Genomic DNA, 55,750 nt, shown 5'->3' on the forward strand with positions numbered 1-55,750 from the left:
GCTATCTTTAAGCGAAAATAAAACGACGCACGTTAGAAAGTTTAAGTTTTCACAACAGTGCGTCGTTGTGTGGAGCGTATTATAGTGATCTGAAAATCCTTTGCAAGTGTTTTTTGCAAAAATTTTGCGAATTCTCTCTGACTGCTTAGTTTTTCAACTGTTTAATTAATTGGGGCAAATCTGCGACACTATCAATCACATAATCCGCCAAGGTTTCCCCCTCCGTAATCGCTTTCCCCGTTCTCACTAACACGTTATACGCCACATTCGCCCCTAAACCGGCTTGCAAATCTTCGATTTTATCGCCCACCATAAAAGATCGGCGAGGATCAATCTTTAATTCCTTAATTGCTTGTTGCAACATTCCCGATTTCGGTTTACGACAATCGCAATCTTGGCGAAACTCCCCATTCCCCTCAGGGTGATGTGGGCAATAATAAATGCCGTCCAAATCCACGCCCCGATCAGCGAGCGACCAATCCATCCATTCGGTTAATTGCAAAAACTGATCTTCGCTAAAATAACCACGCGCAATGCCCGATTGATTCGTGACTACAACCAACAAATAGCCCATCGCTTTCAACGCTTGTAACGCCTCAATACTGCCCTCAATAAATTGAAAATCATCAATTTGATGAACATAGCCATGATCGATATTTAACGTACCGTCCCGATCCAAAAAAATTGCTTTATTCATTTTCTTTTCCTTTTATATATCTGTCCGATTTATCCGCTTATTATCACACAAATATTATAATTGATAACGATATATTCTAAAAAGCCCACGAATAATGATTGACATAGCCATATAGACATCTAAAATAACCGGACGACATTTTTAATCATTTATCAAAGGGCTTATATGATTAAGCTAGAAAATATCACCAAAATTTTTGATAGTGCAGGAAAAAAACTCAAGGCACTAGACAATGTGTCATTACATGTCCCTGCGGGCAGTATTTGTGGTGTGATTGGTGCCTCTGGTGCAGGCAAAAGCACGCTTATTCGTTGCGTTAATTTATTAGAACGCCCAACATCAGGCGCTGTTATTGTTGACGGCAAAGATCTTATGGCGCTAGATGACGCACAACTCATCGCAGAACGCCGTAATATCGGCATGATTTTCCAACATTTCAACCTCTTGAGTTCACGTACGGTCTTTGGCAACATCGCCCTCCCGTTAGAACTTGAAAAAGCGACCCCACAAAAAATTCAACAAAAAGTCACCGCACTTTTAGAATTAGTTGGCTTAACCGATAAAAAAGATGTTTATCCGGCAAATTTATCTGGCGGGCAAAAACAAAGGGTCGCTATTGCACGTGCCTTGGCAAGTGATCCCCATGTATTACTTTGCGATGAAGCCACCAGTGCATTAGATCCGGCCACCACGCAATCGATCTTAAAATTATTAAAAGATATTAACCGCACTTTAGGTATCACTATCTTATTGATTACCCACGAAATGGACGTAGTCAAACGCATTTGCGACCAAGTGGCTGTTATCGACCGTGGTAGTTTAATTGAACAAGGCACGGTGAGCGAAATTTTCTCCAATCCGAAAACCGAGTTGGCACAAGACTTTATTCAAGCTACATTCCAAAACTATTTACCCGAAGAATATTTGGCCTTGCTATCTGACACACCGAAATCTGCGCATTCTTCGCCAATTATTCGCTTTGAATTTACTGGTCGCTCTGTGGACGCACCGTTAATCTCCCAAACTTCACGACGTTTTAATGTGTCCTTTAATATCTTAATGTCACAAATTGATTATGCAGGCGGCACCAAATTCGGTTTTACCATCGCTGAAGTCGAGGGCGATGAAGACGCTATAACCCAAGCAAAAATTTATTTAATGGAAAGCAATGTACGAGTGGAGGTGCTTGGTTATGTGGGATAATTTTATCAACGGCTTTAACAACATCAGCCCCCAAGTATGGCAACTTATTGGCTTAAGCACCTACGAAACCATTTATATGAGTTTCGCCGCTACCCTATTTGCCATTGTATTTGGCTTACCTTTGGGCGTGTGGACATTTTTAACCCAACCACAACAAGCCTTGGCGAATGCTAAAGTCAATCGTGTGTTGGAGGCCGTGATTAATATCGGGCGTTCAATTCCCTTTATCATTTTGTTATTCGACTTAATGCCAGTTACCCGTTTCTTAGTCGGCACGACGCTTGGCACCACAGCATCCATCATTCCCTTAGGTGTATCGGCTATGCCATTTTTTGCACGTTTAACGGCTAACGCTTTAGGCGATATTCCAAGCGGATTAACCGAAACGGCCAAAGCCATGGGAACCAGTGTATGGCAATTAGTCACCAAGTTTTATCTGCCTGAGGCCTTGCCAATGCTGATAAAAGCCACCACGCTCACTCTCGTCACCCTAATCGGCTACTCTGCCATGGCAGGTGCCGTGGGCGGTGGCGGTTTAGGTAATACCGCCATTTCTTACGGTTTACACCGCAATATGCCTTATGTGCTTTGGATCGCCACCATTATCATCGTATTAATCGTGATGATCTGCGAAAGATACGGCAACAAACTCGCTGATCGTTTCGATCATCGTTAATTTAACTTTACTTAATAAGGAACATTCTATGAATTTTAAAAAACTCCTCACCATCACCGCACTTAGCTCTGTTTTTGCGTTAACGGCGTGTAAAGATGACAAAAAACCAGAGGCCGCTGCCGCAGCACAACCTGCGCCACAAACCATCACCGTCGGTGTGATGTCAGGCCCTGAGCATCAAGTCGCCGAAATTGCAGCGAAAATTGCGAAAGAAAAATACAACCTAGATGTGAAATTCGTTGAATTTAACGACTATGCGTTACCAAATCCAGCGGTCAGTAAAGGCGACTTAGACATCAACGCAATGCAACACAAACCTTATTTAGACACAGACACCAAAGCCAACAACATCACTAATCTTGTGATCGTCGGCAACACCTTTGTTTACCCATTAGCGGGTTATTCAAAAACCATTAAAAACGTGTCTGAGTTAAAAGACGGTGCCAAAGTCGCCATTCCAAACGATCCAACCAATGGTGGCCGTGCCTTAATCTTATTAGAAAAACAAGGCTTATTAAAATTAAAAGACAACACTAACTTGGCCTCAACCGTGTTAGACATTGTAGAAAATCCAAAAAATCTACAAGTTGTGCCTGTTGACACAGCCGTCGCTGCTCGTGCTTTAGATGATGTAGATTTAGCCGTGGTCAATAACACTTATGCGAGCCAAGTTGGGTTAACTACCACTGACAACGGCGTTTTCGTGGAAGATAAAGACAGCCCATACGTGAATATCATCGTTGCACGTACCGATAACAAAGACAGCGCAGCGGTACAAAACTTCGTAAAATCTTACCAAACCGAAGAAGTTTACCAAGAAGCGGTAAAACACTTTAAAGATGGTGTGGTGAAAGGTTGGTAAATTAAGAAATATCCTGTTTATGCTAAAGTGCGGTGAAAATTCACCGCATTTTTTGTTAGTAAGATTTTACTTAGTAATAGGCTGTTTTGAGCACCATCAAACCTATTTTTGTGATCTTCATTCCAAAATTGATCATCATTTCTTGTTATTTTCCGCATATTCAACCTACACTGGATACCTGATTAACAAAACAAGGTATCCACATGCAACAACATCCACGCTATATCGATCTCACCACCGACTATGGGTTTAAACGCATTTTTGGTCGAGAAACTAACAAAGATTTATTAATGTCATTCCTCAATGAGCTATTTCAAGGTCGCAAAGTGATCAAAGATTTGGTCTACAATAAAAATGAACACCCAGGCGACATCCCCGAACAAGGCGCCGTTATTTTTGATCTGACTTGCACCGCCGATGATGACAGTCAATTTATTATCGAAGTGCAACGCCGCCATCAAGAACTGTTTAAACAACGTACTATTTATTACGGCGCCAAACTTATCAGTGATCAAGCGCCAAAAGGTCATCGCAGTGACTGGGGCTATGATATTACCGAAGTCTACGTTATCGCCATAATGGACGGTTTCCACTTTTCCAATAAACCCGATTATCTGCACGATATTTGCCTATGCCATCGAAAGACAGGCGAAATTTTTTATGATAAACTGGGCTTTATTTATCTAGAATTGCTAAATTTCAACAAACCTGAAGAGCAGTTAACCACTGACTTAGAACGTTGGTTATTTGTATTAAAAAATATGGCAAAATTAGACAAACTCTCGCCCTATTTACGCAAACCAATCTTCGAAAAGTTATTTAGCATTGCTGAATATACCAGACTCAATAAAGAGGAAAAAGATATGTACGATGTGAGTTTAAAACGCAAATGGGATGAATATGCTATACTTACAACTGCCAAAAAAGAGGGGATAGCACAAGGATTACAGCAAGGGCGTTTGAATACACTTAAAGAAAACGCTAGAAATATGCTTAATCGTGGGTTTGATGTTCAATTAATTTCGGAAGTTTTGGGCTTGCCTGTTGACGAAGTTAAAAAGTTGATGAATTGATATTTCCCGCTACACTCTCTAGCCACAGCATGGCATGGCCATACTTAACCCCATACGCCAGTGTGGGAGCATTACCCTCACAGATAGTGACATAAATAGTGCGGTGAAAAATCTTTTATTTTTTCACCGCACTTTTTGTTTAGGCTCGTTTCATATTCACAAAAAAGCCCCGCAATGCGGGGCTGAAAATGAAACAAACATTAGCTGTTTTGGGTGATTAGAATAATACTCTCACACCAGTTAAGACTTTGTGGTTTTTAAGAAGTTCTTTGCCACCTTGTTTAACTTTACCAGAACCGCCTTCAACATATACTGCAACGAATTTATTGAATTTATGATCTGCACCAATCATCCAACCATTCATTTTCACATTGGCAGCTGCTGAATCAGCTTTTTTCGCTGTACCGAAATAATATTGACCATAGACAGCGTTTTGTGCTGTTACATCATATTTTAAGCCGACTAAGAAACGGTTATTTTTGTGGAATGGACCACCAGCGTTAGCAATAGATTGGAAACCGATGTGAGCTGATTCTCTACCTTTAGTTGCTTTACCGTAAGCCCAGTCAAAACCTAAATGAACAGCTTTGTAGGTTACATCAAAACCAACACCCGCACGTTGTAATTTATATTCATCAACTTTAAGGCCTGTATTAGATTGAGTTACTTCAGTGAAACCAGAACCGAAACGAATAGCTACATCATCACCAAATTTTCCATCATAGAATAAACCTAAGCCATAACCTTGACCTTCATTCCAAGCTGTACCCACAGCGTTTCCATTTGCATCTTTTACGCTTCCTTTACCGCTAGATGTACCATCCTTTTTATTTGAATTACCAAAATAATAGTCAGCAGCTACACGCACACCGCCAAATGGCACAGACATAAATGTAGCGGCTTTTTTGTGCCCATCAAAGAACACGTTACCACCCCATTCATAGGTGTAGTTGGCTTTAGGAATATGGTCACCTAAATGTAATTGACTACCAAAGGTTAATGTACCAATTTTTTTATGAATAAAACCACCATATAAACGATGAGTACGGAAGTTGGCACCGATAGCATCCGCATTACCATTGTTGTTAGAGAAACGTAACTCTACACCACCGTAAGCAGAAATGTCATCCGCTAATTCTTGATAAGCACGTACACGCAAACGAGAACCCACATCGCGCAAGTCAGTACGTTGATCTTTTAAATTTTGTAACTCAAAATGCGCACGTCCATCAATATCAATTTTTGTGCCATCTTTTTGATAAACCACAGTTGCATTTGCAGCGCTAGAAACTAAGGCTGCGACGGCTAGAGCGATAAGTGTTTTTTTCATAATAATGTTTCCTTATTTTGGTTAAGTAACAAATCGATCATTTTCGACTAGAGTTTAGCAAATTGCTTTGCTTTTGAAGTTTTACTTCTTGATGTGAAATTTAAATGAATTATTTTTTTATGTCAATAATAGGGAATTTCACCAGAAAATACAAATTACATATAAATCAATAGGTTATAAAATTCTTCACCATGTTAAAAATGAGATCCAGATCACATTTTTGAAAGAAATTTTATTTTTATGGGAATGCCCCATTTTTATAACAATATGATTTTAAAGGTTATTTATAATATCAAAGACATTCATGGAGAAAATATTCAAAAATAATTTAATATAAAGAAACTTTATTTCAAAATTGTGATCTGGATCACATTTTTTGTGGGAACTTTTTGGGATTTTATAAGAAGTGAGGCGGGAAATAGACTTAAAAATCCCCCATACTGGCGGCGTATGGGGTTAAGCATCGTCACGCCACGCCGTGGCTAGAGAGTACGGCGAGAAACATCAATTTATCAGCTTTTTAATTTCATCCACAGGCAAGCCCAAAATTTCCGAAATTAATTGAACATCAAACCCACGATTAAGCATATTTCTAGCGTTTTCTTTAAGTGTATTCAAACGCCCTTGCTGTAATCCTTGTGCTATCCCCTCTTTTTTGGCAGTTGTAAGTATGGCATATTCATCCCATTTTCGTTTTAAACTCACATCGTACATTTCTTTTCCTCCTTTAACAAAGTGGCCTGTCAATACAGGCCACTTCGAAACAAAATTAATGCTGTAATTTTCGAACATCTTCTATAGGTAAGTTCAGATACTGAGAAATGGTCGCCACATCAACCCCAAGGTTGAGCATATTTTGGGCGTTTTCCTTAAGCGTATCCAAACGCCCTTGCTGTAATCCTTGTTCTAATCCTTGCCGTATTCCTCTTGTTTCAGCAGAGGTAAGCAAGGAATATTCATCCCATTTGCGTTTTAAACTGACGTCATACATTTATCTTCCTCCTTTAACATAGTGGTCTGTCAATACAGGCCACTTTGAAACAAAATTAATGCTGTAACTTTCGAACATCTTCTATGGGTAAGTTCAAATACTGAGAAATGGTCGCCACATCAACCCCAAGGTTAAGCATATTTCTGGCGCTTTCCTTAAGCGTATCCAAACGCCCTTGCTGTAATCCTTGTTCTAATCCTCGTTGTAATCCTTGCCGTATTCCTCTTGTTTCTGCAGAGGTAAGCAAGGAATATTCATCCCATTTGCGTTTTAAACTCACATCGTACATGTTTTTTTCCTCTTTATTGAGTCTGGTATATTCAGCAAAATAGATTGGTTTGCGTAAATAAGGCTAAAAACACAGTATTTTTAGCCCTATTTGAAACCACATCAATTCATCAAACTCTTAATTTCATCTACAGATAAACCCAAAACTTCCGAAATTAATTGAACATTAAACCCACGATTAAGCATATTTCTAGCGTTTTCTTTAAGTGTATTCAAACGCCCTTGCTCTATTCCTTGTTGTATTCCTTGTTGTATTCCCTGTTCTAATCCCTGTTCTAATCCCTGTTGTAATCCTTGCCGTATCCCCCTCGTTTCTGCAGAGGTAAGCAAGGAATATTCATCCCATTTGCGTTTTAAACTCACATCGTACATATCTTTTTCCTCTTTATTGAGTCTGGTATATTCAGCAATGCTAAATAACTTTTCGAAGATTGGTTTACGTAAATAAGGCGAGAGTTTGTCTAATTTTGCCATATTTTTTAGTACAAATAACCAACGTTCTAAGTCCGTGGTTAATTCTTCTTCAGGTTTGTTGAAATTTAGCAATTCTAGATAAATAAAACCCAGTTTATCATAAAAAATTTCGCCTGTCTTTCGGTGGCATAGGCAAATATCATGCAGATAATCGGGTTTATTGGAAAAGTGGAAACCGTCCATTATGGCGATAACGTAGACTTCGGTAATATCATAGCCCCAGTCACTGCGATGACCTTTTGGGGCTTGGTCGCTGATAAGTTTGGCGCCATAATAAATAGTACGTTGTTTAAACAGTTCTTGATGGCGTCGTTGTACTTCGATAATAAATTGGCTATCGTCATCGGCGGTACAAGTCAGGTCAAAAATAACGGCACCTTGTTCGGGGATGTCGCCTGAGTGTTCATTTTTGTTATACACCAAATCCTTGATCACTTTGCGGCCTTGAAATAGCTCATTGAGAAATGACATTAATAAATCTTTGTTAGTTTCTCGACCAAAAATACGTTTAAAGCCGTAGTCAGTGGTGAGATCGATATAGCGTGAATGTTGTTGCATGTGGATACCTTATTTTGTTAATCAGGTATCCAGTGTAGGTTGAATATGCGGAAAATAACAAGAAATGATGATCAGTTTTGGAATGAAGATCACAAAAATAGGCTTAATAATGCTCAAAACTGACTATTTTGCTCTATTGAATATCTTTATCAAGAAGTACGCTTTACAAAGTAAAAGCAGTTGATTTTATGTATTGAAAACATTACAATATACTATAATAAAGGAGTATAAATGAATGTAATAAAACAAACCGATGATTTTAAGAAATGGTTTAAATCCATGAAAGATCCCATTGCAAAAATTTTAGTCACCAAACGGATTGAAAGAGCAATATCTGGGAACTTTGGCGATCATAAATCGATTAATGATGGTGTGTATGAAATGCGTATTGATACAGGGAAAGGCTATCGAATTTACTATGCCAAAGCTGGAAATATTGTTTACATATTGCTTAATGGTGGGGATAAATCAACACAGCAATCGGATATTGAAAAAGCAAAAACAATCTGGACAGAAATTAAAACCGGTAAATTAATAATATAGAGGATAACTTAAATGACAGTTGAACATATTGATATTTCTCCCGAAATGATTGAAAAATACGGTATTACTGATTTTGATGCGGCAGAATACTTAGATAGCGATGAACTCATTGCCTTATATCTTTCTGAAACCTTAAAAACAGGCAATGATGAAGAATTTATACAAGCACTAAATACGATCGCAAGAGCAAAGGGAATGAATGAATTAGCCAAAAAAGCGGGGATTGGCAGAGAGAGTTTATATCAAACCTTATCTTCTAGCAAACCTCGCTTTGAAACGGTGAGAAAAATTCTTGCCGCTTTAAATATTGAACTGGTCCCAACCGTAAAAGCAGCGTAATACCACATCAAGACATTGCTTGATATAACATATCTAACCCCATACGCCAGTATGGGGAAATGTTACTTCCCAATACAAAACGAACTAAAAATATTCCCCAATAAATCATCTGAAGTAAATTGGCCCGTGATTTCGCTTAAATGGGTTTGCACAAGGCGGAGTTCTTCGGCCAGTAATTCACCGGCGTAGAATTGTGTCAGTTGAGTATGACCTTGTTGTAAATGTTCGGCGGCTTTTTCTAAGGCCTCTAAATGACGGCGACGGGCTAAGAATCCGCCCTCGGTACTGGTTTGATAACCCATGGCTTGTTTTAAATGTTCACGCAGTAAATCAATGCCTTGTTGATTGCGGGCAGAAAGGCGAATAACCGTATAGCCGTTTTCTTCGCTTAAACCAGTGATTTCACCGCTTAAATCGGTTTTATTGCGAATTAAGGTCACGGGAATATTGGACGGCAATTTCTGCAAAAATGCCGACCGCACTTTGTCGAGATCTGTCTGTTCGGTGCTATCTAACATCAAAAGAATACGGTCAGCCTGTTCCATTTCGGTCCAAGCTCGGTGAATCCCGATACGTTCCACTTCATCCGTGGCGTCACGTAACCCTGCGGTATCAATAATATGTAATGGCATGCCGTCAATATGAATATGCTCTCGTAACACATCTCTTGTGGTGCCTGCAATATCAGTCACAATCGCAGCCTCACGGCCTGCTAAGGCATTGAGCAAACTGGATTTACCCGCATTAGGACGCCCTGCGATCACCACTTTCATGCCCTCACGTAAAATCGATCCTTGCTTGGCCTCTGCTCGCACGTCGGCGAGTTGTGCAATGATTGCATTGAGTTTGTTCTCAATTTTTCCATCGGCCAGAAAATCAATTTCTTCATCAGGAAAATCAATGGCGGCCTCTACGTAAGTGCGTAAATAAATCACGTCATCCACTAATTGATTCACCTTGTTGGAGAATTCCCCTTGCAGGGATTTTAAAGCGGAACGTGCAGCTTGTTCCGAGGTGGCATCAATGAGATCCGCAATGGCCTCGGCTTGGGCGAGATCGAGTTTATCGTTTAAAAAGGCTTGTTCAGAAAATTCCCCAGGGCGAGCTAAACGTACACCAGACACTTGTAAAATCCGTTTCAGCAAGAGATCCAACACGACTTGCCCACCATGGCCTTGCAATTCCAAGACATCTTCACCAGTAAAGGAATTCGGGGATTGGAAAAATAAGGCAATGCCCTGATCTAATACCGTGCCGTCCTCGTCTTTAAAAGGCAGATAATTGGCGTAGCGAGCTTTGAGCGTTTTGCCCAACACGGCTTGCGCCACATTCATGGCCAAGGGACCGGATATACGCAAAATCCCTACGCCACCACGCCCAATAGGGGTAGCCTGAGCGACAATGGTGTCTTTAAGTGCGGTGTTTTTTAGATTATTTTCAGTGGTCATGCTCTTTTCCCTAAAATAAAAGGTATCTCTCGATACCTTTTATCGTCATTTCAATACGGATTACTTACGAGAATGTAACCCTTTTTTCTCTAATCCACGATAAATCAACTGTTGTTGCGCAATAGTGATCAAGTTTGATACTAACCAATATAACACCAAGCCTGATGGGAACCAGAGGAAGAATACGGTGAAAATCACTGGCATAAAGGTCATCACTTTTTGCTGCATTGGATCGGCCACTGGGGTTGGCGACATTTTTTGTAATAGGAACATAGAAGCACCCATTAACAATGGCAAAATGTAATACGGATCTTGTGCCGATAAGTCTTGAATCCAACCGAAGAATGGTGCATGGCGGAGTTCTACCGCCTCCATAAAGGTCCAGTATAAGGCAATGAAAATTGGCATTTGTACAAGAATCGGTAAGCAACCGCCCATTGGGTTGACTTTTTCTTCTTTATACAATTTCATCATTTCTTGGCTCATACGTTGACGATCGTCGCCAAAACGCTCACGCATTTCTTGCATTTTCGGTTGCAACATACGCATTTTTGCCATGGAGGTGTATTGTGCTTTGGTAAGCGGATATAACAAGCCTTTTACAATAAGGGTTACGCACATAATGGCCACGCCCCAGTTCACCACAATACTTTGAATAAAGGTGAGTAATTTAAACAATGGTTTGGCAATAAACCATGCCCAACCGTAGTCTACGGTTAAGTCAAGGTGGTTTGCTACGTCGCCCATTTTATTTTGTAATTTTGGACCGGTCCAAAGTTTGCTCGTAATGGTATTGCTTGCGCCCGCAGGGATGGTGACTACTGGACCACGATAACCGATAAAGCCCATGCCATTATTGGTGCTGGTGTAAAGTTGATTATCCGCATCTTGATTTGGGACCCAAGCGGAGACGAAGTAATGTTGTAACACAGCAACCCAACCCGCTTTGGTGTTAATCGCAAGGTTGTTTTTACCCATTTCTTCAAAACTGTATTTTTTATAGTTGGTTTCAGAAGAAGAATAAGCGCCGCCAGTATAGGTTGGCATGGCCATATTGCCTGAATTTTCCACTAAAGTGTGTTTTAACTGGCCGTAAGGTTGTACTTCAATCGCACTGTCGCTGTTATTTTGAATGTCATAATTCACTTCCACATCATATTCGCCACGTTTTAATACGAATACTTTACGATAAATCACGCCATTTTGCTCAAAGGTTAATGGTACACGCAATTCATTTTGCCCGTCAGCCAAGGCGAAGTTATCACCCTCCACTTGGTAAGCTGCACGGCCCGCTGCACTGTCAATACCATTTTTACCCACTAAGCCACTTTGTGCAACATAGGTTTTATTGGCATTATTTTCTAACAATACTAAACGATCTTGGCTATTTAATTCAGCAGCATAATCCAATAGGCTACTGGCCACCACATCACCGCCCAGCGTATCCACTTTTAAGCTGAATACGTCATTGGTTAAGGTGATCACACGACCTTGAGCGGCGACATCCACTGTAGAAGATGAGGCAGTGGCACTGCTAGGCGTATCATGCGATACGGTAGAAACGGTGGTTTGTTGGGCCACGGGTTTAGGTGCTTTGTCGATTTCCCATTGTTGATAAACAAGGAACGAAATAAACAATAGAGCAAGGGCTAATAAGCTACGACTAGAATTCATCAGTTGTTCTCTTTATGGTTATTGTTATCATTTTTTGGTGGAACAGGATCGAATCCACCAGCATGTAAAGGATGACATTTTAATATACGTTTGAGCGTAAGCCAACCCCCTTTTGCAGCGCCGTGCGTTTTTATTGCCTCAATGCCATAGCAAGAACAAGTTGGCACAAAACGACAACGTGGCCCCAACAGCGGACTGATCACGATTTGATAAACACGAATCAGTTTGATGAGAATTTTTTCGCCAAACGAATGTGACGCTGCCATAATTTATCCAAAGTGTGGGTTAAGGTTGGGTTATCCAATTTGCCAATGCCTGCTTTGGCCACAATCACAAAATCATAATCTGGTAAGCTATGTTGCAACAAACGAAAACTTTCACGGCTTAAACGTTTAATCCGATTACGATCATGGGCACGTTTCAAATGTTTTTTTGGCACAGCCAGACCTAAACGGGGATGTTGTAAGCTATTTTTGCGAGCAAGAATGGTGATTTCAGGTGCAGAGGCACGTAGCGGCTCTTGAAAGACGTATTTGAAATGTTCGGGAGTTAACAAACGTAACTCCCTAGAAAAGTTTAGCTTAATCACGCAATAGCGTCAGAATTAAGCTGATAAACTTTTACGACCTTTAGCACGACGACGGGCTAAAACTTGACGGCCGTTTTTCGTTGCCATACGTGAACGGAAACCGTGCGTACGACTACGTTTTAATACAGAAGGTTGAAATGTACGTTTCATATTAAAATTTACCTAAATCAAAAATGGTTATTGATCGCTTTATTCACAAATGCGTAGCAAAAGCGAACAAAACACAAATTACTTGAAAACAAGGTTGTTCAAAGTTATCTAAAATAAGGAACGAGATTTTACTCATAAAATCAGCGTTCGTCAAATGGAAATCAAGTCACGCTTGGTTAAAGTTGCATCCATTATCTGCTTTATTTCTGCAACTACTTGATTTCTCGCTATAAAAAGCCCCTAAAAAAGAGTAGGCAAATTATACGGATTTTCATAAAAATCTCAAGCAATTTTTTTGATCCTTTTATGAAGATCTTTGTGCGTTTTTATTGTAGAATTAAGCTAATTTGAACCGCACTTTTCCGCTAGCATCTTAGCATTAGAATATAATTAACTGATATTAAAACAAAAATGAAAACCGACTTATCCACTTTATGGCCACAATGCCTTTTGCAATTACAGGATCAAATTTCCTCCAATGACTTTAATATGTGGTTGCGTCCGTTGCAAGCGGATGTCAATCAGGATAATTCCATCACTTTATACGCCTCCAATGTGTTTATTAAAAATTGGGTGGAAAGCCATTATATGGAAAAAATTATCCCGCTTATGCAACAATTAAGCCAGAATCCGCAGTTAGTGGTGAAATTACAAGAGGGTTCACGCCCGACACCTAAATCGCAGACGGCGAATGCCCATGGTTCTGCACAAAGTGCGGTGGAAAATGCCGGTGTTTCTGAACAAGGCGGTTTTCGTTCTAATTTAAATCCGCATTATGTATTTGAAAATTTTGTTGGCGGTAAATCCAATCAATTAGCCCGTTCAGCGGGTTTAAAAGTGTCCAAACAGCCGGGGGATTCCTTAACCAATCCGTTATTTTTATACGGCAGTACAGGCTTGGGAAAAACCCACTTATTGCACGCTATCGGCAATGCTATTTTGGCAGATAACCCTAATACTCGCATTGTGTATATCCATTCCGAACGCTATGTGCAAGAAATGGTAAAAGCCTTAAAAACCGAACGTTTAGAACAATTTAAGAAATTTTACCGCTCCCTTGATGTGTTGCTGATTGATGATATTCAATTTTTCGCAGGCAAAAGCGGCACGCAAGAAGAATTTTTCCACACCTTTAACTCTTTATTTGAGGGCGGTCGACAAATTATTTTAACCTCTGATCGTTTACCGAAAGGCATTGAGAACTTTACCGAACGCTTAACCTCTCGCTTTGGTGTTGGGCTGACTTTACAAATTCAACCGCCTGAATTGGAAACCCGTATTGCGATTTTGCTGAAAAAAGCCGAGGAAAAAAAACTTAATTTACCGGAAGAAGTGGCGTTTTTTATTGCGGAAAGATTACGCACCAATGTGCGTGATTTAGAGGGCGCCTTAAACCGAGTGCAAGCCTATGCCGAATTTACTGGCAAACCGATTACACGTGATTTTGCTGAAGAAACCTTGAAAGATATTTTGGCGTTACAAGAAAAATTGGTCACCATTGAAAATATTCAAAAAGTGGTGGCGGAATATTACCGCATTAAAGTGTCGGATTTAAAATCCAAGAATCGTGCACGTTCCGTCGCTCGACCACGCCAATTAGCCATGGCGTTAGCCAAAGAATTAACCAACCGAAGTTTGCCAGAAATCGGCAAAGCCTTTGGTGATCGGGATCACACAACTGTATTACATGCCTGTCGTAAAACCGTTGAATTACGGGAAACCGACAGCAATATTGAAGAAGATTGGGTCAATTTAAACCGCACGTTATCGGCCTAAAAAAGGGAGAATCACTATGCAACTGATTATTTCACGAGAAGAGTTATTAAAACCATTGCAACAAGTTTGTGGTGTGTTAAGCAATCGCCCGAATATTCCAGTGTTAAACAATGTGTTACTGCAAATTAACGGCAACCGCCTCACCATTACGGGGACAGATCTCGAAGTGGAACTGTCCACGCAAGCGGTTCTACAACATCAGGCGGAGGGCGATTTCACCATTCCCGCCCGAAAATTCTTGGACATTTGTCGCAGTTTGCCAGAGGGCGCAACCATTACCGTGGATTTTGAAGAAGATCGTGCGTTAGTCCGTTCTGGTCGCAGTAAATTTAATTTAACCACCTTCCCCGCAGAGGAATACCCGAATTTAACCAACTGGCAATCGGAAGTGGAATTTACCGTGACCCAAAGCATTGTGCGTCGTTTAATTGATGCCACCCAATTTTCCATGGCGAACAATGACGCCCGTTATGCCTTAAACGGCATGAAATTGGAAACCGAGGGCAATTTGTTGCGCACTGTGTCTACTGACGGCCATCGTTTAGCGGTTTGCACCATTCCATTGGAGCAAGAACTGCAAAATCATGCCGTGATTGTGCCACGCAAAGGCGTGCAAGAACTGGCCAAATTACTTGAACCAAATAGCGAAGAACCTGCGCATTTGCAAATTGGCACCAATAATTTACGGGTACAATTAGGCAACGTGATCTTCACCACCAAATTAATTGATGGCCGTTTCCCTGATTACCGCCGTGTGTTGCCACGCAATGCGGATCGCATTTTAGAGGGCGATTGGGAAACCTTAAAACAGTCTTTTGTGCGTGCCGCCATTTTGTCGACAGAACGGGTTCGCACTGTGCGCTTACAACTAAGCGAAAATCAATTACGCATTTTGGCCTCCAATCCAGAACACGAAGAAGTGGAAGAAATCTTAGACGTGTCCTATCAAAGCGAGGAGATGGAAGTGGGATTCAATGCGAGCTATATTTTAGACGTATTGAATGCGTTGAAATGTAAACGGGTGCGCATGCGGTTAATTGATGCCTCATCAAGCTGTTTAATCGAAGATTGCGAAAACAGCCAAGCCGAATACGTGATAATGCCAATGCGGCTGTAAAAATGCCAGAAAAATAGACCGCACTTTATGGCTATCTCTCGTCTGATTATTGAAAACTTTCGTAATTTTAGCGCCGTGGATCTGGAATTTGACCACGGCTTTAACTTTCTGATCGGCAATAATGGCAGCGGTAAAACCAACTTATTAGAAAGCCTGTTTTATTTAGGGCATGGTCGTTCGTTCAAAAGCAATGTCACCACACGCATTATTCGCTATGATCAACCGCATTTCACCTTACACGGGCGCATTCAAGAACAGCAACATCAATGGTCGGTAGGGTTACAAAAACAGCGCAAAGAGGGCAATACCATTGTCAAAATTAACGGTGAAGATGGCAATAAAATTGCCGATCTGGCCCATTTATTGCCCATGCAAATTATCACGCCCGAGGGATTAACCCTGTTAAATGGTGGGCCAAGCTATCGCCGAGCGTTTTTAGATTGGGGCTTGTTCCACCACCAAGCAAGTTTCCATGCGGCTTGGTCGGCCTTAAATCGGTTACTCAAACAACGCAATGCGGCGTTGCAACAAACCTACAATTATCAAGCCTTAAAGATTTGGGACATTGAACTATCAAAACTTGCCCATCAAGTGACCCAATGGCGAGCCGAATACGCCCAAGCCTTAACCCCCGCCATTGCGCAAACTTGCCAATTATTTCTGCCAGAATTGGACATTCAACTGAGTTTTCATCAAGGTTGGGAAAAAGACAAGGATTATGCTGAGACATTAAGCGAGAATTTTACCCGAGATAAGCAAATCGGTTACACGGTTTCTGGCCCGCAAAAAGCGGATTTTCGTTTCAAAGCGAACGGTTTACCGGTGGAAGATGTGCTTTCTCGTGGCCAACTAAAATTATTGATGTGTGCCTTGCGATTGGCACAAGGCGAGCATTTAATGCAACAGAAAAACCGCCATTGTATTTTCCTGATTGATGATTTTGCCTCGGAGTTGGATGAAATTAAGCGATCATTATTAGCCCAACGCCTACAACAAAGCCAATCACAAGTGTTTATCACTGCCATCACCACCGATCAACTGGCTCAAATGCAAGTAGAAAAATACCGCAGTTTTGGGGTGAGTGCGGGAAATATCAGCCTGTTAAACGCCTAAACTGCGGTGATTTTTTTCCTCTTTTTTCGCTATTCTTCCCGTTGCAAAATCTGCTGAATTTCCACCATGGTTTCTTGATCGTGCTCCAAGGTAATTTTGACCATTTCTTTATTTTGGAATTTATGTTTAAAGCTCGGATCATAAACTTCAGCCATTAAGCGAGTACGGTGGCGATCACGGTGGTAATAGCAATCGCTGATTTCTCGGGCTTTTTCTTCCTCCACACCCAATTCTTCTAGCGCATAACGGCCGATACGCACGGCGGAATCAAAGACTTCACGGATTTGGCGATCAGCGCCTTGTTGATAGAGTTCGTACACATGGAACAGGTCATTCGCTCGAGCCAAAATGCGAATCGTCGGGTTCATTTTGCGTGCCAGTTCCACCACATGTGAGGCTTTTTCTCGATTGCCCGAGGTTACAATCAACATTTCCGCATTCTCAATGCCAGCATGGTGCAAAATCTCGGGGCGTTCGGCATTGCCATAATAGGCTTTAATGCCCAATTTTCGCATGCCAGAAATAATTTCTTCATCACGATCAATCACAGTGACCGCATAGCCTGACATGGTTAACATGCTGTTGACCACTTGTCCTACTCGACCGAATCCGACCAAAATAATCGGGTGTTTTTCATCAATCTGATCATGCTCCCGTTCTTCTTGCGAACCGATAAAACGAGGTTCGATATATTTCTTATGCAACAAAATCAATAGCGGACTTAACACCATAGACAACACTACAATGGCCACGCCATTGGCCTGTTGCTCTGGGGTGATAACATGTTGGTTGGCCGCTGCAGCAAATACCACAAAAGCAAATTCACCGCCTAAAGCCATAATAAAAGCACGTTCCAACGCCACCGCATTGCTACTTCGGGTGAAACGTGCAGCGAGATAAATACCGATACCGTTCACCGACATCAAGGCAAGCACACTCAATAAAATAAAGCCAAAATTATGCAACACCAAGTCTAAATCTAACGACATGCCGACGCCCAAGAAGAACAGCCCTAATAATAGGCCACGAAAGGGTTCAATATCGGCTTCAAGTTGATGGCGAAAACTGGAGTTAGATAATAACACGCCCGCAATAAAAGCCCCCATGGCGGCAGACAGTCCACTGGCCTCCATTAATAGGGCAGCGCCTAATACCACAAGCAAGGCAGCAGCTGTCATCATTTCACGTAATTTGGTGCGAGCGAGAATGCGGAATAAGGGGTTCAACAGCCACACGCCAGCGACCACTAACATGGTAAGAGAACCCGTGCCAATCGCCAGATTTTCCCACAGTGGCTTGCTGACGTGTTTATCAATAGGGGATAAAAATGCCACAATCGCCAAGATTGGCACAATTAAGAGATCTTCAAACAACAAAATGGAAATCATTTTCTGGCCACTTTGGCTGCTCATTTGACCACGCTCGGCGAGGACCTGCATAATGATTGCGGTGGAATTTAGCACAAACCCTGCGCCAATCACAAAGGCCGTTTGCCAAGCGAAATCTAATAAGTAAATTCCCACCAACATCAGCAACGCCCCACACAGGCTGACTTGTAACGTCCCTAAGCAAAAGATTTGGCGGCGCAAGCCCCAGAGATGGGAGGGTTTCATTTCTAAGCCGATAATAAACAGGAACATCACCACGCCCAGTTCTGCTACGTGGATAATTGAATTAGGATCGCTAAATAACTGTAAACCAAAGGGGCCTATCGCCAGCCCTGCGGCCAAATAACCGAGTACAGAGCCTAATCCTAGCCGTTTAAATAAAGGTACCGCCAACACAGCAGCGCTCAATAACACCACGACCTGAACTAATTGATTGGCACTTTCTGCTGCCGCCATCATTTCCCCCATCATCAATCATATAAAAAAGCCGAGCATAATAGCGCTCGCTTAACATCACTACGGACTATCATACAAAAAAGTGCGGTGAAATTCACCGCACTTTTCGATCTTTTTGGCGTTTTTGCCGAAAATCGGTTTATTTTTGGCTACATACCGCAATAAAATTCAATTTCTTTTCTGGATCGTTAAACACTTTGAACATTTTCTTAAAGGTTTCCCGATTTTCTGATTTCATGGCATTCGACACAATGCGTAATGCCCCCAATAAGCCCTCATCATGAATCATGCCTTTCGGGGATAACAAACTCATGTCACCATGGAAACTGTCTACATTACGAAAACCGCTGTCTTTAAATAATTGCGTCCAATCCTCACGGGTCAGCGGTGTGACAGTAATATTAATCGCCTCTCGCAACTGCTTAATAACAGGTTCGGCCTCGGTAGTCGTCAGCATGACATCATGGGTTAATAAAAATCCATTTGGCTTAAGCACACGAAAATATTCTTCTACCGCTTTCATTTTCGCTTGCACTGGCAACATGGTGAGCATGGCCTCATTAATCACGATATCAAAGGTATTATCTTCAAAAGGTAACTTCATGGCATTGGCACGTTGCACGTGGATTTTATCCTGTAAGCCATTGGCCTCAATATTCTTTTGAGCTTTTTCCAAAGCCACTTCGTCCAAATCCACGCCCTCAATCTGACAACCAAATTGTTTAGCCAATCCAATAGCGGTGGTCCCCATATTACAAGCCACTTCAAGCACTTTTTTATTCGCATCAAAATCGCCATTGGCAATCAACCAATCGGTGGCTTTTTTGCCGCCGGGGCGCAGGCGGGTTTTACCTAAACGGGCTAAGAAATTATGTCCAACTTCGTCTTTTTTCATGTGAAGATCCTCAATTAAAATACTTGACTTAATATATCAGATTTTAGCCGATTATCCATAAAAAAATGCGGTGAAAAACACCGCACTTCTAAGCTATCTTAAATCACTGTATGTGTTCACCATACACCACAATGGTTTTACCATGTGCAGTAATCAAATGTTCATCTTCTAACATTTTCAAAATACGGCCCACCGTTTCTCGGGAACAACCCACCATTTGTCCGATTTCTTGGCGGGTAATTTTAATCTGCATGCCCTCCGGATGGGTCATGGCCTCGGGCATTTTGGCGAGATTTAACAGGGTTTGTGCAATGCGGCCGGTCACATCTAAAAACGCTAAATTTTTCACCTGTTGTGAAGTGGTTCTCAAACGTTTGGCCAATTGTCCGGCTAAAATCATCAAGACTTCCGGATTCACTTGCACTAACTGGCGGAATTTTTTATAGGAAATTTCTGCCACTTCACAAGTGGTTTTAGCGCGAATCCAAGCAGAACGGACTTCATCTTCTTTAAATAATCCTGCCTCACCAAAAAAATCGCCTGAACTTAAATAGGTCAATAACATTTCTTTGCCGTCTTCGTCTTTGGTCGATACTGAGGCGGATCCCCGAATCAAATAATATAAGGTTTCGGCTTTTTCTCCCGCATAAATCATGGTGGTTTTCATCGAATATTTATGAATATGACAATGAGAAACGAACCACTCTACCGTGGGATCGAGTCGATGTGTAATTTTCTTTTCTTGTTGGGGTTCAACTTGCTGTACTACTTGTTCTGACATAAATAACCTCTTTGTCCTAATCGCTGCTAGGCTTTGCTATCTCCCCTGCCGTGCCTTGAGATAAACAAACCTAACGCAGAAAATCCTTTTTATTTTTAATATCAATGGTTTCATGTAACTCTGACCAAACAATAACCACTTTTTCTTGTCGAATTTGATCGAGTAAATTTTCTGTTTTTTGTGCGAGCGATAATTCTTCAATCCCGTAATCAGTGCCTTCTCGCAAAATAAAACTTTCGACGAGATTAATCAGCGTGTCTTCTTCAATCTCTTGCCAAGGAATAATCATGCCAATATCCTAAGCGAATAATGGCTCGATTAATTGCCATTGCTGTTCAAAACTTTGATTGACGCTACGGCGAAAATTGGTCCGTACATAACGCATAAATTGCCCCTCGCAAAAGGTCACTAAATAGCTTGCGATAGTACGTTCATCTACCGCAAAAACACGCCCCTCACGCAATTTCCGCATTTGTAAAATATTCACAAATTGCAATTCAAGACGGTCAAAAAATTGAGCAACACGCGCCTGTAATTGGGCATCTTCAAACATCAGTGCATGACCAGTTAACACGCGTGTCATGCCAGGATTTTTACGCGCAAAATCTAAGATCATCTGTAAAATATCACGCACACGATTCAGCGTGTTCGTTTCCAATTTAGTGGATTGCGAAATACGGATAAATAAGTTCTGTTCAATGTTCTCAATTAATGCCTCGAACATTTTCGTTTTGCTCGGGAAATAACGATATAATGCAGCCTCCGACACCCCCACCGCCTCTGCAAGTCGTGCTGTGGTCATGCGTTCCATGCCTCGTTCAGAATGCAACATGCTGGCCAACACCGCTAATACTTGTTGGCGCCGCTCTTTAACGCTGCGTTTTTCAATTTTGGGTGCCGATTGCTCCACCACAACAGGTTCAAGATCGGCAATTTCCAACTGTTCTACCATTATTGCTTACCTGAATGTCCAAAACCACCTTGGCCTCGGTCAGTTTGAATGAAGTCTTCTACAAGATTAAATTCCGCTTGCACCACTGGTACAAACACGAGTTGCGCAATGCGATCACCCACTTCAATTTTAAACGGTTGATCACCACGATTCCACATAGAAACCATTAACGGTCCTTGATAATCGCTGTCGATCAAGCCGACTAAATTACCCAAGACAATCCCATGTTTATGGCCTAAGCCAGAACGTGGCAAAATCACCGCTGCTAAATTTGGATCGGCAATATAAATGGACAAACCTGTTGGAATCAGTTTGGTTTCACCCGGTTGAATTTCGATGCTTTGTTCTAACAACGCCCGTAAATCTAAACCCGCAGATCCCGAAGTGGCATAGCTGGGTAATGGAAAATCTTGGCCAATTCGGCTGTCTAAAATTTTTACATCAATTTTTTTCTTATTTTGCATGGTATCTCTCAATGATTTTGTTGACGACTTGTTGTGCTAATTTTGCTTTACTTGTTTCTGGCAAGGCGATGGAACCCTTGGCCCAATACAGGGTTAACGCATTGTTATCTTGGCCAAAAACTTGTCCGTTTGACACATCATTGGCACAAATCATATCTAATTTTTTACGCACTAATTTATCTTGCGCATACTGGGCAACTTGCTGCGTTTCCGCTGCAAACCCCACGGTAAACGGGCGATGTTCGGTTAAATGCCCCACATCCGACACAATATCTGGATTTTTAATTAAGCGAAGTTGCATTTCATCGCCAGACTTTTTAATCTTCTGTTCAGCAATCTCAGCAACACGATAATCCGCCACTGCAGCGCAAGCAATAAAAAGGTGATTTTTCACCGCACTTTCAAGGGCGACTTGCCACATTTGTTGAGCAGACAGCACATCAAGGCGTTTCACCTTGGCGGGCGTTGGCAGATTCACAGGACCACTAATTAACGTGACATTGGCCCCTCGTTGAACAAAGGACTCGGCCAGTGCAAAGCCCATTTTGCCTGAGCTGTGGTTACTAATATAACGTACAGGATCAATGGCCTCTTGGGTTGGGCCTGCAGTAATCACCACATTCAACCCGACTAAATCTTGCGAAACAGTAAAATGGTTTTCAATCGCCGTGAAAATTTCATGGGGTTCCGACATCCGTCCATATCCTACATCGCCACAAGCCTGTTCGCCCGCATTGGGGCCAATAAACTGCATACCACGTTGGCGTAAAGCGTGAATATTTTGTTGAGTGACAGATTGCGCATACATACGCTGATTCATGGCGGGCGCCAATAAAATCGGGGCGGATATGGCTAGACAAAGGGTGGAAAGCAAATCATTGGCCATGCCCACATTCAGTCGTGCGATAAAATCCGCACTGGCGGGGGCAATCACAACTAGTTCCGCCCATTTGGCTAATTCAATATGCCCCATGGCTAATTCGGCTTGCGGATCCAGTAACGATTGCGACACAGGATTGCCAGAAATGGCTTGCAAAGTTAGCGGGGTAACAAATTCTGCGGCTGCTGGCGTAAGAACCACTCTGACTTCGGCCCCAACTTTACGCAATAAACGAATCAATTCAATGGTTTTATAAGCAGCAATACCGCCTGTTATTCCCATTACAATACGTTTATTTTGCAATGTTGTCATTGTTAGTCCCCTTTCACATCATTAGATGCTCATTCTACTTCAATTTCCGCAAATAAAAAACTGTATTTTGTGATCTGCATTCCAAAATTAAACAAAATTTCTCGCTTTCTCGCCAAAATAATTGCAAAGTGCGGTGCAAATAAACCCCATTCTTAGGAATGATAAATGGAAAACGCTGTTTTAATGCCTCGAGAAAAATTACTCCAATTTGGCGCAACCGCTTTAAGCGATGCGGAATTACTGGCGATTTTCTTACGCACGGGCATCAAAGGTTGCCCCGTTACACAACTTTCCCATGCGGTGATTCAACATTTTGGGTCATTACGAGGCCTCATTTCTGCCTCTCAACAACAATTTTGTGCGTTCAAAGGCATTGGCATTACCCAATTTATCCAACTGCAAGCCTGCACCGAAATGACCAAACGCTATTTATTGCAGGAAATGCAATTTTCCCATACGTTCAACGAGTCTGAAACCGTTCGCCTCTATTTACAAGCGGAAATGGAACAATATGAACGAGAAGTTTTTTTAGTCCTTTTTCTTGATGGGCAACATCGCTTAATCAAACAAGAAGACATGTTTTTCGGTAGCGTCCGATCCGCCAGTATTCATCCCCGAGAAATCATTAAAACCGCCTTATATTGCAATGCTGCGGCCCTTATTTTGGCACATAATCACCCATCAGGTTTGGCAGAACCGAGCCATTCCGATCGATTAATTACCGCAGAAATTCAACAAGCCGCCAAATTAATGGATATTCAAGTGTTGGATCATTTTATTATTGGCAAAGGCGGCTATTTTTCCTTTGCAGAAAAGTGCATTTTATAGGATCATGTCTGCCATGAGGGCAAAATCTTACGTCTTTTTTACAGAAAATGTATTTTTTCCTTGAGAAAGTCGAATTATGTGAGTATAATTCACAGCCTTTAATATAGTAAGCGGGTCGGTAACGAGCGACCTGACGAGGTAGCTATCAAGGCTTTCCTTGAAATTGTATCCGAACCGTAAGCTCGAGCTTATATTTAATTATTGGAGTTTTATTATGTCTAGAGTCTGTCAAGTAACAGGCAAGCGTCCAGCCGTTGGTAACAACCGCTCGCACGCATTGAATGCGACTCGTCGTCGTTTTCTACCAAACTTACACACTCACCGTTTTTGGGTTGAGAGTGAAAACCGTTTCGTGACTTTACGCTTAACAGCGAAAGGTATGCGTATTATTGATAAAAAAGGCATTGATGCAGTATTAGCTGAAATCCGTGCTCGTGGCGAGAAAATCTAAGGAGCTAAAACATGGCAGCTAAAGGTGCTCGTGAGAAAATTAAATTAGTTTCAACCGCTGAAACTGGTCATTTCTACACAACAACAAAAAACAAACGTAATATGCCTGAAAAAATGGAAATCAAAAAATTTGATCCAGTGGTGCGTAAACACGTTGTTTATAAAGAAGCGAAAATCAAATAATTTCGTTTTTACAGAATCAAAAACCCGACTTGTTCGGGTTTTTTTATAACCCTCACACCCTCACCCTAGCCCTCTCCCAAAGGGAGAGGGAATAGTTTAAAGAATTTTATTTTTGTTCATCTAAAATTGTCCCCTCTCCCTTTGGGAGAGGGCTAGGGTGAGGGTAAAAGGAAAACAATATGCCCGAATTACCCGAAGTGGAAACCGCTAAAAATGGTATTGCTCCTTACCTGACTGGTTTTACTATTGAAAAAATCATTGTTCGCCAACCCAAATTACGCTGGCCAATTTCGCCTGAACTCGGTCAACTTTCTCAAGTAAAAATCACCGCACTTTCACGCCGTGCTAAATACCTAATTATTCACACGGAAAAAGGCTTTATTATTGGGCATTTAGGTATGTCAGGATCAGTTCGTATTGTGCAAAAAAATGATCCGATAGAAAAACACGATCATCTGGATATGGTGATAAACAACGGCAAAATTATGCGTTATAACGATCCACGTCGTTTTGGGGCATGGCTTTGGACGGATAATTTAGATGAGTTTTATCTTTTTATGAAACTCGGGCCTGAACCGCTTTCCGATCAATTTACTGCCGATTATTTGTTTAAAAAATCTCGCAAAAAATCCACCGCACTTAAAATCTTTCTGATGGATAATGCGGTTGTGGTCGGCGTTGGCAATATTTATGCCAACGAAGTGTTATTTCAATGTGGACTTCATCCGCAAAAATTAGCTAGCACAATTACAAAAAAACAAGCCGAATTGCTAGTGACGACCATTAAAAAAGAGCTACTACGTGCCATTGAACAAGGTGGTACCACGCTAAAAGACTTTCTGAAACCTGATGGCAAACCCGGTTATTTTGCTCAAGAACTTCAAATTTACGGCAAGGCAGGGAAAAACTGCCCAAACTGCGGTGCAAAAATTGACAGTTTAGTGATTGGGCAGCGAAATAGTTTCTTCTGCCCGAAGTGTCAGAAAAAATAGTAGATTGTTATTCCCTGACTTTTTGATTAAAATACCCTTAATTTCTAAAGGAATATAGGACAGATTATGGCGAACTGGAACGGCAAGTACATCAGCCCTTATGCAGAACACGGTAAAAAAAGCGAGCAAGTTAAAAAAATCACGGTATCTATTCCGATTAAAGTATTGGAAATTTTAACCAATGAACGCACTCGTCGCCAAATTAAAAACCTACGTCATGCCACTAACAGCGAATTATTGTGCGAGGCCTTTCTACACGCTTTTACTGGACAACCATTACCCACTGACGAAGATTTACTGAAAGATCACAATAATGAAATCCCAGAACACGCCAAAGCAATTATGCGTGAATTGGGGATTGAGCCGGATGAATGGGAATATTAATTTATATTAAGGAAATAATTATGCTAGCCAACAGCCAACAGCCAACAGCCAACAGCAGCATCGGTATTTCGTAAATTAAAGTCAAGCTTTTCTTTACAAAATCTGAGAAAATTTATCTTTGCTTTTATTTCAATTGCCATTGTATTGGCACTCTCAAAATTAGTGCTACGTGGCTCTGGTTTATTTCCCAAACCGCCATTGTTTAATATTATCTTATTATTCTGTCTAATTATTATTTTAAATAGTTCAAAAAAAATTTTTTATTTTGTACTATTACCCTTTATTCTTATCTATGCTTTATACACACCTGTTGGATTAAATTTTGGCAAACCAACCTATGCTTATATTGCATCCCTTTTCGCTACTGATATTTCGGAAAGCAAGGAATTCTTATTAAGTATACCTTATAAAAGCTATTTATATGCGATCGCTATTCCTATATTGCTTTTACTCTTTAGATATATCAGCCAAAAATTCCATATTGCATTACATAAAAATAAATTATTCTTATCCTGCTTAACGATTACAATGTTATTTAACACTCCTGTATTTGATTTTTTCAGAGTAACGAATACGGAATATCAAAAAGTAAAAGTTGAACTAGATAGATTAAATAATATTGGTATTAAAAATGAATGGGGTGAAACAAAATTAACCAATAAATCAAAATATGATGATTATGTACTGATTATAGGAGAAAGTGCAAGAAAGGATTATCATTATGTTTATGGTTATCCAATTAATAATACACCATTTATATCCAGTTCAAAAGCGGTTATTGTAGATGGGTTTGAGCCCGCGGGCTTAAATACTGTTCCTTCACTCAAAAGAATCTTGACCAATTCAAATAAAAAAACTGGTGATGAAAACTATAATTTAAATCTTATTGATCTAATTAATTCAGCAGGAATTGACACTTATTGGATATCAAACCAGGGAGGATTAGGTAGATTTGATACGCCCATTTCTGCTATTGGAAAAAGAAGTCACCATCAAAAATTCCTAAAAAATGGCCAATATTCGGATAAAAACACAAGTGATTTTCTATTATTACCAGAATTACAAAAAGTACTTAACCAATCAGAAAAACAAAAACGTTTTATAGTATTACACCTATATGGTTCACACGTTAATGCTTGTGATAGAATAAAAGACTATAAGAAACTATTTAATGATAATGAAATAGATAAAAAATATGGATATCTTAATTGTTATATTTCGTCTATTAAAAAAACCGATGAATTTATAAAATTAATTTATAACAAACTCACTGAAAATGGAAAACAAACAGGTAGAAAATTCTCTATGATCTATTTTTCTGATCACGGACTTTCCCATAAAAAAGAACAATCTGGAATAATAGTAATGAGTAATGCGAACCTAGAACCCCATCACTACGAAATCCCTTTATTCAAACTTTCGTCAGATGACGTGGAACAGACTTACATTAAAGCCTACAAATCGCCATTAAATTTTACCAATGGCATTGCAAATTGGATCGGCATTTCTAATGCAAAACTTGATCCAAATTACGATCTATTTTCAGATAAAGCCGATAAAAGAGATGATGCTTTAATGAAAAAATTGCATCCTTTAAAAGGCGGCAATGATATTTCCGCTATTGATATTACGAAACCGTTACAAGTAGAAATCAAATAAACCAATGCCTAGAAAAGTCAATGTTTTTCTAGGCATTCCATTTTATCCCAAATGCGTTTCTTCGCTTATACCCCGAACTGTTCACGATATGCTCGCATTGCAGGCAAATACTGGCGATATTCTGGATCATTTTCAATAAACATCATCAAATCATCTAAATCCACTATCGATAACACATCACATTGATAATCTCGTTCTACTTCTTGAATCGCCGACAATTCGCCTTTGCCTTTTTCCTTACGGTTTAATGCAATCACCACCGCACTTAAACTTGCCCCGTTAGCCGCAATAATATCCATGGCCTCTCGAATGGCGGTTCCTGCTGTAATGACATCATCTACCAACAACACTTTGCCTTGTAATGGGGAGCCGATTAGATTTCCGCCCTCGCCGTGATCTTTAGCCTCTTTACGGTTAAAGCACACCGGTTTATCTAAGCCGAATTGATTAAATAACGCCACCGAAACCGTTGTACCAATGGGAATGCCTTTGTACGCAGGGCCGAAAATCACATCATAAGTTAAGCCACTTGCCACAATGGCTTTGGCGTAGAATTCACCTAATTTGGCGAGATCGGCTCCCGTATTAAATAAACCTGCATTAAAAAAATATGGGCTTTTTCTGCCGGATTTTAAGGTAAATTCACCGAAACGTAACACATTGCGACTTAAAGCAAATTGGATAAATTGTTGTTTGTAATCTTGCATAATATTCTTCTCAAAATTTCACATCTAAGCTCCCTCTCTCTCTGGGAGAGGGTTGGGGTGAGGGTAAAATTTAATCTGAACCCAACCCTCACCCTAGCCCTCTCCCAAAGGGAGAGGGGATTTTCATTTAATTTGCTAATGCTGCTCTTTGTGCCACAAAAATCTGTTCACAACCTTGTTTGGCTAAATCCAACAACGTCAACAGTTCGTCGTGGGAAAATGGCTCACCTTCTGCCGTGCCTTGCACTTCTATCATTCGTCCATCTTCCATCATCACCACATTCATGTCCGTTTCCGCATTAGAATCTTCCACATATTCTAAATCACATACGGCGTCACCGTTCACAATGCCAACGGAAATGGCAGAGACTAACCCTATGATTGGATTGGTTTTTAACACGCCCTTGGCAATCAATCCATTCACCGCATCAATTAATGCCACACAAGCCCCTGTAATCGAGGCGGTACGTGTGCCGCCGTCGGCTTGAATCACATCACAATCTAACGTAATCGTCCGCTCACCTAATGCTGTTAAATCGATCACCGCACGCAATGACCGAGCAATTAAACGCTGAATTTCCATAGTACGGCCACTTTGCTTGCCTTTGGCAGACTCACGTTGCATACGGCTATGGGTAGAACGAGGTAGCATGCCGTATTCCGCCGTCACCCAACCTTGGCCTTGGCCTTTTAAAAAACGAGGGACGGATTCATCTACACTGGCAGTACAAATGACTTTGGTTTCACCAAATTCCACCAGCACCGATCCTTCGGCGTGTTTGGTGTAATGGCGAGTCATTTTAATGGGGCGTGGGGCGTGATTGGCTCGGTTATCTGGACGCATAATAAATTCCTTATTCAAAAAAAGTGCGGTTATTTTAGCACGCAAAATGACAGAAACGAAATTTAACGTTAGAATAAGGACGGTAAATAGATATCACAAAGGATAAAAATATGATTTACAGCATGACCGCTTTCGCCCGAATTGAAATCAAAAAAGACTGGGGCGACGCTGTGTGGGAAATCCGCTCGGTGAACCAACGTTATTTAGAAAATTTCTTCCGTTTGCCTGAACAATTTCGGGGCTTAGAAAACACCTTGCGTGAAAAACTTCGCCAAAATCTCACCCGTGGCAAAATTGAATGTAGTTTGCGAATTGATAGCAAAAAACAAACGGCCACCAGCCTAAACTTAAATCAAGCCTTAGCGGAACAAGTGATTCAATCCTTGAAATGGATTAAAACTCAAGCGGGTGAGGGCGAAATTAATTTGACCGACGTGTTGCGTTATCCCGGTGTGGTCGAAACGCCTGAGCAAGATGTGGATGTGATTAGCCAAGATTTATTAGCGGGTTTTGATCAATTATTGCAAGACTTTATTGCCATGCGTGGTCGTGAGGGCGATAAACTTAAAGAGGTGATTGAGCAACGTTTACAAGCCATTGGCGTGGAGGCCGATAAAGTGCGGTCAAAAATGCCGGAGATTTTGCAATGGCAACGAGATCGCTTATTGCAACGTTTTGAGGAAATCCAGTTACAACCCGACCCAACGCGTTTAGAACAAGAAATGATCCTGTTGGCACAACGTGTGGATGTGGCGGAAGAGTTGGATCGCTTGCAAATGCACATCAAAGAAACCCATTCAATTTTGAAAAAAGGCGGGGCAGTCGGGCGTAAATTAGATTTTATGATGCAAGAACTGAACCGTGAATCCAACACGCTCGCATCTAAATCTATTAATGCGGAAACCACGGCGTCAGCGGTGGAACTCAAAGTGTTAATTGAACAAATGCGTGAACAAATTCAAAATTTGGAATAGGGGGACGTTATGGCTGTTATTTTGCTTGAACCTTATCGTCTGCTGGATATTACTGGCGTAGACGCAGAAAAATATTTACAAGGGCAACTTACCTGTGATGTCAGCAAATTAGCCGTTGGTGATAGCACCATCACCGCACATTGCGATCCCAAAGGGAAAATCATGTCGGTGTTCCGTTTAATTCGGGTGGCAGAGACACAATTTTATGCTGTTATGCACCATTCTTTGGTGGAAATTGGCCTTGCACAATTAAAAAAATATGCGGTATTTTCTAAAGTCACCTTTACCATAGTAAAGGCCGAGATTATCGGCTTAATTAACGAAGATAAGGACATTTCAGCACAAATTAGCGTCGCCTTTGCCAACCGGAAAATGTTCATTAATCCTGCAAGTGCGGTGCAAATTAATGCCGATTTTACCCAATGGCAACTCGCCGATATTCAACAAGGCTATCCCATGCTCACCGACAAAACCCAAGGGGAATTTATTCCGCAAGCGGTGAATTTACAAGCCTTGGAACAAACAATCTCGTTCCAAAAAGGCTGTTATATTGGTCAAGAAACCATTGCTCGTGCCAAATATCGGGGGGCTAATAAACGGGCTATGTTTGCCTTTAAAGCCGATACGGATTTCACGCCTGAAATCGGTGGTGAAATTGAAATGCAACTGGAAAGTGGCTGGCGAGCCACTGGCACCATTTTAAGTGCGGTGAATATTGACGGCGTTTTATGGTTGCAAGTGGTGTTGAATAATGATATTACGCCTGAACAAGTGTTTCGTTTGCCGAACTCGGAAGTACGTTTGCAATTACAGGCGTTGCCTTATGAACTAAATTAAGACCGTTTTATCTCCCAAAAAAAGCACGCAATAGATATCATTGCGTGCTTTTTTGTTATGGAGAAAGCTCAATATTTGAGCGATTGAATTATATCGAATTGTGCAAAAAAAAAACAATGGTAGTATTCTTTTTATTCAATCATAAAAAAGGAAAATCCTATGTTAAATAAATCTAAAGTTATCATTTCTGGCCTGCTTGCAATGGGGGTTATTCATCCAAGTTATGCAGAATCCGCATCTTATTCTGATGTCATTGATTGTGCTAAAGAGGGTAATTTGCTCTGTCAAACTGCGGTTGGTAAGGCTTACGAAGAAGGAAATGGAGTAAAACAAGACTATGTGAAAGCAAAAGAATGGTATCTCAAATCAGCAAAGAAAGGAGAGAATATTGCCCAATACCGATTAGGAGGCCTTTATTTTACGGGGCGTGGAGTAAAGCTAGATAATGTTAAAGCGAGTGAATGGTTTATTAAATCTGCCAATCAGGGGAATATTAATGCTGCATTTAGTCTAGCATCAATGTACTATTCAGGTAAAGGAGTAAAACAAAATACAACCAAAGCAAAAGAATGGCTTACAAAAGCTTGCCAAGGTGGAAACGATGTCTCTTGCCAGATCTTAAAGGAAAAATTCTAATTAATAAACTATATAAGGAGTTTTTATGTTAACTATCTTGGAGTTTATAGTAATATTCTTGGGTGTTTGTTGGTACGCTGAGGTCCCCCCTTTTTCCAACCGGGTTAAAAAGAAAGAAATTAATAATAATCCAGAAATAGAGAAAAATGAGAAATATAGGGTGATTATTCCTGTTGTGCTTATTTTCCTATTTACTGTCATACAGCTATGTATCATTACTTATATAGAAGAATTTTGTCCCACAAATAGCGTATTGGTATGCTTGTCAGCATGTTTATTGCTAATATTGATGGCAAATGTCATTTTGATTTTTCATGTTTATATGAAAAGCCGACAAAAGTATGCTGATTGGTACAAAATTAACATTATTTTAGCTATGATACAATGTGCCATTTCAATGATTATTAGTAATTTAGATTTCGTCAGAATGGAAACGATATTGGTATCGACTTTAGCCTATATTTTTATTCCTGGGTTTATCTTTTTTGAATTACAAAAAGATAAAAATAAAACAGAGAATACAAAAAATACTGAGAATACTGAGAATACTGAGAATACTGAGAATACTGAGAATACTGAGAATACTGAAAAAATATCTCATTAATTCTAAAAAAAGTGCGGTGTTTTTCACCGCACTTTTTTCCTATTTTGCTTTACGCTGACTAAACAACCATTCCTTAATAGCATCAATATTATACGCCACTTGCCACGTTCCCATATGAGCTGCCCCTTTGCTTTGTGAGTTTTGCTCCATTGGCAAGGTGCCACCAGTGAAACTGGCGTAATGAATATTGCCACCTTGGGCAAGCAACGCATTTACTTTTTCATTTAATTCCGTCACGGGGGCTTGTGCATTCCAACCGTGGCTTTCTTTCACCGTTGCCCCATTTTCTGCCAACACTTTCATGATTTCATTTTCCGTTGGAAAGGCTTTGGCATCATTTTCTGACACTAACACAAAAATATTATTTTTCGCCATAGGTGCGGTAACACTCGGTTCCCACTGCCCTGCCACAATATAACTCGCTGCAAAGAAATCAGGGTGTTTGATGTTCATGGCAATAGACATCATGGCACCACCAGATTGCCCTGTGGTGTAAAGGCGGTTTGGGTCGATATTGTATTGTTTTACCAAGGATTTAATTAAATTAATCGTTGGTTCAAGATCGGCAGGATCTTCTGATTTATCATTCACAATGGCGTGATCAAATTGCGGTGCTAACACAAAAGCAGGATGTTTTGCTTGCCATTCTGGACCAGCAAAAGAAGTGGCACCATTGCCTTGTAATAAAGTATGTTTCACATTGCTGTTAGTTGAACCGGCATCATGAATAAACATGACCAACGGATAGGATTTGTTCGGATCATAATTTTTCGGTACAAATAAATTATATTTCACCACCACACCGCTTTCATCTTTAAATTCCGCTTGTTGGAAATCGTCCACCACTTGATTAATCACTTTGCTACTGGTGAATTCGCTCGGTTTTACTTGACCAGATTGACTGGTTAATGAATTGACTTGTTTCACGGTTAAGCTGATGTGACGTTCGGTGTAAGGGGCGGAGCGATCATTGCCTAATTTTTCCGTCGTGGCCGCATCGGTATCTTGTGGATCCAGCTCTAATACAAGCTGATTGACACATTTGGCGTCATTTAACGTTACGCCAGTAATGGTTCGGTTTTCAACAGAAAAATCCGTTTTTTGCACCGCAGTTAGGCAGGTGTTTTCTGGATAATTCACCACGGCTTGGGTGACTCGTTGACCTAAACCATTGGGTGTTGTGACGGCTGTTACGCTTTCAATTTGGGCATAAGCGGTGCTTGCCATGGCACAAGTAAGGCCAGTTAAGATTAATTTTTTCATTTGCTTTCCTATTTGGTTAAATTTAAACGTTTTAACGCATCCATTGCCGGTTGCGAAACATGATCGCCACGAGCGGCGGATTTTTTATACCATTGTACGGCAGTAGTAAGATCTTTTTCGACGCCAATGCCGTTTTCATACAGATAACCGAGCCAATATTGAGAAGTAATATCACCACGATTGGCGGCGGTGGTAAAGGCAGCAAAGGCTTTACTTGGCGATTTGGTGACGCCCTCGCCATTGAGATACATCAAGCCGATATAGCGGGAGGCTTTCATATCGCCTTGTTCCGTGGCTTGTTGTAATAAAGGCATGGCTTGGGTGTAAGATTGTTGTTTGTAGAGTTCTACGCCTTGTAACATAATCGCACGAGCTTGTTGTTGCTCGGGTGTGTGCTGATTTGTTGTAGATGTGGCACTGCTACAAGCTGCCAGTAAAAAGGGTAAAATCAGATAACTGTATTTTTTCATTGTAAGATTGACTCAAAAGTTAAATTATGGATTTAACTAAGACGTTTAATTTAATCAAAAGTTCTATGATTATTTCACGATCTTGAATTGAATTACACCGCACTTTCTTGTACAATGTTTTTCCGTCCTGATACAGCGTATCGCATTTATTTTTCACTATCAAAACAAGATCTCACTTATGACAACCAATTATATTTTCGTAACAGGCGGTGTGGTTTCATCGTTAGGTAAAGGCATTGCAGCAGCGTCCTTGGCTGCCCTTTTAGAAGCTCGTGGCTTAAATGTCACCATTATGAAACTTGATCCTTATATTAATGTTGACCCCGGTACCATGTCGCCAACCCAACATGGCGAAGTGTTTGTGACCCAAGACGGTGCAGAAACCGATTTAGATTTAGGTCACTACGAACGTTTTATTCGTACCAAAATGACCAAACGCAACAATTTCACCACCGGTAAAATTTATTCCGAAGTATTACGCAAAGAGCGTCGTGGTGATTATTTGGGTGCGACAATTCAGGTGATTCCACATATTACCAATGAAATCAAAGCACGTGTGATTGACGGTGCAGCAGGTCATGATGTGGCGATTATTGAAGTGGGCGGCACCGTGGGGGATATTGAATCGCTGCCATTCTTGGAATCTTTACGTCAGCTTGCGGCACAAGTGGGGCGTGAACGCACCATGTTTATGCACTTAACCCTAGTGCCTTACATTCCAACTGCCGGCGAAGTGAAAACCAAACCGACCCAACATTCGGTGAAAGAATTATTGTCTATCGGGATTCAGCCTGATGTGTTAATTTGCCGTTCAGACCGCATGGTACCAAGTAATGAGCGAGCGAAAATTGCCTTGTTCTGTAATGTGCCAGAAAAAGCGGTGATTTCCCTAAAAGATGTGGATTCTATCTATCAAATTCCAGCCTTATTGCAATCACAAGGGCTAGATAATTTTGTGTGCCAACGTTTCCATTTAGATTGCAAACCGGCGGATCTTTCCGAATGGGAGCAAGTGTTATATCGTCAAGCCAATCCAACCGGCGAAGTGACTATCGGTATGGTCGGCAAATATGTCGAATTGCCTGATGCCTATAAATCAGTGAACGAGGCCTTAAAACATGCCGGCTTAACCAATCGCTTAACGGTGCATATTAAATATATCGACTCGCAAGATGTGGAAACCAAAGGCGTTGAGATTTTAAAAGGCGTGGACGGTATTTTAGTGCCAGGTGGCTTTGGTTATCGTGGGGTTGAGGGCAAAATTCTCACCGCACAATATGCTCGAGAAAATAATATTCCTTACTTAGGCATTTGCTTAGGTATGCAAGTGGCCTTGATTGAATACGCTCGTCATGTGGCAGGGTTAACGCAAGCAAACTCGTCTGAATTTGATAAAGCCTGCCCACAACCTGTGGTCGGTTTAATCACCGAATGGCAAGATGCCACAGGCCAAGTGGAAACTCGCACCGATAAATCCGATTTAGGTGGCACCATGCGTTTGGGTGCACAACAATGTCATCTCGTGGATGGCTCGAAAGCACGTGAACTGTATGGTAAAGAAACCATTGAAGAACGTCACCGTCACCGTTATGAAGTGAACAATACCTTGTTGCCACAAATTGAGCAAGCCGGCTTAAAAGTCACTGGATTAAGTGCGGATAAAAAATTAGTGGAAATTATTGAAGTACCAAATCACCCTTGGTTTGTGGCTTGTCAATTCCACCCTGAATTTACGTCAACACCAAGGGACGGACACCCATTATTTGCTGGATTTGTCAAAGCAGCGAAAGAAAATCAGGGCAAATAAGAGCAAAACCCGATGTTAGATCAAAATATGGTGATTTTTTACAAGACAAAAGGCACAAAGATCTATACCATATCGGGATAGTTTTAAAACACGAATTTTAGATTAACTTAAATAGAAGGAAAACAAAAAATGGCAAAAATCGTTAAAGTCATCGGCCGTGAAATCATTGACTCACGTGGTAACCCAACCGTTGAAGCAGAAGTGCATTTAGAAGGCGGTTATGTTGGTTTAGCAGCAGCCCCATCAGGTGCATCAACAGGTTCTCGTGAGGCATTAGAATTACGTGATGGTGATAAAGCACGTTTCTTAGGTAAAGGTGTATTAAAAGCCGTTTCTGCAGTAAACAACGAAATCGCCAAAGCGGTTGTGGGTAAAGATGCGTTAAACCAAGCTGAAATCGACCAAATCATGATCGACTTAGATGGCACAGAAAACAAATCAAAATTCGGTGCAAACGCTATTTTAGCGGTATCTTTAGCCAATGCTAAAGCGGCAGCCGCAGCGAAAGGTTTACCACTTTACGCTCACATTGCTGAATTAAACGGCACTCCAGGTCAATACTCTATGCCATTACCAATGATGAACATCATCAACGGTGGTGAACACGCTGATAACAACGTTGATATCCAAGAATTTATGATTCAACCAGTGGGTGCTAAAACCTTACGTGAAGCGTTACGTATCGGTGCCGAAGTGTTCCACAACCTTGCGAAAGTATTAAAAGGCAAAGGTTTAAGCACCGCAGTGGGTGACGAGGGTGGTTTTGCACCTAACTTAGAATCTAACGCTGCTGCATTGGCTTGTATCAAAGAAGCCGTTGAAAAAGCCGGTTATGTGTTAGGTAAAGATGTCACTTTAGCTATGGACTGTGCGTCTTCTGAGTTCTACAACAAAGACAATGGTTTATACGAAATGAAAGGTGAGGGTAAAACCTTTACTTCTCAAGAATTTACACACTATCTTGAAAACTTAACTAAAGAATACCCAATCGTATCTATCGAAGATGGTCAAGATGAATCTGACTGGGAAGGTTTCGCCTACCAAACTAAAGTATTGGGCGACCGTGTTCAATTAGTGGGTGATGACTTGTTCGTAACCAACACCAAAATCTTAAAAGAAGGTATCGAAAAAGGTATCGCAAACTCTATCTTAATCAAATTCAACCAAATCGGTTCATTAACTGAAACCTTGGCGGCGATTAAAATGGCAAAAGATGCAGGTTACACCGCAGTTATCTCTCACCGTTCAGGCGAAACTGAAGATGCAACGATTGCAGATTTAGCAGTAGGTACTGCAGCAGGTCAAATTAAAACAGGTTCTATGAGCCGTTCAGACCGTATTGCGAAATACAACCAATTAATCCGTATTGAAGAAGCATTAGGCGACAAAGCTCCGTTCTTAGGCTTAAAAGCGGTGAAAGGTCAAGCGTAATCTGAGTTGAATTAGATTAAAAACTTATCTAATGTATTCCCACCGCACTTACATAAGTGCGGTGTTTTTCTATATAAATTAAATTTATTCCAATAATATTATATGACAATCAATCAATCAACAAGGATTGAAACACTAGATTATATAAAGGCAATAGGTATTTTCTTAGTTATTCTTGGGCATTCCATTCCTATCATTAAAGACTCAACTTATCTAGGAAAAATACTAGTCCAAAATATATATTCATTTCATATGCCATTATTTTTTATATTAAGCGGAATTATCCTTGAACATAAAAACAATATACTAAATAAAACCACTAAAATAAGAAAAATAATATACACTTATCTAATCCCCTATCTATCTTGGAGCATAATTTATATTCTGTTACTTGTTTATTATACACCTAATAATTGGGAGGAAATCATTACAGAAAGAAGTATTGCAACTATTACTGGAAGAGGCATAGCACCATTATGGTTTCTTTTCACATTGGCTATTTCTGAAATTATCTTTCTCCTACTCCTAAGATTCAAAGAATATAAGAAAACTAAAAATGAAACATTCTTTGTTTATTTTATCTTAATAACAATATTAACAACTATTTTTCTTTACAATATTAAGATGCAAACTAATATCTTATTTTTCAAATATCTATATATATCAGCATATAGAATTATCCCAGCATTATTTTTTATTTCATTAGGATATATAAGTTATCCTATCATATTATCAAAAACAAAGAATCTTAATAAATTAGTTCTTGCAATTATGTTAGCTTTCATCACATTTGGTATAAATAACTACACCAAAAATAGCGTAAACCTCCATTTAATGGGATTAGGCCACTCGCCGTATATATTTTTTATGACAGGCATCCTTGGTTCATTATCCGTTATCCTATTTTGTACCGTTTTACCTAATAATCTTAGCCTACTATCAAGTATAGGTAAACATAGTTTTACTATAATGGTGTTACACTATCCCCCGTTCAAAATCATTTATTTTGTATCTCTTTCATTCGGCAATATAGATAACAGTCATAGTAAATCTTGGCTTGTAAGTCTATTTACTCTAGTTGTATGTTATATACTTTCAATCACCCTCCTAAAATATATTAGGAAATATACTAAAATTAATTCCATAAATTTACTATAACCATTTTAACTCCGGTAGAATTACATAGCGGCATTAACAACATTATGTTATATTAGTCAATGAAGTAATACCTCTATAATTTTTTGATTAGACATGACAACAAATATTCAACTCACCGAACCATGGCTTTCTTGGGCTATCGAAATTCAAAGTATTGCACAAAATGGGTTGGCCTATTCTAAAAATATTTTTGATATTGAACGCTATCAACGCTTACGTGATATTTCAGCCGAAATGTTAAGCCATAAAACCCAGATCCCCACTGACAAGATCAAAAAATTATTCTGCCAAGAAGAAGGCTATCAAACGCCAAAAATAGATACACGAGCAGCCATTTTCAAAGATGATAAAATCCTATTAGTACAAGAAAATGATCACCTTTGGAATTTACCCGGTGGTTGGGTGGATGTGCAACAAACCATTTATCGCAATACCATAAAAGAAGTCAAAGAAGAAGCAGGACTAACGGTTGAGCCTCGTCTTATTATTGCAATTCACGAACAACACAAACGCAACAATCCCCCTTTTGCTCACCGAGTCTTAAAAACCTTTGTGATGTGTGATTTGTTGGGGGGAGAATTTCAGCCGAATAGCGAAACCATTCAGTCTGGCTACTTTAGTTTAGAAGAACTTGAACATCTTAATGTAAATGATGAAAAAAATACCAAAGCACAAATGCAATTATGTTTTCAAGCATATCATAGTCCACATTGGATAACACAATTTGATTAAGGAATAAAAATGTTACATTTAGTATTAGAAGATAAACACCTGATTGGTCAGAAAAAACATTTTGGAGCCCATTCCACGGTGCATGATCATTTGGTGGTAATGTTTGAAGATGACGGTGAAACCGGTTATTTTTATGCCATGGATTTAACCAACAAAGAGCAACCGATTGTAGATAGTTTATATGTTTACGGCGTGGATAGCATTGAGGGACGGCACGAGGCTCGCCAATTTCAAATTTGTTGGTCGGAAGATGGCAATCAAGCCTTTTTACTCGTGAATGGTTATCCCCATGCGAGCTTTGATTACACCCGATTAGTCGGTTACAATCACAGCAAATTCCCGATGCCTGAAATCACCAGTATGTGGTCGCATGAAGAAATTACGGATAAATTAGTGGCAGAATGGTTAAAGGTTTAATTCCAATTTGAGCGTTATATATTGATAAAACCGATTAGAATAATTTATGTAATCAGGTTGCTTATTAAGCGATTTTTAGCCAGAATGACCCGATTATTCCCCCTTAGAAAATGAAAGGAAAGCACTTATGACAAAACATTATGATTATTTAGCTATCGGTGGCGGTAGTGGCGGTATTGCATCCATTAACCGTGCAGCCAGTTATGGTAAAAAATGTGCCATTATTGAGGCAAAACACTTAGGCGGTACTTGCGTGAATGTGGGTTGTGTGCCGAAGAAAGTCATGTTCTATGGTGCACAAGTGGCCGAGGCGATTAATCATTATGCCCCAGATTATGGCTTTGATGTCAGCGTCAATAAATTCGATTTTTCAAAATTAGTGGAAAGCCGTCAAGCCTATATTGGACGTATTCACACATCTTATGGCAATGTATTAGGTAAAAATAATGTGGATGTGTTAAACGGTTTTGCGAAATTTGTTGACGCAAACACCATTGAAGTGAGCTATGCTGACGGTTCAACAGAACAAGTGACGGCGGATCATATTTTAATTGCCACCGGCGGTCGTCCGAGTATTCCTAAAGTGAAAGGGGCGGAATACGGCATAACGTCTGACGGCGTCTTTGCATTGAACGAATTACCAAAATCTGTTGCCATTGTGGGAGCGGGTTATATTGCCGTTGAGTTGGCTGGCGTCTTTAACAGCTTTGGTGTCGAAAGCCATTTATTTGTGCGTCAACATGCACCGTTGCGTAATCAAGATCCCTTAATCGTGGATACCTTATTAGAAGTATTAGCACAAGACGGTATTCAATTACATACCCAAGCCACTCCAGAAGAAGTAGTGAAAAATGCGGATGGGACATTAACTTTAAAACTTAAAGACGGACGTGAAACCACGGTAGAAAGTCTAGTGTGGGCAATCGGTCGTGAGCCTGCCACAGATGTGATTAATCTTCAAGCCACTGGTGTTGCCACCAATGAACGTGGGTTTATCAAAGTGGATAAATTCCAAAATACCAATGTACCTAACATCTATGCTGTCGGTGATATTATTGAGGGCGGTATCGAATTAACCCCAGTGGCCGTAGCGGCAGGTCGCCGTTTGTCCGAACGTTTATTCAACAACAAACCGAACGAGCATTTAGATTATAATTTAGTGCCAACGGTGGTATTCAGCCATCCGCCTATCGGCACCATTGGCTTAACCGAGCCACAAGCTATCGCTCAATACGGCGAAGAAAATGTGAAAGTTTATAAATCATCTTTCACCGCAATGTACACTGCTGTCACCCAACATCGTCAACCTTGCCGCATGAAATTAGTCTGTGTGGGCAAAGATGAAAAAGTGGTGGGTTTACACGGTATTGGTTTTGGTGTCGATGAAATGATTCAAGGTTTTGCAGTCGCCATTAAAATGGGTGCAACCAAAGCAGACTTTGATAACACCGTCGCCATTCATCCGACAGGTTCCGAAGAATTTGTCACCATGCGTTAATTGATATAAGAAGGAATTTATTATGTTTACAGATTGGAAAGCCCATACTTCCCATGTGAAAAAATCTTTTGGTGAATTAGGTAAAAAACAACCGAAAATGTTACAAGCCTATGCGGCATTAGGTGCAGCAGCGGCGGAGGGTAATGTATTAGATGCGAAAACCAGAGAGTTAATCGCCTTAGCAGTTGCGGTGACCACGCGTTGTGAAAGCTGTATTTCAGTGCATGCGGCTGATGCTGTAAAAGCAGGAGCAACGGAAGAAGAAGTTTCTGCAGCGTTAGCCATGGCCATTGCCTTAAATGCCGGTGCGGCTTATACCTATTCGTTACGTGCTTTAGAGGCCTTTAACGAGCAGAAATAGCGCCAAAAAAAATAAAAAATGCACCTTGATTTTATGTTAAGGTGCATTTGTTTTTTATTGCCATTGCGTTTGAATAAACGGAATAATCTCTCGTAAACAATCCGAAATCGGAATCACCGTCAAATTCTTTTCTACCTCTTTTCTAAACGGTGGACAAAAAGCAATATGGCGTTCTGCTTGATTAATCGGTCGCCAACGGCGTGGAATGGCGGATAAACGGCTTGGATAAAATCCAACGGTTGGAATATTCAACGCCCCACAAATATGCAACGGCCCCGTGGAACCCGCTATAAATAAATCGGCACAAGCTAAAGAATAAGTGAAATCTTCTAGACCATTATTTTTATCATAAATAACCACATGATCATCATTGACCATGCGGGCCAGCTGGTGCGCTTTTTCACTTTCATTTGGGCCTGCGGTTAACACAATATGGCAATCAAACTCGGCTAAAATGCCCTTGATTAACGCCTCATACTGATTCAACGATAAACTGTTTGCCGATCCCCCCGTGCCACTATGCACAAATAGCCATTTTTTATTGAGGTCGAGATTGAATTGTCTGCTTAATAAAAGTCGCTGATTTTGCACCGCAGTTTGATCTAAGGTTAAATAAGGCCGTTGAGGCTCGATTGGGGAAAGGTGATGATCGACCAAAAATTGGCGAGCCAAATCCAAATTATATTCAAACTCGGCCTTTTCCGAACGGGAACGACGTTGGGTAAGGCGATGATTATACAAAAATTGAAATAACTTGGTGGCGGGCGCAAGGCGATATTTAATGCAAGATTGCCAAGTGAGTTTGGCGTTATACCAGTCTGATACAAAACTAATCACCGCATTAAATTTGGCAGCCTTAATTTGATTCAAAGTGCGGTGAAAATCGGCAGCGTTTTTTTTATTTTGACTGTCAATGATAACGTCATCAATATAAGGACAAAGTTCCGCTAACGGAGCGGTGTAATGTGGGACTAAAGCGGTAATTTTGATACGAGGATCAGATTGTTTGATTAACGCTAACGCAGGGAAAATCAGCATAAAATCACCAATTTTATCATTACGAATGACAAGTAAATTTTGCATAAGGCTTTCCTAAAAAATTGTTTGGGTCATTATAACCCTAAATAAAGCAGCAAGCCACAGCGTGGCGTAATGTGCTTAACCCCGTATGCAAGTACGGGGGACTACCGTCTCTGTATTTTTCCTTGCTTTTTTGCTAAAAAAATGTATAATCCTTGGGCTTTTTGTCTATATATACAGAGAAAAAAGTAAGTATTCCGTGCCTTCGATACGGAATTTCTTTTATTATTAAACATTAGAGGAAGGTTATGGTAACCATTCGTTTATCTCGTGGCGGAGCTAAAAAACGCCCATTTTATCAAATCGTTGTCGCTGACAGCCGTTCACCACGTGACGGTCGTTTTATTGAGCGTGTAGGCTTTTTCAACCCATTAGCAACTGGTAACGCTGAACGTTTACGTTTAGATTTAGACCGTGTTAATGCGTGGTTAGAAAAAGGTGCAAGCCTGTCTGATCGTGTTTCTTCTTTAGTAAAAGAAGCACAAAAAGCAGCGTAATTAAACGATTTGAGTATAGGTGATAAATATGACACAACACAATGAACAACGTATTGAAGTAGTCGGAAAACTCGGCTCGACTTACGGTATTCGTGGTTGGTTGCGTATTTATTCCTCCACCGAATCCGCTGAAAACATTTTTAGCTATCAACCTTGGTATTTAAAAATCAAGGGGCAATGGCAACCCACCGAATTAGAAAGTTGGAAACATCATAATCATGAATTGATCGTGAAATTGAAAAATATTGACGATCGAGAAATAGCACAAACCTTGGCGAATGTGGAAATTGGCGTAGATTTGTCGGTTTTTCCTGAATTGGGCGACGGCGATTATTATTGGCACGATTTGATCGGTTGCCAAGTGGTCAATTTACAAGGTTACGCCATGGGGACCGTGACAGAAATGATGGAGACCGGTTCTAATGATGTGTTGGTGGTCCGAGCGAATAGCAAAGATGCGTTCGGCAAACAAGAACGGTTAATCCCGTTTTTGTATGAACAAGTAGTTAAAAGAGTCGATCTCACCACAAAGACGATTGAAGTGGATTGGGACGCAGGTTTCTAATCTCAGGTATGCTGTGGCGCTTTTAAGTAGTAACTCTCGGGGAAATTTATGTTTATAGGGATCGTCACCCTGTTTCCCGACATGTTTAAAGCAATTACAGAATTTGGGGTAACAGGCCGAGCAGTCAAACAACATTTACTGGATGTGCAATGTGTGAATCCAAGGGATTTTACTTGGGATAAGCACCATACCGTAGACGACCGCCCTTATGGCGGTGGGCCGGGTATGTTGATGATGGTGCAGCCTTTACGGGATGCCATTCATCAAGCCAAACAACAGGCGAAAGCACATCACAAGAGCGGTCACAAGGCAAAAGTGATTTACTTGTCACCGCAAGGACGTAAATTGGATCAAGCTGGCGTAAAAGAACTGGCACAAAATGAACAACTCATTTTAGTGTGTGGTCGTTACGAGGGCATTGATGAACGATTGATTCAAACCGAAATTGATGAAGAATGGTCAATCGGCGATTATGTTCTGACTGGCGGGGAATTGCCTGCAATGACATTAATTGATGCCGTTGCAAGATTTATTCCCGGGGTATTAGGCAAACAAGCCTCCGCAGAGGAAGATTCCTTTGCCACAGGGTTATTGGATTGCCCACATTATACTCGGCCAGAGGTGTTAGACGGGCTTACTGTACCACCCATACTGATGTCGGGTCACCACGAAGAAATTCGCAAATGGCGATTGAAACAATCCCTTGAGCGAACGTGGTTAAGACGCCCTGAGCTACTGGAAAAACTAGCTCTGACTGACGAACAAAAAAAATTGCTCGCTCAAATTAAAAAAGAGCAGGCTTAATCAGTTAATTCTAGTATTAAAAAAGGTTTAAAAAATGAGCAACATCATTAAACAACTTGAAGATGAACAATTAAAACAAAACATCCCTAGCTTCCGTCCCGGTGACACATTAGAAGTGAAAGTATGGGTTGTTGAAGGTTCTAAAAAACGTTTGCAAGCATTCGAAGGCGTGGTTATTGCAATTCGTAACCGTGGCTTGCACAGTGCATTTACCTTACGTAAAGTATCAAACGGTACTGGCGTTGAACGTGTTTTCCAAACTCACTCACCAGCGATTGACAGCATTGCTGTGAAACGTAAAGGTGCGGTACGTAAAGCGAAACTTTACTACTTACGTGAACGTTCAGGTAAATCTGCACGTATTAAAGAACGTTTGGGTGCTTAATTGTAGAATTATTGTACGGCAAATAGCAAAAAAAGGCTTGGTTTTTCCAAGCTTTTTTGCTTTATTTGACTGCCTATTCCCCACTTTGTTTTTATTCTGTTAAAAATTTAGACAAATAGCATATAAATCTTTTAACTAGATCACATTTTTGATATTTATTTTTGAAATTCCTTAATCTTCGGCATATTATACGCACGGATTTTATTTTAATAACAATTATAACAAGACCAAGGAGTACATATGTCTTCAAATCAACCGTCTACAAAATGGACGAAATTTAACATCGCTTGGATGATTAACTTATTTGGTACCGCTGTGGGTGCGGGCGTATTATTTTTACCGATTAATGCGGGTCGTGCCGGTTTCTGGCCATTAGTGATTATGGCCATTTTAGTCGGACCAATGACCTATTTGGCACACCGTGGTTTATCTCGTTTTGTTTTGTCGTCTTCTAAACCGGGGAGCGACATTACCGAAGTCGTAGAAGAACACTTTGGTAAAACCGCAGGAAAATTAATTACCTTATTATATTTCTTTGCCATTTTCCCGATTTTATTAATTTATGGTAACGGTATTACCAACACGGTGGATTCCTTTATCGTCCACCAATTAGGCATGGCATCGCCAAACCGTGCATTACTTTCTTTCGTGTTAATCGCCGTGTTAATTTCAGTGATGTTAATGAATGAACGTGTGATGTTAAAATTGACTGAATGGTTAGTGTATCCATTAGTCTTTATTCTTTTCGCCTTGTCTATTTATCTGATTCCTGAATGGAACGGTTCCATGTTGCAAGAAATGCCAACCGCAAGTAGCTTTATTACCACACTTTGGATCACTATTCCGGTATTGGTTTTCTCCTTTAACCATTCTCCTGCGATTTCTGCTTTCTCGCAATCACAACAACGTGAATACCAAGATCCGATTTTAGCCGAGAAATACGCAAGCAAAACCCTAAAAGGTACATCCACTATGTTATTACTCTTTGTGATGTTCTTTGTGTTTAGCTGTGTTCTTACTTTAACCCCTGAAGAATTAGCCTTGGCGAAAGAACAAAATATCAGTATTTTATCTTTCTTGGCAAACAAATTTGATAATCCATATATCTCTTATTTTGGTCCATTAGTGGCTTTCCTTGCCATTACTAGTTCATTCTTTGGTCATTATTTAGGTGCGAGAGAAGGCTTAGAAGGGCTTTACATTAAAATGACCGACAATAAACAAATTAATCGTAAAAAACTCAATTATGGCACTGCGGTATTTTTCTTGTTAACCCTTTGGGGCGTTGCCGTCATTAACCCAAGTATTTTAGGCCTAATTGAATCTTTAGGTGGTCCAATTATTGCGATGATCCTGTTCATTATGCCGATGTATGCAATTCGCAAAGTGCCAGCAATGCAACGTTATCAAGGTCAATTAAGTAATATCTTTGTCACCGTGATGGGATTAATTGCCATTTCTGCGGTTGTCTATGGACTATTTTAGAATTTAAGCTAAAATGCCACTCTTTTTTGTATAATCAAATTCCCTTTTTCATGGTATGAGAAAGGGAATACTCTATAAGAAGTATAATATGATTAGCGTATTTGATATGTTTAAAGTGGGCATTGGTCCGTCTAGCTCACACACTGTTGGACCAATGAAAGCAGGAAAGCAATTTGTAGATGATTTGCTTTCCCAACAATTATTTGAACAAGTGGGCAAAATTCACGTTGATGTGTATGGTTCGTTGTCTATGACAGGTCGAGGCCATAATACAGATACGGCGATTATTATGGGATTAGCCGGTTATTTGCCAGATGATGTGGATATTGAGTTAATTCCTCGATTTGTGGCCGAATTAAAGAAAACCGCCCTCTTACCGATTGCACAAGGCCAAAAAAAGGTGATCTTTAATTTTGATGAAAATATGATGTTTCATCAAACCTTTTTGTCATTACACGAAAATGGCATGAAAATCACCGCACTTGATGAACAAAACAAGGTGATCTACCAAAAAACCTACTATTCTATTGGCGGTGGATTTATTGTGGATGAAGAACATTTTGGGCAAGAAGAAAAGCGGGACATTGAAATTCCGTTTCCTTACCAAAATTCGGTGGATATTTTAAAACATTGCAAAGAAAATGGTTTAGCGTTCTCCACCGTTGCCATGGAAAATGAAATTGCCTTGAACGGCAAAACGGCGACCGAACAACACCTACTCCGAGTATGGAACACCATGCAAGCCTGTATTGAGCGTGGATTACATACTGAGGGCATTTTACCAGGACCATTAAAAGTGCCAAGACGTGCTGCAACTTTGTACCGTATGTTACAAGCCAACACGAACTTATCCAATGATCCAATGCGTGTGATTGACTGGGTGAATATGTATGCGTTAGCCGTGAATGAAGAAAATGCAGCTGGCGGTCGTGTGGTGACAGCGCCAACCAATGGGGCTTGTGGCATTATTCCGGCGGTATTATCTTATTATGAGAAATTTATTTCTCCGATTAGCCAAGAAATTATCGAACGCTATTTACTGGCCTGTGGCATGATTGGTTCATTATACAAAATGAATGCCTCTATCTCTGGGGCGGAAGTTGGTTGCCAAGGTGAGGTGGGCGTCGCTTGTTCTATGGCTGCAGCTGGATTAGCGGAAATTCTAGGCGGTAGCCCTGAACAAGTCTGTATTGCCGCTGAAATTGCTATGGAGCATAATTTAGGTTTAACCTGTGACCCTGTGGGTGGGCAAGTGCAAGTGCCTTGTATTGAACGTAATGCCATCGCATCTGTGAAAGCAATTAATGCGAGCCGTATGGCCTTACGCCGTACCACTAACCCACGAGTCACCTTAGACAAAGTGATTGAAACTATGTATGAAACGGGCAAGGACATGAATTCCAAATACCGTGAAACATCACAAGGTGGCTTGGCGATTAAAGTGGTTTGTGATTAAAGAAATGAGTAACTTCTAAAAGAGAAGATACTCATCTTCTCTTTTTTGTTTTAAAATAACCGCACTTTTATATTGAGATATAAGGAAAATAAATGGTTTCGGAACGCTTTTATTTAAAAATGGAAGAACATTTTTTATATGTTCCCTATTACGATCATCACCGCCGTGTGCGAGTGTTACTACCAAAAGGCTATCACAAAGATCAATGGCAGCATTATCCTGTGGTATATATGCACGACGGCCAAAATGTATTTTATAGCAAAGAATCGTATTCTGGCTATTCTTGGAAAATTATTCCGACCATCAAAAAACATAAAGAATTTCCCAAATTAATCATTGTTGGCATCGACAACGCCGGTTCAGACAGATTAGATGAATATTCCCCTTGGCAAGCCAGCGTTGGTTTTACCGAACAAGCTCGTCAAACGGGGGGAAAAGGCGCTGAATATGGAGATTGGGTGGTAAATACTGTCAAACCTTTTATTGATCAACATTATCGTACCAAGCCCGAACGTGAACATACCTTATTGGCAGGCAGTTCCATGGGGGGGATTATTACCGCTTATATGGGTTCCGCTTATCCACATATTTTCGGCCACTTAGGCGTGTTTTCCTTGGCCTCGTGGTTTTGTGAGGTGGATTTTCTGCATTTCACCCATCACAATCCGATTGATCGTGCTAGCCGTGTGTTTATTCAGGTGGGGACCAATGAGGGCGACGACGCTGATGCGCAATATATTTCCAATATGAGCCAATCCTATATTGATTGCACCTTGCGTTATTATCAATCCTTAATCAGAACTGGCCACCCTGTCGATAATCTCTGTTTACGTATCATGGCGAATGAGATCCACCATGAAAAACATTGGGCGGATCATTTTGTCGAATTTTTACAATTTTCGTTAACCTAATCGCAAAAAACTGCGGTGAAAATCACCGCAGTTTTGCGCTTTTGGATTTGCTTTAGGATTAAATAATCCCTTGTTCTTCTAGCTTACCTAAGAAGAATGGCATTTGCACTCGCCACCAAGGCCAGTCATGATCCACATCACCGCCCCAGAAGTCGAACCAAGCCTGAATGCCGTTGTTTTCAAACACCTGCTGTAAACGTTTAGAATCCGCAATATGCTGTTCTTCCCATGCGCCTTGCCCCACGGCCACTAAATAGTGGTTTTGGCGGTAACGCTCAAGGAACCATTCATCATGTTGATTAGACACATAATCAATCGGCGAATTGAAATACACCGCTTGATCATTGCCAAAATCACCAGTAAAGAAACGGGCATCATATACGCCACTTAAGGCAATGGCCGTATCAAATAAATCAGGGTGACGTAAGGCAAAGTTAATGGTATGGAAAGCGCCCATACTGCAACCCGTGGCAATCATGGTGCCATTCCATTGGGATTCGTGACGAATTAACGGCACTAATTCATGTACAATATAACGATCGTAAGCATTATGCGCTAACGCCATATCATGCCCGCTTTTCCATGTGGCCAACCAAGATTCACTATCATAGGAATCTGGCGTATAGAATTTAATTAAGCCACGCTCAATAAATGAACGGCAAGCATCAATCATGCCAAAATTGCCGTATTCATTTTGGTTACCACCAGAGGACGGGAACACAATCACGGGTTTGCCCGCATGCCCATACACATTAAAGTGCATTTCACGGCCTAATTCCCCACTCCACTGACTTCTTCTCTCAAAGTGCATATTGTTATTCCTGTCTTATTGTTTTTGATGTGCAAATTGCACGATTTCACGCATTTTTTCAATGCTGTCGGCACGGGCTAAAATACCATGTTCGCCCATGATTTTGGCAAAGACACCGGGTACAGTTTGCACGCTAATAATATTTTGCGCAAATTTTTCGCACACTTGTTCAATGCTGTGCGCATAGTTTTGGTTCGCTTTGCGTGAAATATAGACTACATTCCAAGGGTGAGTAATGTGGCTATGGAATTTATTTTCTTTCACCACGTTGGCATATTCGGCGAACACATCAAAATCATTGGCGTAATTCCACATGTCAATGGTTAATCCACCCGGTGGGCGACAGTTGATTTCTAATGGTAAGAATTCACCGGTTTTTTTAGTGCGGAAAAATTCAAAGTGGAAGAAACGTTCACGCACACCGAAAGCCTCAACGCATTGTTTGCCTAAGGCAATTAATTCTGGAGCAATCTCACGTGGCACATAGTAGAACATGTCACCATCTTTTTCGACCGTGTCTAACACCGCCTCAGAATATTCCAAGCTCGCATAGAACACGATATTTCCCTCGTGATCGGTTAATCCATCAAAGGTCACAATGTCGCCATCAATGAATTCTTCCATAATATATTCAACATGCGAATTTTTGTAACCAAAAAATGCCTCTAATTCCTCCGCACTTTTGATTTTATAGGTATCACTCGCCCCGACACCAGAGTTCGGTTTGATAATCACTGGGAATTTCAGTTTCTTAGCGAGTTTGCGGGCCTCATCATCGTCATGGAACACTTGTCCTTTCGCCACTTTTAGCCCTGTTTTACGGAACACTTCTTTCATTTGTGCTTTGGTTTTAATGGCAAGCATATCGTCATTTTTATAACCAAACACATTAAAATCGGTACGCAATTTGGCATCCAATTCTAGCCAATATTCATTGTGGGATTCAACCCGATCAATGCGACCATATTTATGCGCAAAATGGCCAACGGCACGATACACTTGATCGTAATCTTCCATATTATCCACACGATAATATTCGGTTAACGAATTACGTAAATTTTCGCTCAGTTGTTCATAAGGGGTATCTGCGATCCCTAAGGTATTAATCCCTTTTTCTTTCATTCGCACCGCAAAGGTTTCGAAGTTAGTGGGAAAATGGGGAGAAATCATGACAAAATTAAGTGGTCTTGACATCGTGGGGTTTCCTCTCAGTTATCTATTTTTATGGGTTAACGGGAATTCTAAGCGAGTTTTGTTTATTTTGCCAATACATTTCGATGAAATCGGCTAAAAAATAGGATAAATTTTACCTTATCCCATTTTACGGCTATTCATTAATTTGTAATTTCAGGCGGATTTTACGTAATAATAAAAATACCCAAGGCCAAAGTAGTCCGCTGATTAAGGCACCAAAAATTTCTTGCCATTGGAAAGTGGCATTGTGAATTAAACGTTCAATCACGAAAATGCCTAATCGAATGCAGTACACCAATAGCACGATCAACAAGCTCTGCTGTAACAGGGATAAATTTCTGAGTAACGCATGATTTTTGGCCACCACGTACATAAAAACCGAGAGAACCAAGGCATGTATACCCATCACCGAACCCAGCACTAAATCCCAAATGACCCCTAACACAAAAGCCGATCCAATGCTGACTTTTTCGGGGATGGATAATGACCAGTAAGTTAAGACTAACACTAACCAAGCGGGTTTAAAGCTCTGAAAACCTGCCGGCCAAGGCGCAATTTCCAACACTAATGCTACCACAAAAATACATAGCAACGTCATCACTTGCATGATAAAACGGGTATTCATTAATCTTCCTCCCGATGTTCTTTTAACTCTGGATCTAGCTGCGTATCATCTGAGTTCATTTCCACAGGTAAGGTTTCCGTGCCATTTTCTTCCGTTGCATGGGGGGCTGCTTGTTCTTGTTCTTCAAGCGGTTTTTCTTTTTTCTGTGGTATATTGCGTAATCGTTGTTGTACCACATTGCGCACCTCTTCTGGTGATGAGGCTTGCACTTTGTGCATATCTTCCGCACTGGACCAAACTAACAACACATAGCGTAAACGCTCCAATGAGGCCAAGGGTTTGGCACTGATCGTGGCAAAATAATTGGAACCATCACGAGAAACTTTGTCCACCACCGCGACGGGATACCCCTCGGGAAAACGTCCGCCCAAACCCGAGGTGACTAACAAGTCGCCTTTCACAATATCGACCGAACGTGGCACATTATCCAAACTCAGTTCATCCGCTCGGCCCGTGCCACTGGCAATGGTTCGCACATCATTACGCAACACTTGCACAGGAATAGAATGCGTCACATCCGTCAACAACAGCACACGTGAGGTATCTTCACCGGCGGAAATAATTTGCCCCACCACGCCACGCTCATCAATCACCGGCTGACCGGCATACACACCCGCACCACGTCCCTGATTAATCACCACTTGCTGACGATAAGTGTCACTTTCTGCGGTTAATATTTCAGCAATTTTTTTGTATTCATCCGTGCGTAAGGGCGAATTAAGCAATAAACGCAAGCGTTGATTCTCCACTTTTAACAGATCCAATAATAACAAATCCGCATTCTTTTCTCGTAATTGATCTTTTAAAACTCGATTCTCAATTTGTAATTTATTGGTATCAATTAAATTATCTGAAACACTATCTAGCACCGTATGAGGGGTGTTGGCTAAATAATATAAGCCGCCCACCAAGGTTTCCATGGCACTACGCACTTTAATCATAGCGTGACTTTGCCCATCAGACAGAATCAGCGCAATAGAGGCCATCACGGCGAAAAATAAACGCAGTCCAAGGGGAGGAGCTTTTCCAAAAATAGGTTTCATTGCCAGTCCAATACAAAGCAAAAAGTGCGGTGCAAAAATCGAAAATTTATCACCGCACTTTTTTATCACAGGTTATTAAATATCATCACTAAAAATATCGCCACCGTGCATATCGATCATATGCAAGGCCTCGCCGCCACCTAAGGCCACGCAAGTCAATGGATTATCGGCCACTACCACACGCACGCCCGTTTCTTTACTGACTAAATGCGAAATATTACGCAATAAGGCGCCGCCACCCGTTAACACAATACCGTACTCATAAATATCGGCAGCATGTTCAGGCTTACATTCTTCTAAAGCAGAACGAATGGCATCAATAATCCCTTTTAACGGTTGGCTAATCGCCTCTAACACATCACGAGAGGTCAATGTGAATGGACGAGGCACGCCCTCAGAAAGATTTAAACCATGCACTTCCAATTCCAACACATCAGCATCCGATTCAATATAGGCTGCCCCAATTTCATGCTTGATACGCTCTGCTGTCGCCTCACCAATGATTGAACCAAAGGTTTTACGCACATAAGAAATAATCGCCTCATCAAATTTATCCCCCCCAATACGCACGGAAGAAGAATAGGCTAAACCATTCAACGCAATGACCGCAATTTCAGTGGTACCGCCACCAATATCGATCACCATCGAACCCGTTGGGGTTGAAACTGGCAACCCTGCACCAATCGCTGCCGCCATCGGTTCTTCAATTAAATACACTTCTCTCGCACCGGCACCGATAGCCGATTCTTTAATCGCACGACGCTCTACTTGAGTTGCTCCGGCTGGCACACAAATTAATACACGTGGGCTTGGACGTAAAAAATTACCGCTATGCACCTGTTTGATGAAATATTGCAACATTTTTTCCGTCACAAAGAAATCCGCAATCACACCGTCTTTCATTGGGCGAATGGCTTCAATATTGTTTGAAGTACGACCGAGCATCATTTTGGCATCTTTACCCACTGCCGCAATGCTACGTTGCCCCGCACGCCCTTGACGAATGGCGACCACAGAGGGTTCATCAAGTACAATCCCTTGATCTTTCACATAAATTAATGTGTTTGCTGTCCCTAAGTCAATAGAGAGATCGTTGGAGAATAATCCCCGAATTTTTTTGAATAACATAAGAATTCCGCTAATAAAATGTTCGTTAAATAAGAGATAGAAAAATTATGCGTAATGTACCAAAAAATCGACAGTAATTACAGTGAAAATTAGTATAAAGACAGAATTAAATCATCTTTTGGGCTTTTGAGGTATGAATCTCATTAAAGAATGATTTTACGATGGGATCGAGAGACAATATTAACAGCTCTCTCTTACCGCCAATTTTGTTGGTATTTCAATCACTTTTGTCTGAGAACTCGGCATATCATCCTGTAATAAACGTTTAAGCATTTTACCTGCCTGATAGCCAATTTGTTCATAAGGAATCGAAATCGTCGTAAGTCTTGGATAAGATACCGTTCCCACGTCTAGCCCACCAAGACTGGCAATAGCAATATCTTGTGGTACGGAGATATGACGGCGTTGTGCCTCATATAGGGCGCCACAAGCCAATTCATCCGACACAAAGACTAAGGCATCAATTTTTCCCCACAACAACAAAGATTCGCTGAATAATTTTCCTCCTGCGGAAAATGAAATCGGTTCAGCACTGTGCAACATTAAATGAGGGTTGATATGTTTGGCTAACAGCGTCGTGTGCCAACTGGCAAGGTATTGCTGAAAAATAGCCAACTCTTGGGTTGCTGATAACAACGCAATTTCTTGATAACCTTTTTCAACCAAAAAAGTCACCATTTTTTTCATGGCTTGTTTACTATCAATACCGACATTAATATGCAAGGGATCTTGTTGGATAGAACCAATTTCTAAACAAGGCATGCCACTTTGTGTAATCCATTCCTTAGCATTGGCTGGGCAAGTCAAATTCAGTAACACAATCGCTAACGGAGAATGATTAATTAACTCTCGTAGCCAGTGTTTATTATCTGCAATCAGAATCACTAATTGCACATCTAATTCACGGATATTTTCTTGAAGTGCGGATAAAATCAAGGCATTTTCACGAGAAATCAAGGAATGCGTCACCACAACCAAATTACGAGAGGTGGCAGAGGCTAATTGACGGGCTGCAAAGTTCGGCACATAGCCCAGTTGTTGCACGGCTTGCTCAATTTTCTCACGCATTTCCTCAGAAACCAACGCTGGCTGGCGTAACGCTCGTGAAACTGTCATCTGTCCGACACCCACGACTTTTGCCACATCGGCTAAAGTGACTTTTCCTGTTGTTTTGCGTGATCTTGTTATTTCTGCCATGTTATTACCCTAATTTTGTCTTGGGTATTATACAGAAAAGCCATCGGTTTTGCTGAAATTCATTTTTTTCTTACTGATATTTTGTGATCAAGATCACATTTTTGAACATAAATTTAAGAAAAAATGTTAACGCTATCACAATTTTGAAATTTGCTTATTGATAGCGTTAACATTGAATTATATAGTGACACTGATTTTTATTAACTAAGGAGTTTCCTATGAAAATAATGGCAGTCTGTGGCTCAGGGTTGGGCAGCAGTTTTATGATGGAAATGAACATCAAAAAAGTATTGGCAAAATTAGGTATTGAAGCGGAAGTGAATCATACGGATTTATCTTCGGTAACACCGAATGATGCCGATGTGTTTGTGATGGCAAGTGATATTGCCGCCAGTAGTAGTATTGATCCCGAACGGATTATCGTTGTAAAAAATATCGTGGGATTAAACGAATTTGAAGAAAAATTAACCGCATATTTTAACCGTTAGGAGGTTATGATGGACAGCGTACTCTTTTTTGTTTTAGATATTCTTAAAGTACCCTCTGTATTGGTGGGTTTGATTGCCTTGGTCGGTTTAATCGCTCAGAAAAAATCTGCGCCTGATATTATTAAAGGCACCGTAAAAACGATTTTAGGTTTCTTAGTTTTAGGTGGCGGTGCCACTGTGTTAATGGGATCTCTCGCCCCACTTGGCGGTATGTTTGAATACGCCTTTAATGTGCAAGGTATTATTCCAAACAACGAAGCCATTGTGTCAATGGCGATTGAAAAATACGGTACGGCCACCGCATTAATTATGGCGTTTGGTATGGCAGCCAATATTATCGTAGCTCGTTTCACACGGTTAAAATTTATCTTTTTAACAGGTCATCACACATTCTATATGGCTTGTATGATCGGTATTATCTTAACCGTGGTGGGTTTTGAAGGCGTGCAACTGGTGTTTGTGGGTTCCTTGGCGTTAGGTTTAGTGATGGCGTTCTTCCCTGCTTTAATGCACCGTTATATGCAAAAAGTGACAGGTAGCAATGATGTGGGCTTTGGGCATTTTGGCTCACTCGGTTATTTCTTATCTGCGGTGATTGGTCAAGCAGTGGGCAAAAATTCCAAATCGACGGAAGAAATGAATTTACCGAAAAACTTAAGTTTCTTGCGTGATAGTTCCATTTCTATCTCATTGACAATGTTGGTCATTTATTTCATTTTAGCCATTTCTGCGGGCAGTCAATATGTGGAACAAAACTTAAGTGGCGGTCAACATTTCTTAGTGTACTCCACTATTCAAGCCATTACCTTTGCCGCTG

General features: G+C 40.7%; 64 protein-coding genes (1 of these 64 cut by a window edge). 35 read left to right on the forward strand and 29 right to left on the reverse strand.

Going from position 1 to position 55,750, the window contains the following annotated elements; translation table 11 throughout:
- Positions 1-145: 145 nt before the first annotated feature.
- On the reverse strand, positions 146-697 hold the full coding sequence (gmhB, locus tag ACTG7L_RS07750) for a D-glycero-beta-D-manno-heptose 1,7-bisphosphate 7-phosphatase (RefSeq protein WP_439328083.1): 552 nt from the start codon (positions 695-697) through the stop codon (positions 146-148).
- A gap of 165 nt (positions 698-862) precedes the next feature.
- Between gmhB and metN the strand changes: the two genes are divergently transcribed.
- The 4 genes from metN (at position 863) to ACTG7L_RS07770 (ending at position 4,511) form a co-directional block, all read left to right on the forward strand.
- A complete protein-coding gene (gene metN / locus ACTG7L_RS07755) occupies positions 863-1,900 on the forward strand; it encodes a methionine ABC transporter ATP-binding protein MetN (RefSeq protein ID WP_439242857.1) in 1,038 nt (345 codons plus the stop codon).
- Complete coding sequence (locus ACTG7L_RS07760) at positions 1,890-2,576, forward strand: methionine ABC transporter permease (RefSeq protein WP_439328084.1); 687 nt, start codon at positions 1,890-1,892, stop codon at positions 2,574-2,576. Before metN ends, ACTG7L_RS07760 begins: the two co-directional genes overlap by 11 nt.
- A gap of 28 nt (positions 2,577-2,604) precedes the next feature.
- Positions 2,605-3,438, forward strand: coding sequence for a MetQ/NlpA family lipoprotein (locus ACTG7L_RS07765; protein ID WP_439328085.1), 834 nt, complete (start codon positions 2,605-2,607; stop codon positions 3,436-3,438).
- Between the two features lie 203 nt (positions 3,439-3,641).
- Positions 3,642-4,511, forward strand: a complete 870-nt coding sequence (locus ACTG7L_RS07770) for an Rpn family recombination-promoting nuclease/putative transposase (RefSeq protein ID WP_439328086.1) — start codon at positions 3,642-3,644, stop codon at positions 4,509-4,511.
- A 217-nt stretch (positions 4,512-4,728) separates the two neighbouring features.
- On the opposite strand, the gene ACTG7L_RS07775 is transcribed toward ACTG7L_RS07770, so the two are convergent.
- The 5 genes from ACTG7L_RS07775 to ACTG7L_RS07795 all read right to left on the reverse strand — a co-directional run bounded on the left by ACTG7L_RS07775 (position 4,729) and on the right by ACTG7L_RS07795 (position 8,152).
- Positions 4,729-5,841: a porin gene (locus ACTG7L_RS07775; protein ID WP_439328087.1), complete on the reverse strand. Its 1,113-nt coding sequence runs from the start codon at positions 5,839-5,841 to the stop codon at positions 4,729-4,731.
- Positions 5,842-6,345: 504 nt separating this feature from the next.
- Positions 6,346-6,555 (reverse strand): hypothetical protein, encoded by a 210-nt coding sequence (locus ACTG7L_RS07780; RefSeq protein WP_439328088.1) that lies wholly within the window; start codon positions 6,553-6,555, stop codon positions 6,346-6,348.
- Between the two features lie 55 nt (positions 6,556-6,610).
- Entirely contained in the window at positions 6,611-6,832 is a 222-nt protein-coding gene (locus tag ACTG7L_RS07785) for a hypothetical protein (RefSeq protein WP_439328089.1), read from the reverse strand.
- A gap of 55 nt (positions 6,833-6,887) precedes the next feature.
- The gene (locus ACTG7L_RS07790) at positions 6,888-7,121 is read right to left on the reverse strand and encodes a hypothetical protein (protein WP_439242841.1); all 234 of its coding nucleotides are present in this window, start codon (positions 7,119-7,121) and stop codon (positions 6,888-6,890) included.
- A 101-nt stretch (positions 7,122-7,222) separates the two neighbouring features.
- Positions 7,223-8,152: an Rpn family recombination-promoting nuclease/putative transposase gene (locus tag ACTG7L_RS07795; protein ID WP_439328090.1), complete on the reverse strand. Its 930-nt coding sequence runs from the start codon at positions 8,150-8,152 to the stop codon at positions 7,223-7,225.
- 231 nt (positions 8,153-8,383) lie between these two features.
- On the opposite strand from ACTG7L_RS07795, the gene ACTG7L_RS07800 reads away from it, so the two are divergent.
- Complete coding sequence (locus ACTG7L_RS07800) at positions 8,384-8,695, forward strand: type II toxin-antitoxin system RelE/ParE family toxin (RefSeq protein ID WP_439328091.1); 312 nt, start codon at positions 8,384-8,386, stop codon at positions 8,693-8,695.
- A gap of 12 nt (positions 8,696-8,707) precedes the next feature.
- The gene (locus tag ACTG7L_RS07805) at positions 8,708-9,034 is read left to right on the forward strand and encodes an addiction module antidote protein (RefSeq protein ID WP_439328092.1); all 327 of its coding nucleotides are present in this window, start codon (positions 8,708-8,710) and stop codon (positions 9,032-9,034) included.
- Between the two features lie 62 nt (positions 9,035-9,096).
- Here ACTG7L_RS07805 and mnmE read toward each other — a convergent pair whose 3' ends face one another.
- Genes mnmE through rpmH form a run of 5 tightly spaced genes read right to left on the reverse strand, consistent with a single transcriptional unit; the run spans position 9,097 to position 12,895 of the window.
- The gene (gene mnmE / locus ACTG7L_RS07810; RefSeq protein WP_439328093.1) at positions 9,097-10,482 is read right to left on the reverse strand and encodes a tRNA uridine-5-carboxymethylaminomethyl(34) synthesis GTPase MnmE; all 1,386 of its coding nucleotides are present in this window, start codon (positions 10,480-10,482) and stop codon (positions 9,097-9,099) included.
- Between the two features lie 60 nt (positions 10,483-10,542).
- Positions 10,543-12,156 carry a membrane protein insertase YidC gene (gene yidC / locus ACTG7L_RS07815; protein ID WP_439328094.1) on the reverse strand — a complete coding sequence of 538 codons (1,614 nt, stop codon included), beginning with the start codon at positions 12,154-12,156 and terminating at the stop codon, positions 10,543-10,545.
- Positions 12,156-12,422, reverse strand: a complete 267-nt coding sequence (gene yidD, locus ACTG7L_RS07820) for a membrane protein insertion efficiency factor YidD (RefSeq protein ID WP_439256934.1) — start codon at positions 12,420-12,422, stop codon at positions 12,156-12,158. The genes yidC and yidD overlap by 1 nt, the downstream gene beginning before the upstream one ends.
- A complete protein-coding gene (rnpA, locus tag ACTG7L_RS07825; protein WP_439242831.1) occupies positions 12,377-12,745 on the reverse strand; it encodes a ribonuclease P protein component in 369 nt (122 codons plus the stop codon). The genes yidD and rnpA overlap by 46 nt, the downstream gene beginning before the upstream one ends.
- 15 nt (positions 12,746-12,760) lie before the next feature.
- Positions 12,761-12,895 carry a 50S ribosomal protein L34 gene (rpmH, locus tag ACTG7L_RS07830; RefSeq protein WP_439242829.1) on the reverse strand — a complete coding sequence of 45 codons (135 nt, stop codon included), beginning with the start codon at positions 12,893-12,895 and terminating at the stop codon, positions 12,761-12,763.
- 411 nt (positions 12,896-13,306) lie between these two features.
- On the opposite strand from rpmH, the gene dnaA reads away from it, so the two are divergent.
- Genes dnaA through recF form a run of 3 tightly spaced genes read left to right on the forward strand, consistent with a single transcriptional unit; the run spans position 13,307 to position 16,901 of the window.
- Positions 13,307-14,671, forward strand: a complete 1,365-nt coding sequence (gene dnaA / locus ACTG7L_RS07835) for a chromosomal replication initiator protein DnaA (RefSeq protein WP_439328095.1) — start codon at positions 13,307-13,309, stop codon at positions 14,669-14,671.
- Positions 14,672-14,687: 16 nt separating this feature from the next.
- The gene (gene dnaN / locus ACTG7L_RS07840) at positions 14,688-15,788 is read left to right on the forward strand and encodes a DNA polymerase III subunit beta (protein ID WP_439328096.1); all 1,101 of its coding nucleotides are present in this window, start codon (positions 14,688-14,690) and stop codon (positions 15,786-15,788) included.
- Between the two features lie 27 nt (positions 15,789-15,815).
- Positions 15,816-16,901, forward strand: a complete 1,086-nt coding sequence (gene recF, locus ACTG7L_RS07845; RefSeq protein ID WP_439328097.1) for a DNA replication/repair protein RecF — start codon at positions 15,816-15,818, stop codon at positions 16,899-16,901.
- Between the two features lie 29 nt (positions 16,902-16,930).
- Here the strand turns inward: recF and ACTG7L_RS07850 are convergent, their stop codons facing one another.
- The 7 genes from ACTG7L_RS07850 to coaBC all read right to left on the reverse strand — a co-directional run bounded on the left by ACTG7L_RS07850 (position 16,931) and on the right by coaBC (position 23,029).
- Positions 16,931-18,745, reverse strand: coding sequence for a monovalent cation:proton antiporter-2 (CPA2) family protein (locus ACTG7L_RS07850; RefSeq protein ID WP_439328098.1), 1,815 nt, complete (start codon positions 18,743-18,745; stop codon positions 16,931-16,933).
- A gap of 139 nt (positions 18,746-18,884) precedes the next feature.
- The gene (locus tag ACTG7L_RS07855; protein WP_439242819.1) at positions 18,885-19,640 is read right to left on the reverse strand and encodes a class I SAM-dependent methyltransferase; all 756 of its coding nucleotides are present in this window, start codon (positions 19,638-19,640) and stop codon (positions 18,885-18,887) included.
- 103 nt (positions 19,641-19,743) lie between these two features.
- Positions 19,744-20,421 carry a cAMP-activated global transcriptional regulator CRP gene (gene crp, locus ACTG7L_RS07860; RefSeq protein WP_439328099.1) on the reverse strand — a complete coding sequence of 226 codons (678 nt, stop codon included), beginning with the start codon at positions 20,419-20,421 and terminating at the stop codon, positions 19,744-19,746.
- Between the two features lie 70 nt (positions 20,422-20,491).
- Positions 20,492-20,710, reverse strand: coding sequence for a YheU family protein (locus ACTG7L_RS07865; RefSeq protein WP_439242815.1), 219 nt, complete (start codon positions 20,708-20,710; stop codon positions 20,492-20,494).
- A gap of 9 nt (positions 20,711-20,719) precedes the next feature.
- On the reverse strand, positions 20,720-21,376 hold the full coding sequence (slmA, locus tag ACTG7L_RS07870) for a nucleoid occlusion factor SlmA (protein WP_439242865.1): 657 nt from the start codon (positions 21,374-21,376) through the stop codon (positions 20,720-20,722).
- Positions 21,373-21,837, reverse strand: coding sequence for a dUTP diphosphatase (gene dut, locus ACTG7L_RS07875; protein WP_439328100.1), 465 nt, complete (start codon positions 21,835-21,837; stop codon positions 21,373-21,375). The genes slmA and dut overlap by 4 nt, the downstream gene beginning before the upstream one ends.
- Positions 21,827-23,029 (reverse strand): bifunctional phosphopantothenoylcysteine decarboxylase/phosphopantothenate--cysteine ligase CoaBC, encoded by a 1,203-nt coding sequence (coaBC, locus tag ACTG7L_RS07880; protein ID WP_439328101.1) that lies wholly within the window; start codon positions 23,027-23,029, stop codon positions 21,827-21,829. The genes dut and coaBC overlap by 11 nt, the downstream gene beginning before the upstream one ends.
- A 165-nt stretch (positions 23,030-23,194) precedes the next feature.
- Here coaBC and radC point away from each other — a divergent pair, with 165 nt between their 5' ends.
- The 6 genes from radC to ACTG7L_RS07910 all read left to right on the forward strand — a co-directional run bounded on the left by radC (position 23,195) and on the right by ACTG7L_RS07910 (position 27,525).
- On the forward strand, positions 23,195-23,857 hold the full coding sequence (gene radC / locus ACTG7L_RS07885; protein ID WP_439242810.1) for a RadC family protein: 663 nt from the start codon (positions 23,195-23,197) through the stop codon (positions 23,855-23,857).
- Between the two features lie 214 nt (positions 23,858-24,071).
- A complete protein-coding gene (gene rpmB / locus ACTG7L_RS07890; RefSeq protein ID WP_005599762.1) occupies positions 24,072-24,308 on the forward strand; it encodes a 50S ribosomal protein L28 in 237 nt (78 codons plus the stop codon).
- A gap of 11 nt (positions 24,309-24,319) precedes the next feature.
- Complete coding sequence (gene rpmG / locus ACTG7L_RS07895; RefSeq protein WP_077464092.1) at positions 24,320-24,490, forward strand: 50S ribosomal protein L33; 171 nt, start codon at positions 24,320-24,322, stop codon at positions 24,488-24,490.
- A 179-nt stretch (positions 24,491-24,669) separates the two neighbouring features.
- Complete coding sequence (mutM, locus tag ACTG7L_RS07900) at positions 24,670-25,482, forward strand: bifunctional DNA-formamidopyrimidine glycosylase/DNA-(apurinic or apyrimidinic site) lyase (RefSeq protein WP_439328102.1); 813 nt, start codon at positions 24,670-24,672, stop codon at positions 25,480-25,482.
- A gap of 66 nt (positions 25,483-25,548) precedes the next feature.
- The gene (metJ, locus tag ACTG7L_RS07905) at positions 25,549-25,866 is read left to right on the forward strand and encodes a met regulon transcriptional regulator MetJ (protein ID WP_439242806.1); all 318 of its coding nucleotides are present in this window, start codon (positions 25,549-25,551) and stop codon (positions 25,864-25,866) included.
- Positions 25,867-26,010: 144 nt separating this feature from the next.
- On the forward strand, positions 26,011-27,525 hold the full coding sequence (locus ACTG7L_RS07910) for a phosphoethanolamine transferase (protein WP_439328103.1): 1,515 nt from the start codon (positions 26,011-26,013) through the stop codon (positions 27,523-27,525).
- Between the two features lie 65 nt (positions 27,526-27,590).
- On the opposite strand, the gene pyrE is transcribed toward ACTG7L_RS07910, so the two are convergent.
- Both pyrE and rph read right to left on the reverse strand, forming a co-directional pair.
- Positions 27,591-28,232 carry an orotate phosphoribosyltransferase gene (gene pyrE, locus ACTG7L_RS07915; protein ID WP_439328104.1) on the reverse strand — a complete coding sequence of 214 codons (642 nt, stop codon included), beginning with the start codon at positions 28,230-28,232 and terminating at the stop codon, positions 27,591-27,593.
- A 127-nt stretch (positions 28,233-28,359) separates the two neighbouring features.
- Positions 28,360-29,076 (reverse strand): ribonuclease PH, encoded by a 717-nt coding sequence (gene rph, locus ACTG7L_RS07920; RefSeq protein WP_439328105.1) that lies wholly within the window; start codon positions 29,074-29,076, stop codon positions 28,360-28,362.
- A gap of 110 nt (positions 29,077-29,186) precedes the next feature.
- On the opposite strand from rph, the gene ACTG7L_RS07925 reads away from it, so the two are divergent.
- The 4 genes from ACTG7L_RS07925 (at position 29,187) to ACTG7L_RS07940 (ending at position 32,127) form a co-directional block, all read left to right on the forward strand.
- Positions 29,187-30,050 (forward strand): YicC/YloC family endoribonuclease, encoded by an 864-nt coding sequence (locus ACTG7L_RS07925; RefSeq protein ID WP_439328106.1) that lies wholly within the window; start codon positions 29,187-29,189, stop codon positions 30,048-30,050.
- Between the two features lie 9 nt (positions 30,051-30,059).
- Positions 30,060-30,887, forward strand: a complete 828-nt coding sequence (gene ygfZ / locus ACTG7L_RS07930) for a CAF17-like 4Fe-4S cluster assembly/insertion protein YgfZ (protein WP_439328107.1) — start codon at positions 30,060-30,062, stop codon at positions 30,885-30,887.
- A 159-nt stretch (positions 30,888-31,046) separates the two neighbouring features.
- A complete protein-coding gene (locus tag ACTG7L_RS07935) occupies positions 31,047-31,523 on the forward strand; it encodes a tetratricopeptide repeat protein (RefSeq protein ID WP_439256950.1) in 477 nt (158 codons plus the stop codon).
- 25 nt (positions 31,524-31,548) lie between these two features.
- A complete protein-coding gene (locus ACTG7L_RS07940) occupies positions 31,549-32,127 on the forward strand; it encodes a hypothetical protein (RefSeq protein WP_439256951.1) in 579 nt (192 codons plus the stop codon).
- A 39-nt stretch (positions 32,128-32,166) separates the two neighbouring features.
- Here ACTG7L_RS07940 and ACTG7L_RS07945 read toward each other — a convergent pair whose 3' ends face one another.
- Together ACTG7L_RS07945 and ACTG7L_RS07950 are read right to left on the reverse strand one after the other, a co-directional pair.
- On the reverse strand, positions 32,167-33,390 hold the full coding sequence (locus ACTG7L_RS07945; RefSeq protein WP_439328108.1) for a prolyl oligopeptidase family serine peptidase: 1,224 nt from the start codon (positions 33,388-33,390) through the stop codon (positions 32,167-32,169).
- Positions 33,391-33,398: 8 nt separating this feature from the next.
- Complete coding sequence (locus ACTG7L_RS07950) at positions 33,399-33,860, reverse strand: tetratricopeptide repeat protein (protein WP_439328109.1); 462 nt, start codon at positions 33,858-33,860, stop codon at positions 33,399-33,401.
- Between the two features lie 178 nt (positions 33,861-34,038).
- Here ACTG7L_RS07950 and pyrG point away from each other — a divergent pair, with 178 nt between their 5' ends.
- The 7 genes from pyrG to ACTG7L_RS07985 all read left to right on the forward strand — a co-directional run bounded on the left by pyrG (position 34,039) and on the right by ACTG7L_RS07985 (position 41,264).
- Complete coding sequence (gene pyrG, locus ACTG7L_RS07955) at positions 34,039-35,667, forward strand: glutamine hydrolyzing CTP synthase (RefSeq protein WP_439256954.1); 1,629 nt, start codon at positions 34,039-34,041, stop codon at positions 35,665-35,667.
- 129 nt (positions 35,668-35,796) lie between these two features.
- Positions 35,797-37,098, forward strand: a complete 1,302-nt coding sequence (gene eno, locus ACTG7L_RS07960; RefSeq protein ID WP_439328110.1) for a phosphopyruvate hydratase — start codon at positions 35,797-35,799, stop codon at positions 37,096-37,098.
- A gap of 102 nt (positions 37,099-37,200) precedes the next feature.
- On the forward strand, positions 37,201-38,256 hold the full coding sequence (locus ACTG7L_RS07965; protein WP_439328111.1) for an acyltransferase family protein: 1,056 nt from the start codon (positions 37,201-37,203) through the stop codon (positions 38,254-38,256).
- A gap of 93 nt (positions 38,257-38,349) precedes the next feature.
- A complete protein-coding gene (locus ACTG7L_RS07970) occupies positions 38,350-38,988 on the forward strand; it encodes an NUDIX hydrolase N-terminal domain-containing protein (protein ID WP_439328112.1) in 639 nt (212 codons plus the stop codon).
- A 9-nt stretch (positions 38,989-38,997) separates the two neighbouring features.
- Entirely contained in the window at positions 38,998-39,405 is a 408-nt protein-coding gene (locus tag ACTG7L_RS07975; RefSeq protein WP_439242784.1) for a DUF2251 domain-containing protein, read from the forward strand.
- A 127-nt stretch (positions 39,406-39,532) separates the two neighbouring features.
- Positions 39,533-40,903, forward strand: coding sequence for a glutathione-disulfide reductase (gene gorA / locus ACTG7L_RS07980; RefSeq protein ID WP_439328113.1), 1,371 nt, complete (start codon positions 39,533-39,535; stop codon positions 40,901-40,903).
- 22 nt (positions 40,904-40,925) lie between these two features.
- Complete coding sequence (locus ACTG7L_RS07985) at positions 40,926-41,264, forward strand: carboxymuconolactone decarboxylase family protein (protein WP_439242780.1); 339 nt, start codon at positions 40,926-40,928, stop codon at positions 41,262-41,264.
- Positions 41,265-41,318: 54 nt separating this feature from the next.
- Here ACTG7L_RS07985 and ACTG7L_RS07990 read toward each other — a convergent pair whose 3' ends face one another.
- The gene (locus ACTG7L_RS07990) at positions 41,319-42,347 is read right to left on the reverse strand and encodes a glycosyltransferase family 9 protein (protein WP_439328114.1); all 1,029 of its coding nucleotides are present in this window, start codon (positions 42,345-42,347) and stop codon (positions 41,319-41,321) included.
- A gap of 245 nt (positions 42,348-42,592) precedes the next feature.
- Here ACTG7L_RS07990 and rpsP point away from each other — a divergent pair, with 245 nt between their 5' ends.
- The 7 genes from rpsP to ACTG7L_RS08025 all read left to right on the forward strand — a co-directional run bounded on the left by rpsP (position 42,593) and on the right by ACTG7L_RS08025 (position 48,447).
- A complete protein-coding gene (gene rpsP, locus ACTG7L_RS07995) occupies positions 42,593-42,841 on the forward strand; it encodes a 30S ribosomal protein S16 (protein ID WP_439239524.1) in 249 nt (82 codons plus the stop codon).
- A 28-nt stretch (positions 42,842-42,869) separates the two neighbouring features.
- Positions 42,870-43,406 (forward strand): ribosome maturation factor RimM, encoded by a 537-nt coding sequence (gene rimM, locus ACTG7L_RS08000; RefSeq protein ID WP_439328115.1) that lies wholly within the window; start codon positions 42,870-42,872, stop codon positions 43,404-43,406.
- Between the two features lie 48 nt (positions 43,407-43,454).
- Positions 43,455-44,210 carry a tRNA (guanosine(37)-N1)-methyltransferase TrmD gene (gene trmD / locus ACTG7L_RS08005; protein ID WP_439239526.1) on the forward strand — a complete coding sequence of 252 codons (756 nt, stop codon included), beginning with the start codon at positions 43,455-43,457 and terminating at the stop codon, positions 44,208-44,210.
- Positions 44,211-44,244: 34 nt separating this feature from the next.
- The gene (gene rplS / locus ACTG7L_RS08010) at positions 44,245-44,595 is read left to right on the forward strand and encodes a 50S ribosomal protein L19 (protein WP_386692374.1); all 351 of its coding nucleotides are present in this window, start codon (positions 44,245-44,247) and stop codon (positions 44,593-44,595) included.
- 240 nt (positions 44,596-44,835) lie between these two features.
- Positions 44,836-46,080, forward strand: a complete 1,245-nt coding sequence (locus ACTG7L_RS08015) for an HAAAP family serine/threonine permease (RefSeq protein WP_439328116.1) — start codon at positions 44,836-44,838, stop codon at positions 46,078-46,080.
- Positions 46,081-46,168: 88 nt separating this feature from the next.
- Positions 46,169-47,536, forward strand: coding sequence for an L-serine ammonia-lyase (locus ACTG7L_RS08020; protein ID WP_439328117.1), 1,368 nt, complete (start codon positions 46,169-46,171; stop codon positions 47,534-47,536).
- 92 nt (positions 47,537-47,628) lie between these two features.
- Positions 47,629-48,447: an alpha/beta hydrolase gene (locus ACTG7L_RS08025; RefSeq protein WP_439328118.1), complete on the forward strand. Its 819-nt coding sequence runs from the start codon at positions 47,629-47,631 to the stop codon at positions 48,445-48,447.
- Between the two features lie 58 nt (positions 48,448-48,505).
- On the opposite strand, the gene ACTG7L_RS08030 is transcribed toward ACTG7L_RS08025, so the two are convergent.
- From ACTG7L_RS08030 to ACTG7L_RS08055, 6 genes are all read right to left on the reverse strand, one after another.
- The gene (locus ACTG7L_RS08030; RefSeq protein ID WP_439328119.1) at positions 48,506-49,258 is read right to left on the reverse strand and encodes an esterase family protein; all 753 of its coding nucleotides are present in this window, start codon (positions 49,256-49,258) and stop codon (positions 48,506-48,508) included.
- 15 nt (positions 49,259-49,273) lie between these two features.
- Entirely contained in the window at positions 49,274-50,452 is a 1,179-nt protein-coding gene (locus ACTG7L_RS08035) for an ATP-grasp domain-containing protein (protein WP_439242764.1), read from the reverse strand.
- Between the two features lie 133 nt (positions 50,453-50,585).
- Entirely contained in the window at positions 50,586-51,077 is a 492-nt protein-coding gene (gene mreD, locus ACTG7L_RS08040; RefSeq protein WP_439242762.1) for a rod shape-determining protein MreD, read from the reverse strand.
- Complete coding sequence (mreC, locus tag ACTG7L_RS08045) at positions 51,077-52,120, reverse strand: rod shape-determining protein MreC (RefSeq protein WP_439328120.1); 1,044 nt, start codon at positions 52,118-52,120, stop codon at positions 51,077-51,079. The genes mreD and mreC overlap by 1 nt, the downstream gene beginning before the upstream one ends.
- A gap of 75 nt (positions 52,121-52,195) precedes the next feature.
- Complete coding sequence (locus ACTG7L_RS08050; RefSeq protein WP_439242758.1) at positions 52,196-53,248, reverse strand: rod shape-determining protein; 1,053 nt, start codon at positions 53,246-53,248, stop codon at positions 52,196-52,198.
- Between the two features lie 180 nt (positions 53,249-53,428).
- Positions 53,429-54,445, reverse strand: a complete 1,017-nt coding sequence (locus tag ACTG7L_RS08055) for a LacI family DNA-binding transcriptional regulator (RefSeq protein ID WP_439328121.1) — start codon at positions 54,443-54,445, stop codon at positions 53,429-53,431.
- Between the two features lie 218 nt (positions 54,446-54,663).
- Between ACTG7L_RS08055 and ACTG7L_RS08060 the strand changes: the two genes are divergently transcribed.
- Together ACTG7L_RS08060 and ACTG7L_RS08065 are read left to right on the forward strand one after the other, a co-directional pair.
- The gene (locus tag ACTG7L_RS08060) at positions 54,664-54,933 is read left to right on the forward strand and encodes a PTS sugar transporter subunit IIB (protein ID WP_439328122.1); all 270 of its coding nucleotides are present in this window, start codon (positions 54,664-54,666) and stop codon (positions 54,931-54,933) included.
- Positions 54,934-54,942: 9 nt separating this feature from the next.
- A protein-coding gene (locus ACTG7L_RS08065) for a PTS ascorbate transporter subunit IIC (RefSeq protein WP_439328155.1) crosses the window boundary here: on the forward strand, positions 54,943-55,750 show its 5' portion. Its footprint extends 548 nt past the window's final position; the window shows 808 of its 1,356 coding nt (coding positions 1-808); it begins with the start codon at positions 54,943-54,945; its stop codon lies beyond the right edge, outside the window.

This window comes from Lonepinella sp. BR2357 (assembly GCF_051851525.1).
GTDB lineage: Bacteria > Pseudomonadota > Gammaproteobacteria > Enterobacterales > Pasteurellaceae > Lonepinella.

What these genes read in the sequence shown, in the direction of transcription:
- gmhB (WP_439328083.1), bottom strand. Translation starts at nt 697, where the DNA reads ATGAATAAAGCAATTTTTTTGGATCGGGACGGTACGTTAAATATCGAT.
- metN (WP_439242857.1), top strand. Translation starts at nt 863, where the DNA reads ATGATTAAGCTAGAAAATATCACCAAAATTTTTGATAGTGCAGGAAAA.
- ACTG7L_RS07760 (WP_439328084.1), top strand. Translation starts at nt 1,890, where the DNA reads ATGTGGGATAATTTTATCAACGGCTTTAACAACATCAGCCCCCAAGTA.
- ACTG7L_RS07765 (WP_439328085.1), top strand. Translation starts at nt 2,605, where the DNA reads ATGAATTTTAAAAAACTCCTCACCATCACCGCACTTAGCTCTGTTTTT.
- ACTG7L_RS07770 (WP_439328086.1), top strand. Translation starts at nt 3,642, where the DNA reads ATGCAACAACATCCACGCTATATCGATCTCACCACCGACTATGGGTTT.
- ACTG7L_RS07775 (WP_439328087.1), bottom strand. Translation starts at nt 5,841, where the DNA reads ATGAAAAAAACACTTATCGCTCTAGCCGTCGCAGCCTTAGTTTCTAGC.
- ACTG7L_RS07780 (WP_439328088.1), bottom strand. Translation starts at nt 6,555, where the DNA reads ATGTACGATGTGAGTTTAAAACGAAAATGGGATGAATATGCCATACTT.
- ACTG7L_RS07785 (WP_439328089.1), bottom strand. Translation starts at nt 6,832, where the DNA reads ATGTATGACGTCAGTTTAAAACGCAAATGGGATGAATATTCCTTGCTT.
- ACTG7L_RS07790 (WP_439242841.1), bottom strand. Translation starts at nt 7,121, where the DNA reads ATGTACGATGTGAGTTTAAAACGCAAATGGGATGAATATTCCTTGCTT.
- ACTG7L_RS07795 (WP_439328090.1), bottom strand. Translation starts at nt 8,152, where the DNA reads ATGCAACAACATTCACGCTATATCGATCTCACCACTGACTACGGCTTT.
- ACTG7L_RS07800 (WP_439328091.1), top strand. Translation starts at nt 8,384, where the DNA reads ATGAATGTAATAAAACAAACCGATGATTTTAAGAAATGGTTTAAATCC.
- ACTG7L_RS07805 (WP_439328092.1), top strand. Translation starts at nt 8,708, where the DNA reads ATGACAGTTGAACATATTGATATTTCTCCCGAAATGATTGAAAAATAC.
- mnmE (WP_439328093.1), bottom strand. Translation starts at nt 10,482, where the DNA reads ATGACCACTGAAAATAATCTAAAAAACACCGCACTTAAAGACACCATT.
- yidC (WP_439328094.1), bottom strand. Translation starts at nt 12,156, where the DNA reads ATGAATTCTAGTCGTAGCTTATTAGCCCTTGCTCTATTGTTTATTTCG.
- yidD (WP_439256934.1), bottom strand. Translation starts at nt 12,422, where the DNA reads ATGGCAGCGTCACATTCGTTTGGCGAAAAAATTCTCATCAAACTGATT.
- rpmH (WP_439242829.1), bottom strand. Translation starts at nt 12,895, where the DNA reads ATGAAACGTACATTTCAACCTTCTGTATTAAAACGTAGTCGTACGCAC.
- dnaA (WP_439328095.1), top strand. Translation starts at nt 13,307, where the DNA reads ATGAAAACCGACTTATCCACTTTATGGCCACAATGCCTTTTGCAATTA.
- dnaN (WP_439328096.1), top strand. Translation starts at nt 14,688, where the DNA reads ATGCAACTGATTATTTCACGAGAAGAGTTATTAAAACCATTGCAACAA.
- recF (WP_439328097.1), top strand. Translation starts at nt 15,816, where the DNA reads ATGGCTATCTCTCGTCTGATTATTGAAAACTTTCGTAATTTTAGCGCC.
- ACTG7L_RS07850 (WP_439328098.1), bottom strand. Translation starts at nt 18,745, where the DNA reads ATGGCGGCAGCAGAAAGTGCCAATCAATTAGTTCAGGTCGTGGTGTTA.
- ACTG7L_RS07855 (WP_439242819.1), bottom strand. Translation starts at nt 19,640, where the DNA reads ATGAAAAAAGACGAAGTTGGACATAATTTCTTAGCCCGTTTAGGTAAA.
- crp (WP_439328099.1), bottom strand. Translation starts at nt 20,421, where the DNA reads ATGTCAGAACAAGTAGTACAGCAAGTTGAACCCCAACAAGAAAAGAAA.
- ACTG7L_RS07865 (WP_439242815.1), bottom strand. Translation starts at nt 20,710, where the DNA reads ATGATTATTCCTTGGCAAGAGATTGAAGAAGACACGCTGATTAATCTC.
- dut (WP_439328100.1), bottom strand. Translation starts at nt 21,837, where the DNA reads ATGCAAAATAAGAAAAAAATTGATGTAAAAATTTTAGACAGCCGAATT.
- coaBC (WP_439328101.1), bottom strand. Translation starts at nt 23,029, where the DNA reads ATGACAACATTGCAAAATAAACGTATTGTAATGGGAATAACAGGCGGT.
- radC (WP_439242810.1), top strand. Translation starts at nt 23,195, where the DNA reads ATGGAAAACGCTGTTTTAATGCCTCGAGAAAAATTACTCCAATTTGGC.
- rpmB (WP_005599762.1), top strand. Translation starts at nt 24,072, where the DNA reads ATGTCTAGAGTCTGTCAAGTAACAGGCAAGCGTCCAGCCGTTGGTAAC.
- rpmG (WP_077464092.1), top strand. Translation starts at nt 24,320, where the DNA reads ATGGCAGCTAAAGGTGCTCGTGAGAAAATTAAATTAGTTTCAACCGCT.
- mutM (WP_439328102.1), top strand. Translation starts at nt 24,670, where the DNA reads ATGCCCGAATTACCCGAAGTGGAAACCGCTAAAAATGGTATTGCTCCT.
- metJ (WP_439242806.1), top strand. Translation starts at nt 25,549, where the DNA reads ATGGCGAACTGGAACGGCAAGTACATCAGCCCTTATGCAGAACACGGT.
- pyrE (WP_439328104.1), bottom strand. Translation starts at nt 28,232, where the DNA reads ATGCAAGATTACAAACAACAATTTATCCAATTTGCTTTAAGTCGCAAT.
- rph (WP_439328105.1), bottom strand. Translation starts at nt 29,076, where the DNA reads ATGCGTCCAGATAACCGAGCCAATCACGCCCCACGCCCCATTAAAATG.
- ACTG7L_RS07925 (WP_439328106.1), top strand. Translation starts at nt 29,187, where the DNA reads ATGATTTACAGCATGACCGCTTTCGCCCGAATTGAAATCAAAAAAGAC.
- ygfZ (WP_439328107.1), top strand. Translation starts at nt 30,060, where the DNA reads ATGGCTGTTATTTTGCTTGAACCTTATCGTCTGCTGGATATTACTGGC.
- ACTG7L_RS07935 (WP_439256950.1), top strand. Translation starts at nt 31,047, where the DNA reads ATGTTAAATAAATCTAAAGTTATCATTTCTGGCCTGCTTGCAATGGGG.
- ACTG7L_RS07940 (WP_439256951.1), top strand. Translation starts at nt 31,549, where the DNA reads ATGTTAACTATCTTGGAGTTTATAGTAATATTCTTGGGTGTTTGTTGG.
- ACTG7L_RS07945 (WP_439328108.1), bottom strand. Translation starts at nt 33,390, where the DNA reads ATGAAAAAATTAATCTTAACTGGCCTTACTTGTGCCATGGCAAGCACC.
- ACTG7L_RS07950 (WP_439328109.1), bottom strand. Translation starts at nt 33,860, where the DNA reads ATGAAAAAATACAGTTATCTGATTTTACCCTTTTTACTGGCAGCTTGT.
- pyrG (WP_439256954.1), top strand. Translation starts at nt 34,039, where the DNA reads ATGACAACCAATTATATTTTCGTAACAGGCGGTGTGGTTTCATCGTTA.
- eno (WP_439328110.1), top strand. Translation starts at nt 35,797, where the DNA reads ATGGCAAAAATCGTTAAAGTCATCGGCCGTGAAATCATTGACTCACGT.
- ACTG7L_RS07965 (WP_439328111.1), top strand. Translation starts at nt 37,201, where the DNA reads ATGACAATCAATCAATCAACAAGGATTGAAACACTAGATTATATAAAG.
- ACTG7L_RS07970 (WP_439328112.1), top strand. Translation starts at nt 38,350, where the DNA reads ATGACAACAAATATTCAACTCACCGAACCATGGCTTTCTTGGGCTATC.
- ACTG7L_RS07975 (WP_439242784.1), top strand. Translation starts at nt 38,998, where the DNA reads ATGTTACATTTAGTATTAGAAGATAAACACCTGATTGGTCAGAAAAAA.
- gorA (WP_439328113.1), top strand. Translation starts at nt 39,533, where the DNA reads ATGACAAAACATTATGATTATTTAGCTATCGGTGGCGGTAGTGGCGGT.
- ACTG7L_RS07985 (WP_439242780.1), top strand. Translation starts at nt 40,926, where the DNA reads ATGTTTACAGATTGGAAAGCCCATACTTCCCATGTGAAAAAATCTTTT.
- ACTG7L_RS07990 (WP_439328114.1), bottom strand. Translation starts at nt 42,347, where the DNA reads ATGCAAAATTTACTTGTCATTCGTAATGATAAAATTGGTGATTTTATG.
- rpsP (WP_439239524.1), top strand. Translation starts at nt 42,593, where the DNA reads ATGGTAACCATTCGTTTATCTCGTGGCGGAGCTAAAAAACGCCCATTT.
- rimM (WP_439328115.1), top strand. Translation starts at nt 42,870, where the DNA reads ATGACACAACACAATGAACAACGTATTGAAGTAGTCGGAAAACTCGGC.
- trmD (WP_439239526.1), top strand. Translation starts at nt 43,455, where the DNA reads ATGTTTATAGGGATCGTCACCCTGTTTCCCGACATGTTTAAAGCAATT.
- rplS (WP_386692374.1), top strand. Translation starts at nt 44,245, where the DNA reads ATGAGCAACATCATTAAACAACTTGAAGATGAACAATTAAAACAAAAC.
- ACTG7L_RS08015 (WP_439328116.1), top strand. Translation starts at nt 44,836, where the DNA reads ATGTCTTCAAATCAACCGTCTACAAAATGGACGAAATTTAACATCGCT.
- ACTG7L_RS08020 (WP_439328117.1), top strand. Translation starts at nt 46,169, where the DNA reads ATGATTAGCGTATTTGATATGTTTAAAGTGGGCATTGGTCCGTCTAGC.
- ACTG7L_RS08025 (WP_439328118.1), top strand. Translation starts at nt 47,629, where the DNA reads ATGGTTTCGGAACGCTTTTATTTAAAAATGGAAGAACATTTTTTATAT.
- ACTG7L_RS08030 (WP_439328119.1), bottom strand. Translation starts at nt 49,258, where the DNA reads ATGCACTTTGAGAGAAGAAGTCAGTGGAGTGGGGAATTAGGCCGTGAA.
- ACTG7L_RS08035 (WP_439242764.1), bottom strand. Translation starts at nt 50,452, where the DNA reads ATGTCAAGACCACTTAATTTTGTCATGATTTCTCCCCATTTTCCCACT.
- mreD (WP_439242762.1), bottom strand. Translation starts at nt 51,077, where the DNA reads ATGAATACCCGTTTTATCATGCAAGTGATGACGTTGCTATGTATTTTT.
- mreC (WP_439328120.1), bottom strand. Translation starts at nt 52,120, where the DNA reads ATGAAACCTATTTTTGGAAAAGCTCCTCCCCTTGGACTGCGTTTATTT.
- ACTG7L_RS08050 (WP_439242758.1), bottom strand. Translation starts at nt 53,248, where the DNA reads ATGTTATTCAAAAAAATTCGGGGATTATTCTCCAACGATCTCTCTATT.
- ACTG7L_RS08055 (WP_439328121.1), bottom strand. Translation starts at nt 54,445, where the DNA reads ATGGCAGAAATAACAAGATCACGCAAAACAACAGGAAAAGTCACTTTA.
- ACTG7L_RS08060 (WP_439328122.1), top strand. Translation starts at nt 54,664, where the DNA reads ATGAAAATAATGGCAGTCTGTGGCTCAGGGTTGGGCAGCAGTTTTATG.